This window comes from Microbacterium sp. USHLN186 (genome assembly GCF_037145155.1).
In the GTDB taxonomy this organism is placed as follows: domain Bacteria; phylum Actinomycetota; class Actinomycetes; order Actinomycetales; family Microbacteriaceae; genus Microbacterium.
Genome location: NZ_JBBCYA010000001.1, coordinates 284,539 through 341,658 on the forward strand (window position 1 = coordinate 284,539; position 57,120 = coordinate 341,658).

General features: G+C 69.7%; 51 protein-coding genes (2 of these 51 cut by a window edge). 32 read left to right on the top strand and 19 right to left on the bottom strand.

All coding sequences use genetic code 11. The features are described 5' to 3' along the window. From WFG93_RS01290 to WFG93_RS01325, 8 genes are all read left to right on the top strand, one after another. Positions 1–86 carry the final stretch of a TspO/MBR family protein gene (locus WFG93_RS01290; RefSeq protein ID WP_336644507.1) on the top strand. Its footprint begins 715 nt before the window's first position, so the window shows 86 of its 801 coding nt (coding positions 716–801); the start codon falls outside the window, past its left edge; it ends in the stop codon at positions 84–86. Beyond that, positions 83–1,552, top strand: coding sequence for a peptide MFS transporter (locus WFG93_RS01295; protein ID WP_336644508.1), 1,470 nt, complete (start codon positions 83–85; stop codon positions 1,550–1,552). The genes WFG93_RS01290 and WFG93_RS01295 overlap by 4 nt, the downstream gene beginning before the upstream one ends. Before the next feature lie 28 nt (positions 1,553–1,580). After that, positions 1,581–1,973, top strand: a complete 393-nt coding sequence (locus WFG93_RS01300; protein ID WP_336644509.1) for a hypothetical protein — start codon at positions 1,581–1,583, stop codon at positions 1,971–1,973. Then, entirely contained in the window at positions 1,970–3,292 is a 1,323-nt protein-coding gene (locus WFG93_RS01305; RefSeq protein ID WP_336644510.1) for a hypothetical protein, read from the top strand. Before WFG93_RS01300 ends, WFG93_RS01305 begins: the two co-directional genes overlap by 4 nt. Beyond that, the gene (locus WFG93_RS01310) at positions 3,289–3,909 is read left to right on the top strand and encodes a hypothetical protein (RefSeq protein WP_336644511.1); all 621 of its coding nucleotides are present in this window, start codon (positions 3,289–3,291) and stop codon (positions 3,907–3,909) included. The genes WFG93_RS01305 and WFG93_RS01310 overlap by 4 nt, the downstream gene beginning before the upstream one ends. A 4-nt stretch (positions 3,910–3,913) precedes the next feature. Further along, the gene (locus tag WFG93_RS01315) at positions 3,914–4,957 is read left to right on the top strand and encodes a hypothetical protein (protein WP_336644512.1); all 1,044 of its coding nucleotides are present in this window, start codon (positions 3,914–3,916) and stop codon (positions 4,955–4,957) included. Further along, positions 4,954–5,397: a hypothetical protein gene (locus WFG93_RS01320; RefSeq protein ID WP_336644513.1), complete on the top strand. Its 444-nt coding sequence runs from the start codon at positions 4,954–4,956 to the stop codon at positions 5,395–5,397. The genes WFG93_RS01315 and WFG93_RS01320 overlap by 4 nt, the downstream gene beginning before the upstream one ends. 78 nt (positions 5,398–5,475) lie before the next feature. Beyond that, the gene (locus WFG93_RS01325; protein ID WP_336644514.1) at positions 5,476–6,918 is read left to right on the top strand and encodes an MFS transporter; all 1,443 of its coding nucleotides are present in this window, start codon (positions 5,476–5,478) and stop codon (positions 6,916–6,918) included. Positions 6,919–6,939: 21 nt separating this feature from the next. Here WFG93_RS01325 and WFG93_RS01330 read toward each other — a convergent pair whose 3' ends face one another. The 3 genes from WFG93_RS01330 to WFG93_RS01340 all read right to left on the bottom strand — a co-directional run bounded on the left by WFG93_RS01330 (position 6,940) and on the right by WFG93_RS01340 (position 10,701). Next, positions 6,940–7,893 (bottom strand): serine hydrolase, encoded by a 954-nt coding sequence (locus WFG93_RS01330; RefSeq protein WP_336644515.1) that lies wholly within the window; start codon positions 7,891–7,893, stop codon positions 6,940–6,942. 126 nt (positions 7,894–8,019) lie between these two features. After that, entirely contained in the window at positions 8,020–10,038 is a 2,019-nt protein-coding gene (locus WFG93_RS01335; RefSeq protein ID WP_336644516.1) for a M13 family metallopeptidase, read from the bottom strand. A gap of 27 nt (positions 10,039–10,065) precedes the next feature. Continuing rightward, entirely contained in the window at positions 10,066–10,701 is a 636-nt protein-coding gene (locus tag WFG93_RS01340) for a TetR/AcrR family transcriptional regulator (protein WP_336644517.1), read from the bottom strand. Between the two features lie 79 nt (positions 10,702–10,780). Here WFG93_RS01340 and WFG93_RS01345 point away from each other — a divergent pair, with 79 nt between their 5' ends. Genes WFG93_RS01345 through WFG93_RS01355 form a run of 3 tightly spaced genes read left to right on the top strand, consistent with a single transcriptional unit; the run spans position 10,781 to position 14,968 of the window. Beyond that, complete coding sequence (locus tag WFG93_RS01345) at positions 10,781–11,821, top strand: agmatine deiminase family protein (RefSeq protein ID WP_336644518.1); 1,041 nt, start codon at positions 10,781–10,783, stop codon at positions 11,819–11,821. Further along, positions 11,821–13,524: an amidase gene (locus tag WFG93_RS01350; RefSeq protein ID WP_336644519.1), complete on the top strand. Its 1,704-nt coding sequence runs from the start codon at positions 11,821–11,823 to the stop codon at positions 13,522–13,524. Before WFG93_RS01345 ends, WFG93_RS01350 begins: the two co-directional genes overlap by 1 nt. A gap of 49 nt (positions 13,525–13,573) precedes the next feature. Continuing rightward, positions 13,574–14,968, top strand: coding sequence for an APC family permease (locus WFG93_RS01355; RefSeq protein ID WP_336644520.1), 1,395 nt, complete (start codon positions 13,574–13,576; stop codon positions 14,966–14,968). Between the two features lie 54 nt (positions 14,969–15,022). On the opposite strand, the gene WFG93_RS01360 is transcribed toward WFG93_RS01355, so the two are convergent. Beyond that, positions 15,023–15,583, bottom strand: a complete 561-nt coding sequence (locus WFG93_RS01360; protein WP_336644521.1) for a J-domain-containing protein — start codon at positions 15,581–15,583, stop codon at positions 15,023–15,025. Positions 15,584–15,758: 175 nt separating this feature from the next. On the opposite strand from WFG93_RS01360, the gene WFG93_RS01365 reads away from it, so the two are divergent. Next, the gene (locus tag WFG93_RS01365; RefSeq protein WP_336644522.1) at positions 15,759–17,132 is read left to right on the top strand and encodes an HNH endonuclease signature motif containing protein; all 1,374 of its coding nucleotides are present in this window, start codon (positions 15,759–15,761) and stop codon (positions 17,130–17,132) included. A gap of 36 nt (positions 17,133–17,168) precedes the next feature. Next, a complete protein-coding gene (locus WFG93_RS01370) occupies positions 17,169–18,497 on the top strand; it encodes an MATE family efflux transporter (protein ID WP_336644523.1) in 1,329 nt (442 codons plus the stop codon). Between the two features lie 46 nt (positions 18,498–18,543). On the opposite strand, the gene WFG93_RS01375 is transcribed toward WFG93_RS01370, so the two are convergent. Both WFG93_RS01375 and WFG93_RS01380 read right to left on the bottom strand, forming a co-directional pair. Then, a complete protein-coding gene (locus WFG93_RS01375; RefSeq protein ID WP_336644524.1) occupies positions 18,544–20,259 on the bottom strand; it encodes an acyl-CoA dehydrogenase in 1,716 nt (571 codons plus the stop codon). A 51-nt stretch (positions 20,260–20,310) separates the two neighbouring features. Further along, complete coding sequence (locus tag WFG93_RS01380; protein ID WP_336644525.1) at positions 20,311–20,940, bottom strand: TrmH family RNA methyltransferase; 630 nt, start codon at positions 20,938–20,940, stop codon at positions 20,311–20,313. A gap of 43 nt (positions 20,941–20,983) precedes the next feature. Between WFG93_RS01380 and WFG93_RS01385 the strand changes: the two genes are divergently transcribed. Then, on the top strand, positions 20,984–22,228 hold the full coding sequence (locus tag WFG93_RS01385; protein WP_336644526.1) for an Nramp family divalent metal transporter: 1,245 nt from the start codon (positions 20,984–20,986) through the stop codon (positions 22,226–22,228). Between the two features lie 156 nt (positions 22,229–22,384). On the opposite strand, the gene WFG93_RS01390 is transcribed toward WFG93_RS01385, so the two are convergent. Further along, a complete protein-coding gene (locus tag WFG93_RS01390; protein WP_336644527.1) occupies positions 22,385–24,922 on the bottom strand; it encodes a rhamnogalacturonan lyase in 2,538 nt (845 codons plus the stop codon). Positions 24,923–25,073: 151 nt separating this feature from the next. On the opposite strand from WFG93_RS01390, the gene WFG93_RS01395 reads away from it, so the two are divergent. After that, positions 25,074–25,400 carry a hypothetical protein gene (locus tag WFG93_RS01395; RefSeq protein WP_336644528.1) on the top strand — a complete coding sequence of 109 codons (327 nt, stop codon included), beginning with the start codon at positions 25,074–25,076 and terminating at the stop codon, positions 25,398–25,400. 2 nt (positions 25,401–25,402) lie between these two features. Then, the gene (locus tag WFG93_RS01400; RefSeq protein ID WP_336644529.1) at positions 25,403–26,005 is read left to right on the top strand and encodes a metal-dependent transcriptional regulator; all 603 of its coding nucleotides are present in this window, start codon (positions 25,403–25,405) and stop codon (positions 26,003–26,005) included. Between the two features lie 4 nt (positions 26,006–26,009). Here the strand turns inward: WFG93_RS01400 and WFG93_RS01405 are convergent, their stop codons facing one another. From WFG93_RS01405 to WFG93_RS01420, 4 genes are all read right to left on the bottom strand, one after another. Then, complete coding sequence (locus WFG93_RS01405) at positions 26,010–26,930, bottom strand: carbohydrate ABC transporter permease (protein WP_442928219.1); 921 nt, start codon at positions 26,928–26,930, stop codon at positions 26,010–26,012. Further along, positions 26,927–27,817 carry a carbohydrate ABC transporter permease gene (locus WFG93_RS01410; RefSeq protein ID WP_336644530.1) on the bottom strand — a complete coding sequence of 297 codons (891 nt, stop codon included), beginning with the start codon at positions 27,815–27,817 and terminating at the stop codon, positions 26,927–26,929. Before WFG93_RS01410 ends, WFG93_RS01405 begins: the two co-directional genes overlap by 4 nt. A 94-nt stretch (positions 27,818–27,911) precedes the next feature. Then, entirely contained in the window at positions 27,912–29,198 is a 1,287-nt protein-coding gene (locus tag WFG93_RS01415; protein ID WP_336644531.1) for an ABC transporter substrate-binding protein, read from the bottom strand. Between the two features lie 88 nt (positions 29,199–29,286). Next, positions 29,287–30,336 (bottom strand): LacI family DNA-binding transcriptional regulator, encoded by a 1,050-nt coding sequence (locus tag WFG93_RS01420; protein WP_336644532.1) that lies wholly within the window; start codon positions 30,334–30,336, stop codon positions 29,287–29,289. Between the two features lie 136 nt (positions 30,337–30,472). Between WFG93_RS01420 and WFG93_RS01425 the strand changes: the two genes are divergently transcribed. Beyond that, entirely contained in the window at positions 30,473–30,637 is a 165-nt protein-coding gene (locus WFG93_RS01425) for a hypothetical protein (protein WP_336644533.1), read from the top strand. Continuing rightward, positions 30,598–31,206 (top strand): YdeI/OmpD-associated family protein, encoded by a 609-nt coding sequence (locus WFG93_RS01430; protein WP_336644534.1) that lies wholly within the window; start codon positions 30,598–30,600, stop codon positions 31,204–31,206. Before WFG93_RS01425 ends, WFG93_RS01430 begins: the two co-directional genes overlap by 40 nt. 7 nt (positions 31,207–31,213) lie before the next feature. Here WFG93_RS01430 and pyrE read toward each other — a convergent pair whose 3' ends face one another. Further along, positions 31,214–31,774, bottom strand: coding sequence for an orotate phosphoribosyltransferase (pyrE, locus tag WFG93_RS01435; protein WP_336644535.1), 561 nt, complete (start codon positions 31,772–31,774; stop codon positions 31,214–31,216). A 100-nt stretch (positions 31,775–31,874) separates the two neighbouring features. Here pyrE and WFG93_RS01440 point away from each other — a divergent pair, with 100 nt between their 5' ends. From WFG93_RS01440 to WFG93_RS01450, 3 genes are read left to right on the top strand one after another with little or no spacing between them, the layout of a single operon-like run. After that, a complete protein-coding gene (locus tag WFG93_RS01440; RefSeq protein ID WP_336644536.1) occupies positions 31,875–32,411 on the top strand; it encodes a YbhB/YbcL family Raf kinase inhibitor-like protein in 537 nt (178 codons plus the stop codon). 33 nt (positions 32,412–32,444) lie between these two features. Beyond that, a complete protein-coding gene (locus WFG93_RS01445) occupies positions 32,445–33,293 on the top strand; it encodes an exodeoxyribonuclease III (protein ID WP_336644537.1) in 849 nt (282 codons plus the stop codon). Next, positions 33,290–34,132, top strand: coding sequence for a Cof-type HAD-IIB family hydrolase (locus WFG93_RS01450; RefSeq protein ID WP_336644538.1), 843 nt, complete (start codon positions 33,290–33,292; stop codon positions 34,130–34,132). Before WFG93_RS01445 ends, WFG93_RS01450 begins: the two co-directional genes overlap by 4 nt. Positions 34,133–34,147: 15 nt before the next feature. Here WFG93_RS01450 and WFG93_RS01455 read toward each other — a convergent pair whose 3' ends face one another. Beyond that, positions 34,148–34,771, bottom strand: coding sequence for a dihydrofolate reductase family protein (locus WFG93_RS01455; protein ID WP_336644539.1), 624 nt, complete (start codon positions 34,769–34,771; stop codon positions 34,148–34,150). Between the two features lie 126 nt (positions 34,772–34,897). On the opposite strand from WFG93_RS01455, the gene WFG93_RS01460 reads away from it, so the two are divergent. Together WFG93_RS01460 and WFG93_RS01465 are read left to right on the top strand one after the other, a co-directional pair. Next, entirely contained in the window at positions 34,898–36,205 is a 1,308-nt protein-coding gene (locus WFG93_RS01460) for a sensor histidine kinase (protein WP_336644540.1), read from the top strand. Further along, entirely contained in the window at positions 36,202–36,912 is a 711-nt protein-coding gene (locus WFG93_RS01465; RefSeq protein WP_336644541.1) for a response regulator transcription factor, read from the top strand. The genes WFG93_RS01460 and WFG93_RS01465 overlap by 4 nt, the downstream gene beginning before the upstream one ends. 49 nt (positions 36,913–36,961) lie before the next feature. Here the strand turns inward: WFG93_RS01465 and WFG93_RS01470 are convergent, their stop codons facing one another. Then, positions 36,962–37,528 (bottom strand): NADPH-dependent FMN reductase, encoded by a 567-nt coding sequence (locus WFG93_RS01470; RefSeq protein ID WP_336644542.1) that lies wholly within the window; start codon positions 37,526–37,528, stop codon positions 36,962–36,964. 129 nt (positions 37,529–37,657) lie between these two features. Between WFG93_RS01470 and WFG93_RS01475 the strand changes: the two genes are divergently transcribed. The 4 genes from WFG93_RS01475 (at position 37,658) to WFG93_RS01490 (ending at position 41,602) form a co-directional block, all read left to right on the top strand. After that, complete coding sequence (locus WFG93_RS01475) at positions 37,658–38,833, top strand: benzoate/H(+) symporter BenE family transporter (RefSeq protein ID WP_336644543.1); 1,176 nt, start codon at positions 37,658–37,660, stop codon at positions 38,831–38,833. A gap of 90 nt (positions 38,834–38,923) precedes the next feature. Then, positions 38,924–39,808, top strand: coding sequence for an ABC transporter ATP-binding protein (locus tag WFG93_RS01480; protein ID WP_336645043.1), 885 nt, complete (start codon positions 38,924–38,926; stop codon positions 39,806–39,808). Continuing rightward, entirely contained in the window at positions 39,805–40,911 is a 1,107-nt protein-coding gene (locus tag WFG93_RS01485; protein ID WP_336644544.1) for an ABC transporter permease, read from the top strand. Before WFG93_RS01480 ends, WFG93_RS01485 begins: the two co-directional genes overlap by 4 nt. Before the next feature lie 103 nt (positions 40,912–41,014). After that, positions 41,015–41,602, top strand: a complete 588-nt coding sequence (locus WFG93_RS01490) for a nitroreductase family protein (protein ID WP_336644545.1) — start codon at positions 41,015–41,017, stop codon at positions 41,600–41,602. Between the two features lie 76 nt (positions 41,603–41,678). On the opposite strand, the gene WFG93_RS01495 is transcribed toward WFG93_RS01490, so the two are convergent. Then, complete coding sequence (locus tag WFG93_RS01495; RefSeq protein ID WP_336644546.1) at positions 41,679–43,475, bottom strand: glycoside hydrolase family 15 protein; 1,797 nt, start codon at positions 43,473–43,475, stop codon at positions 41,679–41,681. 77 nt (positions 43,476–43,552) lie between these two features. Between WFG93_RS01495 and WFG93_RS01500 the strand changes: the two genes are divergently transcribed. Further along, positions 43,553–44,938: a glucose-6-phosphate dehydrogenase gene (locus tag WFG93_RS01500; protein WP_336644547.1), complete on the top strand. Its 1,386-nt coding sequence runs from the start codon at positions 43,553–43,555 to the stop codon at positions 44,936–44,938. 89 nt (positions 44,939–45,027) lie between these two features. Here WFG93_RS01500 and WFG93_RS01505 read toward each other — a convergent pair whose 3' ends face one another. Next, positions 45,028–46,491, bottom strand: coding sequence for a nucleobase:cation symporter-2 family protein (locus WFG93_RS01505; RefSeq protein ID WP_336644548.1), 1,464 nt, complete (start codon positions 46,489–46,491; stop codon positions 45,028–45,030). Positions 46,492–46,752: 261 nt separating this feature from the next. Continuing rightward, positions 46,753–48,900 carry an ATP-dependent Clp protease ATP-binding subunit gene (locus WFG93_RS01510; protein ID WP_336644549.1) on the bottom strand — a complete coding sequence of 716 codons (2,148 nt, stop codon included), beginning with the start codon at positions 48,898–48,900 and terminating at the stop codon, positions 46,753–46,755. Positions 48,901–49,321: 421 nt separating this feature from the next. Here WFG93_RS01510 and WFG93_RS01515 point away from each other — a divergent pair, with 421 nt between their 5' ends. The 3 genes from WFG93_RS01515 to xdhC are packed head-to-tail and all read left to right on the top strand — an operon-like array spanning position 49,322 to position 54,053. Continuing rightward, a complete protein-coding gene (locus WFG93_RS01515) occupies positions 49,322–50,848 on the top strand; it encodes a xanthine dehydrogenase small subunit (protein ID WP_336644550.1) in 1,527 nt (508 codons plus the stop codon). After that, positions 50,845–53,229 carry a xanthine dehydrogenase molybdopterin binding subunit gene (gene xdhB, locus WFG93_RS01520; protein ID WP_336644551.1) on the top strand — a complete coding sequence of 795 codons (2,385 nt, stop codon included), beginning with the start codon at positions 50,845–50,847 and terminating at the stop codon, positions 53,227–53,229. Before WFG93_RS01515 ends, xdhB begins: the two co-directional genes overlap by 4 nt. A gap of 5 nt (positions 53,230–53,234) precedes the next feature. Beyond that, positions 53,235–54,053 (top strand): xanthine dehydrogenase accessory protein XdhC, encoded by an 819-nt coding sequence (gene xdhC / locus WFG93_RS01525; RefSeq protein WP_336644552.1) that lies wholly within the window; start codon positions 53,235–53,237, stop codon positions 54,051–54,053. A 145-nt stretch (positions 54,054–54,198) separates the two neighbouring features. On the opposite strand, the gene WFG93_RS01530 is transcribed toward xdhC, so the two are convergent. Continuing rightward, positions 54,199–55,764: an NCS2 family permease gene (locus WFG93_RS01530; protein WP_336644553.1), complete on the bottom strand. Its 1,566-nt coding sequence runs from the start codon at positions 55,762–55,764 to the stop codon at positions 54,199–54,201. 22 nt (positions 55,765–55,786) lie between these two features. Further along, positions 55,787–56,296: a nucleoside deaminase gene (locus tag WFG93_RS01535; RefSeq protein ID WP_336645044.1), complete on the bottom strand. Its 510-nt coding sequence runs from the start codon at positions 56,294–56,296 to the stop codon at positions 55,787–55,789. 313 nt (positions 56,297–56,609) lie between these two features. On the opposite strand from WFG93_RS01535, the gene moaA reads away from it, so the two are divergent. Further along, positions 56,610–57,120 carry the start of a GTP 3',8-cyclase MoaA gene (moaA, locus tag WFG93_RS01540; RefSeq protein ID WP_336644554.1) on the top strand. 575 nt of this gene lie beyond the right edge of the window, so only the first 511 of its 1,086 coding nucleotides appear in the window; it begins with the start codon at positions 56,610–56,612; its stop codon lies beyond the right edge, outside the window.

Below are 57,120 nucleotides of genomic sequence, written 5' to 3' on the forward strand. Positions count from 1 at the left end.
TCGCGGCCGCCGTGGTCATCGTGCTGGCCGGGATCGCCGGCCGCGCCCGCGTCCGCGAGCCCGTGGCGCGTACCCTGGAGGGATGACGACCGAGTCCGCCGCCGACCAGTCGGCGCACAACGACACCCGCTTCTTCGGACAGCCGCGCGCCCTCGCTCATCTGTTCGGCGTGGAGATGTGGGAGCGGTTCAGCTTCTACGGCATGCAGGGCATCCTGCTCATCTACCTGTACTTCAGCGTGACGCGCGGCGGTCTGGGCATCCCCGAGGCGGTCGCGGGCGGCATCGTCGGCGCGTACGGCGGATCGGTCTACCTCTCCACCATCCTCGGCGCGTGGCTCGCCGACCGGCTCTTCGGCTCCGAGCGGGTGCTGTTCGGCAGCGCCGTCGTCATCGTCGCCGGTCACCTCTCTCTCGCACTGCTCCCGGGGCTGCTCGGGGTGGGGGTGGGCCTGGTGCTCATCGCCCTCGGCTCCGGAGGGCTGAAGGCGAACGCGACCTCGGTGGTCGGCACGCTGTACTCCGCTGAGGATCCGCGCCGTGACGCGGGCTTCTCGCTGTTCTACCTGGGCATCAACCTCGGCGCCTTCTTCGGACCGATCCTCACCGGCCTGCTGCAGTCCACCGCCGGCTTCCACTGGGGCTTCGGACTCGCGGCCGTGGGCATGACCGCGGGACTCATCCAGTACTCCTTCGGCCGACGCGGTCTGCCCGACTCCGCCCGAGAGGTGCCCAACCCGCTGCCGCGTGGTCGCTACCCTCTCGTCGCCGTGCTCGCTGTGGCCGCGCTGGCACTGATCGCCGTGCTCGTGCTGACCGGCGTCGTGCGCGCCGACAACCTCGCCACGATCGTGATCATCGCCGCACTGGCGGCCAGCGTGGCGTACTTCGCCGTCATCCTCTCCAGCAGCCGCATCACGCCCGTGGAGCGCTCGCGGGTGTGGGCGTTCCTGCCGCTTTTCGTGACGAGCGTCGCGTTCTGGTCGCTGTACCAGCAGCAGTTCACGGTGCTGACCGTGTACTCCGACAAGCGGTTGGATCGCACCCTGTTCGGCTGGGAGATGCCGGTGTCGTGGGTGCAGTCCATCAACCCGGTCTTCATCATCGTGCTCTCCGGCGTGTTCGCGGCGCTGTGGACGCGGATGGGTAAGCGCCAGCCGGCGACCCCGCTGAAGTTCGCGCTCAGTGCGATCGTCATGGGCGGTGCGTTCCTGCTGTTCCTGCCCTTCGCTGGCGGCGGCCCGAACTCCACTCCGCTGCTGGCGATCGTCGGCATCCTGTTCGTGTTCACGGTCGCCGAGCTGCTGCTGTCGCCGATCGGTCTGTCCGCCGCCACCAAGCTCGCTCCGGCCCGCTTCCAGACCCAGATGGTCGCGCTGTTCTTCCTGTCGGTCTCGCTGGGCACGGCGATCTCGGGATGGCTGGTGAGGTTCTACGATCCGACGAATGAAGTGCCCTACTTCACCATCCTCGGCCTCATCGCCGTCGCCGTCGGCGTGGGTCTGGGGATCTCGGCGAAGCCGGTGCTGAAGCTCATGAAGGGCGTACGCTGACGCGCACGATGACCACGCGAGGCCGTGCATGGGCAGTTCTCCCCATACGTCGCGCCGGGAGGTTCGCCATAGGATCGGACGCGGAGGAGCGATGCAGCGCATACAACTCGATCTGGAAAGACTTCGCCGCTCGGGGCAGATGCTCGATGCCGTACGCGTGGAGTTCGAGGAAGCCACTGCGAACGCCCATGGCGTCGCGGAAGCCGTAGGCCACCGCGGCTTGTCAGCCGCGATCACCCGCTTCGCCGAATCGTGGGACGACCGACGAGCCGACATGACCGAGAACATCGCTGCTCTCGGGCAGGCCGCTTCCGGCATCGCCGAAGCGTTCGGCGATCTCGATGTCGCTTACGCCGCCTCGTTGGAGGGAACGTCGCCGCCGCCCGCTTCGGCGACTCCCCGTCGAGCGGATGCGCGATGACGCGTTCCTTCGACTGGTCACCGCTCGGAAGGGCTGATGATCCCATTCCCGGAGATCCGGATGCCGTCGACGCAGGCGGCCGCTCGTACATCACCGTGGCCGACGCGATCGCATCCGCAGCGCGTGCGCTGCGCAGTATGGAGACGGACGGCGATGAATCGCAGGCCACGGACGAGCTGATCCGGAACGCGAGCGAGGTGGCCGACGACATCTCCCGCGCCGAGGAGCGCTACCGGGAGACGGGCCTCGCTCTGATCGGGTACGCGCCTCATCTGCACCAGGCCCAGCACGACTCGCTCATCGCGTTGGAGCGCGCACGGGAGGCGCGGGCCGACGCCGAAGCGGCGAACGCCGATCGCCTCCGCTTCCTGCGGCTGGCCGACGGTGCGGAGGATGCGGAGGCGGATGACCATCGTCGCGACGCCGGCCGGGCTGCCGCGGCCGCCGATGACGCCGACGCGTCACTCGCCGCGGCGTACCGCCTGCTGGAAGACGCGGTCGCGCACCGAGATGCGGCAGGCGATGCCGCAGCCGAACGCATCGAGGACATCGTCGGCGGGGACGATCTGAACGACTCCTGGTGGGACGACTGGGGCAAGGACCTCCTCACCGCGATCACCGATATCGCCGGATGGGTCTCGACCATCGCCGGCGTCCTCGCTCTGTGCGTGTCGTGGATCCCGGTCGTCGGACAGCTCCTCGGTGGGGCGCTGCTGATCGTGGCCGGCGTCGCGGGAGTGATCAACGCGCTCGGCAACATCGTGCTCGCGAGCACCGGCGATCGCAGCTGGGGCGAGGCGATCATCAGCATCGCCGGTGCTGCACTCTCTGTGATCGGGCTCGGAGCAGTCGCCCGCTCCCTGGGCAAGGTCGCCGCTGTCGCGCGTATCAATCGAGCAGCTCGCCTGCAGCCGCTCGGGCCCGGTGAGAACATCACACTGATCCCGCTGCGCAACGCGAACCGGTACTCCGTGGCGCAGCTGCGCGAATCTGAAGGGCTGTGGCGGGGTACGGTGAAGGACCTCGCACCCGATACGCCGCTGTACCGACTGTACGGCGGCGCGGACTCCCGCCAGGTCGGCGGCTCGTTCGGTTCGGTTCCGCCGGCGGACCTGCGGTTCCCGCACAACTCCCTCGGGCTGCCGGCGAGCAACTCGATGGAGCGGATGGCCACCTTCCAGATAGACGACATGTCGAAGATGGTCAATCAGCGACATGCCCTGCCCTACGAAGGCACCCTCGGCGGCGCCCCCGAATACGTCTTCCCCAGGGGTGCGGGCGTCTCCGTCGTCGATGACGTGCCGTTCACCGTGCCATGACCCGCATCGACCAGCTCGCCTTCAGCCGCCCGCTCGCGCTCTACCGCGGAACGGGTGATGGCGTCGCTGTGGTGTCGCTCAGCGGCGATCTGCCCGCCTGGGCGCGGGTGGACCGATCCGGTGCCGGCATCGCATCCGGATACGTCTATCTCATCGCCCACGCGGGCGAGATCCAGGTCTACGGAGTGAGCGGATCAGCGCACAGCGGTCCTCCCGAGCGGACCGATGAGGACCCGAGACTCACGCCCCTCGGCGCCTGCTTCAGCGCATCCGACGCGGCATCCGCCATGGCCGAGGACACCGCCCTCGCCGCGCGCACCCGCGCGAGCATGGAGCTCATCCGCGAGCGGTCCTTCATGGCGCACGCCGAGACGCCGTGGGGACCGGCGACCGTGCGCGTCGGCCCGACGCACGCCGGGGAGACGATCCTGGAGTGTCATCTCGCGCACGGGGATCTCAAGCTGCTCAGCACCATCGTTCCCCGCCATACTCTCGAGGGCGCCCTCGTGGCGCCGGTGACGATCACAGTCGGATACCGCACGCCGCACCGGCTCTGGGGCGGGATGGCTGCCCGTACGGCGAAGGTCACACTGTCCGCGCCGCGATCGGGAGGTTGAGGTCATGACGACTGGTTCGCGACTGGTGGCGCCGTCCGAGGACGTCGGTTCTCCCGAGCTGACCGCAGCGCTGCGGATCGCGGATCCTGCGAGCATCTCGAGCGCGTTGGCGCAGGGGTGGGTCGTGGTGCCGCTGCTGCGGACCTCGCAGGGCTCCCGGATCCGTTTGATAGAGGGACTGCAGGGTCGGACCGGATGGGAGCTGCCCGTGTTCAGCTCGGTCGCCGCACTGCACTCGTTCCTCGCGGGTGACGAGCAGCGCGATTTCGACTTCATCCCGGGGACTGCGTTGGCCGGCTTGCTGGCGGGCGCCGAGGATCGCGTGGCACGCGTCGTGTTCGATGTCTCCGAGCCGCACGCGATGGCGGCCTCGGTCCGCGACATTCAACGCCTGCTGAGCGACACGCCGCCCCCACCGGAGGTGCCGCGGGGGCTGCGCCCCTCCGACCGGGCCGTCGACCTCGACCTGCCGCTGGGCGATGACTGGTTCCGCCTGTCGCTCACCGAACCCGCCGAGCTCGAACAGCGCATCCGCGCGCTGGTCGATCGGCAGCTGGCCGGATCCGACGCCGGGATCACGTTGCGCGTCCAGCTGCAGCAGTGGCTGCGGCGCATGGCACGCACCGCTGCCGGCGGAGGCGGAAGGGAGACCGCTTTCCTCGTGCGGCGTACCGGGCAGGCCGCCCTGGCGCTGTCGGTGACCCGGTACTGGCACCGCCTCAGCTCGACGGCGACGCCGCACCTGGATGCGATCGCACATCGGCTCTCGTCGCATCCCGCTGACGCGGATGTCGTCCAAGCGCGGCTCGAGACCGGCAGGCTCATCCGTCACGTCCGCGTGACGCGGGACCGGACCGTCAGCGAAGGGTCGGGCACGCCGGTGCTCGCAGCGGACTACTGGCTGGAGTTCCCCGATCAGCGTGGACTCTGCCTCGTCGCGTTCTCCACCCCGCACGTCGACCAGCAGGCGGCGATCCTCGCACTTACCGACGAGATCCTCCTCGCCAGCACATGGGTGATCGCCGCCTCGCAGGAGGCGTCCGCATGACACAGGACGACGACGCCATCCACGTGCCCGACGATGCGGACCTCGGGTCCCCCGCACTGGCAGCGGCATTGGCCAGCGGAGACGCGGAGGCCATCGGCCGGGCGCTCAGACACGATGTGGTGGTGATCCCCCTCCTTCGCACTCCCGATGGCGAGCTGCAGATCCGCGTGTTCGAGTTCGCGGATGAACCTCCGGCGCTGATGCTCTTCTCGTCGGTGCACGCGCTTCGCGCGTTCCTCGCCGACGAGCCGCAGGGAAGGTTCGATGTGCAGCGGGGAACGGTGCTGCGCGACTTCCTGCGGGAGCACCGCGCGACGATCGCGCACGTGATGTTCGATCGAGCCGGCCCCCACCCGGTGGGCGCGCCCACGGATGCGGTGCTCGCGGCCCTCGAGCCCCGCCCGGACGACGATCTCGTCCGCTGGATCGCGTCCTCGTGAGATCGGTGCCCCCACATCCGGCGTCCCCACAGCCGACGTCGGCTCAGCCGGCGGCCGGACTGCCGATAGCCTTCTGAAGTGGATGATGCGCAGGACCGGGCAAGACGAAGGCTCTCGCGCACCCCGAGTCGCGCGGCGATCATCGCCGTGCTCGCGTTCGTGGGACTGTGCTCGGCGTTCATGTTCACGCTCGTCGTGCCCCTGCAGGCCGAGCTGCCGAAGCTGCTGAACGCCTCGCGTGAGGACACCAGCTGGGTTGTCACCATCACCCTGCTCGTCGCCGCCGTCGCGACGCCCATCTCGGGCCGCCTGGGCGACATGTACGGCAAGCGCCGCGTCGTGATGGTGCTGCTCGCCCTGTTGGCGATCGGCTCGATCGTGGCAGCCCTGTCGCCGTCGATCGTCGGCGTGATCATCGGGCGCGCGCTGCAGGGTGCGACGACCGGAGTCGTGCCCCTGGGCATCGCGATCATGCGCGATGTGCTGCCACCGGAACGGCTCGGCACTGCGGTCGCGCTGATGAGCGCGACCATGGGCGTGGGCGGGGCGGTCGGGATGCCGGTGGCTGCGTTCGTGGCGGAGAACGCGGACTGGCATGGCCTCTTCTGGCTCGCCGCGGGACTGGGAGTGATCGGCCTCGTGCTGGTGCTGCTGGTCGTGCCGGATGACGTGCTGCTCTCACCCGGGCGGCTCGACATCATCGGCGCGATCGGGCTGGCCGCCGGTCTCACGGGGCTGCTGCTGTTCGTCTCGCGCGGGGCGGAGTGGGGCTGGACTTCGCCGTTCGCCCTGGCCTGCCTGATCGGCGGCCTGGTCGTGCTCGCCGTCTGGGGGGCGTATCAGCTCAAGGCCCGCGACCCGCTGCTGGATCTGCGCGTCGCGGCGCGACCGGCGGTGCTGTTCACCAACATCGCCGCGATCGGCATGGGCTTCGCGCTCTTCGCGTCGAACGTGACCTTCCCGCAGATGCTGGAGCTGCCGGCCGAGACCGGATCAGGACTCGGCCTGGACATGTTCACCGCGGCCATCATCGTCGCCGTCTCGGGCGTGATGATGATGATCATCTCCCCGCTGTCCGGCTGGCTGGAGCGCACAGTGGGGCCGCGGCCGCTGTTCACCGTGGGCACGGCGGCGATCGTGCTCGCGTACGCCTTCGTGCTCGTCTGGTCGACCGAGATGTGGCACTTCCTCGTCGCGAACGTGCTGATCGGAGTCGGCATCGGGTTCACCTTCGCCGCCATGCCGATGATCATCATGCGCGCGGTGCCCGCACATGAGACCGGAGCGTCGAACGGTCTGAACGCACTGTTCCGCTCGGTGGGCACCTCGACGGCGTCCGCGGTGATGGGCGGTGTGCTGGCGGCCATGAGCATCGAGGTCGGTGGCCGTGCCATCCCGACCCGGGAGGCCTTCGAGGTCTGCTTCTGGCTCTCGATCGTCGCCGGAGCCATCGCGTTCGCGCTGACCTTCCTCATCCCGAAGCACCCCACCGCGGAGGCGCACCCGGCCCTGCCCGGCTGACCGGCGCAGATCTAAGCAGCCTCAGTGGGTGAACTCCATGAGGTCGGTGCCGAGCACCCGGAAGACATCGTGCGCACGCAGGCGATGGCTGATCGACAGATCGTCGAAGCAGACGGTGAGCGCATAGGCGACACCCGCGCGCGGGCCGCCCAGGACTCCCGCTTCGGCGCGCACGCCGCGATCACGCCCGGTCTTGTTGATGAACAGCAGCCCGTGCGCATCGTGGTCGTGGGCGAACGGATCGAGACCGGTCGCGGATGCCACCAGGCTGAGGTCCTGGTTCAGGCTGAGCCATTCCGCGACCTGAGCGCTGACTGCGGCATCCACTGCCCGCGAGTCGACCAGTGCGGCGAACAGCTGCGCGAACTCGCGCGTCGTGCCGACCGCGACGTGCGGCGCGTCATCGGGTCCACGGCGGTCGCGGAAGCGATCGAGGACGGCGCTGCGCGGCATCCCGAGCTCCACCATCCGCGCCCGCACCCGGTCGTGTCCCACGGCCTCGAGCAGCGCGTTCGCGGCGTTCGGGTCACCGGCGCCGGCGGCGAGCACGGCGAGATCGACGATCGGCAGGGCGGGCGCGCGCAGGTGCCGCCACAGACCGGACCCCGCGACGAGTCCGGCGTCGGGCCGGTCGACGATGCGCAGCGGGTCGAGCACGCCCGCCTCGATGCGCGCCGCGGTCTCGACCAGCACCGGCACCACCCCGAGACCGGCGATGGGCAGCGGCACGTGGTCGTCACCGGCGAGCACGGCTCGTCCCGTATCGAGCTCGGCCACGTGCACCGACACCAGCGCTCCGGCCTGTGCGAGCTCGTCGAGAGCGCGCAGCGACGAGGTGAACGAGCGCCGTCCCGCTGCCGCGCGGCGCAGGGGGCGGCGACCACCGCGATGCGCCCGACGAGCCTCAGCGCGCGCAGCGGATGCCGGATCGGGCGCGGATGCCGGATCGGGGGCGGATGCAGGCGACGAGACCACGCGCGATCTCCTCTCGAGGAGCGGGGGAAGCGGCAGGTCGAGGACCCGCTGCTCTGAACAGGCTCCTCATTCCTGGTCGTCATCGTAGCCCCGCCGCCTGACCTCCGGCTCCGTCGCCGCTCGCGCTCACCAGATGGTGACGCGCTGCTCCTCCGACAGGTGCAGGGCGTCGCCCTCGGTGACGTCGAACGCGTCGTAGAAGGCGTCGATGTTGCTGAGGATCTGGTTGCAGCGGAACTCGTTGGGCGAGTGCGGATCGATCGTCAGCAGGCGGATCGTCTCGGCCTCGCGGCTCTTCTGCTGCCACACCTGCGCCCACGACAGCAGCAGGCGCTGGACGCCGGTGTAGCCGTCGATCACGGGACCTTCGACGGGCTCAGGGGCCGAAGGGGCCTCAGGGGCCGACTCCTTGCCGAGCGAGAGCTCGTACGCCTTCAGCGCGATGCCGAGACCGCCCAGGTCGCCGATGTTCTCGCCGATGGTCAACGCTCCGTTGACGTGGTTCTCGTCGCTGAGCCCGAGCGGCACGAGGGCGTCGTACTGTGCGATGAGGGCCTTCGTGCGCTCTTCGAACGCCGCCCGGTCGGCGTCCGTCCACCAGTCCTGCAGGCGACCGTCTCCGTCGTAGCGGCTGCCCTGGTCATCGAAGCCGTGACCGATCTCGTGGCCGATCACCGCGCCGATTCCGCCGTAGTTCGCGGCCGCGTCGCGCTTCGGGTCGAAGAACGGGTACTGCAGGATCGCGGCGGGGAAGACGATCTCGTTCATCAGCGGGTTGTAGTACGCGTTGACCATCTGCGGCGGCATGAACCACTCGTCACGGTCGATGGGCTTGCCGACCTTCGAGACCTGACGGTCGTGCTCGAAGACCGTCGCCCGGCGGGCGTTGCCGACGAGGTCGGCGGGGTCGATCTCCACGCCGTCGTAGTCGCGCCAGACGTCAGGGTGGCCGATCTTGGGGCGGAAGGTGTCGAGCTTGGCGAGCGCCTTCTGGCGGGTCTCGGGGCTCATCCACTCCAGCTTCTGGATGCTCTGGCGGTAGGCCTCGATGAGGTTCGCGACCAGTTCATCCATGGCGGCCTTGGACTCGGCCGGGAAGTGCCGCTCGACGTAGATGCGGCCGACCGCGTCGCCCAGCGAGCCCTCGACGAGCGAGACGCCGCGCTTCCAGCGCTCGCGGATCGACGGGGTGCCGGTCAGCTCGGTGCCGTAGAACGAGAAGTTCTCGTCGATGAAGTCGTCGGTGAGGTAGGCGGCGAGACCGTGCACCACCTTGGCGCGCAGCCACGCCTTCCAGTCGTCGAGGCGCTCCTCGACGAGCAGCGCGCCGAGGCCCTCGAAGAAGCTCGGCTGGTAGACGACGAGCTCGTCGAACGGATTGGGGCCATGAGCCTGTCGAAGGGCCGAGGCGGCCACGGCGTCGCGCCACGGGGTGAGGTCCACGCCGACGAGCTGCTGGAACTCGGCCCAGGTCTTCAGGTTGTACGTCTTCACGGCGTCGCGGGAGGCGACGTTGTCCCAGTGATGAGCGGCGATCTCCTTCCCGAGGCCGAACGCGCGCTCGGCCTGGCCGGCGGGGTCGTCGATCTCAGCGAGGGCGAGGATGCGCTCGAGGTGCGCCCGGTACGCGGCGCGGGTCGCTTCGAAGCTGTCGAGGCGGTAGTAGCTCTCATCCGGCAGCGACAGGCCGGCCTGCACGGCGAACGGCACGTATCGCTCGGGGTTGCCCGGGTCGGGCTCGATGAACACGCCGATCAGCGCGGCGATGCCGTCACGATCGAAGGCGCCGACGGTGCGCAGGAACGACGGGATGCCGTCGATCGCGTCGACCTTCGCGAGCTCAGCCTGCAGCGGAGCGAGGCCGATCTCGGCGATGCGGTCGGTGTCCATGAAGCTGCGGAACAGGTCGCCGACCTTGCGCTCGAGGGTGCCCTCGGCGGCATCCTGCGACTCGACGATGATCTCGCGGACGTCCTTCTCGGCCTGCTCGGCGAGCATGTGGAACGATCCCCAGCGCGCCTTGTCGGCGGGGATCTCGGCGGCCTCCAGCCACGCACCGTTGACGTGGCGGTAGAGGTCGTCCTGAGGACGGATGTCGGAGCTGAACTCGCTGATGGCAAGGCCGGAGGGCAGAACGTCAGTCATGCGCTCCAGCCTATGCGGCGCGTTCGGTCAGGCGTCCAACTGCTCGACGATCGCACCGGGCGCGGCGCCGACGAGCGTCTCGCAGGCCGCGGCCAGACGCGCCGCGAAGGGAGCGGCATCGGTGGCACGGGTGAGCGCGTGCGCGGCGATGCCGTCGATCATGGCGAGGATCTGCCAGCCGACCGCCTGCGCGTCGTCGGTGGTGAACACACCGGCGTCCCGTCCGTCGCGGATGATCGCGGCGATGAAGCTCTGCCAGGCCGCCATCTGCTCTTCGATCGCATCGGCGAGCGCGGCACTGCCCCGCCCGAGCGACCACGCGTCGACCCAGACGAGGGTGATGTCGTTGTGCTCGCTGTCGAGCACGGTGGTGATCATCTGCGCGAGTCGCGCGGCAGGAGTGGCGCGGGTCGTGACCTCGGTCTTGACCTCGTCGAGCTCGGATGCCACGAGCTCGCGGAAAGTGCGCACGACCAGGTCGTCCATGCTTTCGGCATAGTGCGCGACGAGCCCAGAGGCCACACCAGCGCGTGCGGCGACCGCACGCAGCGTGAGCGCCGAGAGTCCCTGCTCGCGTCCGATCGCGAGCGCGGCATCGTGGATCTCGGCGGAGCGCTGCTGCGGACTCTTCCGCGTACGAGGCCGGGAGACGGATGTTGACATGGTGCCTCCAGTGTAGGAACATCATCTATTGATCGCGCGATCAATAGAGCGATCGGGCAGTTTCGACGAAGGAGACGACATGGCCTGGCGGATGCCGCACGAGGGTGCGACCCACGAGCGCACCTGGATGGCGTTCCCTCGCGCCGGAGTCACCCTCGGCGACGGCGCCGAGTGGCAGGAGAGCGCCTATCGGGCCTGGGCCGACACCGCCCTCGCCATCGCGGGGTTCGAGCCCGTCAGCATGATCGTCGACCCGAGCGAGGTCGACCGCGCCACGCACATGCTCGGGTCGGACATCGAGATCGTCGAGTCGCCGCTCGATGAGTTCTGGATGCGCGACTTCGGCCCCACGTTCGTCGTCGATGACGATCGCCCCGGCGCCCTCGGCGCCGTCGACTGGGTCTTCAACGGCTGGGGCGCCCCGGCCTGGGCGCAATGGCAGGTATCAGCCGGCATCGCCCGCATCATCGCCACACGCACCGGTGCAGAGCTGGTCAGCTCTGTGCTGGTGAACGAGGGCGGCGGGATCCACGTCGACGGCGAGGGCACAGTGCTGCTCACCGAGACCGTGCAGCTCGATCCGAACCGCAACCCGTACGCCGACAAGGCACGGGTCGAGGCGGAGATGGCTCGCACCCTCGGCACGGAGAAGGCCATCTGGCTCCCCCGCGGCCTCACGCGCGACTACGACGAGTTCGGCACCCAGGGGCACGTCGACATCGTCGCCGCGTTCGCTGCGCCTGGTCGCGTGCTGCTGCACCGCCAGGACGACGCCGGGCACCCCGACCACGAGGTCACCCGCGATCTCAAGTCGCTGCTGCAGCAGCAGACGGATGCCGCAGGGCGACCGCTCGAGATCATCGATGTCCCGGCCCCGGCGACGCTGCGCGACGACGAGGGCTTCGTCGACTGGAGCTACATCAACCACCTCGTCGTCAACGACGGGATCGTCGTGTGCGGCTTCGGCGAGGACGCCGCAGACGCCCGAGCCAGGCAGATCCTCGAGGATGCCTACCCCGGCCGCCGCGCGGTGACCGTGGACGCCCGACCGATCTTCGCGCGCGGTGGCGGCATCCACTGCATCACCCAGCAGCAGCCCCGCGTCGGAACCGGGCACTGATGTTCGAGGTCTACGAGAAGCCCATCGCTGAGCTGCGCGCCGCCCTCGAGTCGGGCGAGACCACGAGCGTCGAGCTCGTGCAGGCGTACCTCGCCCGCATCGATGCCTACGACGGCACGGACACCGAGACCGCGCTGAACGCCGTCGTGGTGCGCAATCCGGACGCCTTGGCCGAGGCCGAAGCCTCCGATGCCCGCCGCGCGTCCGGTCAGACGCGCGGACCGCTCGACGGCATCCCGTACACGGCCAAGGACAGCTATCTGGTCACCGGGCTGACCGCCGCGGCCGGCTCTCCTGCGTTCGCCGATCTCATCGCGCAGCGCGACGCGTTCACGATCGAGCGGCTGCGCGCCGGCGGCGCGATCTGCCTCGGCCTGACCAACATGCCCCCGATGGCGAACGGTGGCATGCAGCGCGGCGTCTACGGACGCGCCGAGAGTCCCTACAACGCGGAGTGGCTGACCAGCGCGTTCGGCTCCGGCTCGTCGAACGGCTCGGGCACCGCGACAGCGGCGAGCTTCGCCGCCTTCGGTCTGGGCGAGGAGACCTGGTCGAGCGGTCGCGCACCGGCATCCTGCAACGCGCTCGTCGCCTACACGCCCAGCCGCGGCGTCATCTCGGTGCGCGGCAACTGGCCGCTCGTGCCCACGATGGACGTCGTCGTGCCGCACACCCGCACCATGGCCGATCTTCTCGAGGTGCTCGACGTGATCGTCGCCGATGATGCCGAGGTACGCGGCGACTTCTGGCGCGCGCAGCCGTGGGTGCGCATCCCGGCGGCATCCGAGGTGCGGCCGAGGTCGTACGTCGCGGTCGCGCCGGCGACGCTGCGCGGGATGCGCATCGGCGTCCCTGCCATGTACATCAACGCAGATCCCGACGCCGGCACCGGCACCACCATCGGCGGCGCCACCGGGCAGCGGGTTCGGACCCGCGACTCGGTGATCGCCCTGTGGCGGCAGGCGCGCCGCGACCTCGAGGCGGCAGGGGCCGAGGTCGTCGAGGTCGACTTCCCCGCGGTCACCAACTACGAGGGCGATCGCGCCGGAGCGCCCACGATCGCGACCCGTGGGCTGGTGAGCCCCGAGTTCCTGCACAGCGAGATCGTCGACCTCTCCGCCTGGGCGTGGGAGGACTTCCTCCGCGCCAACGGCGACCCGGCGCTGCCCACACTGATCGGCGTCGATGGGGCGACCATCTTCCCGCATCCGAAGGGCGCCCTGCCCGACCGCTATGACGGGTTCGACGATGACATCGCCACCTACCCGCAGCAGGTCGCCTCGCGTGGGTATGAGGGCTTCACCGACATCCCGCACCTCGAGGACGGCGTGCGCGGGCTCGAGGAGACCCGCCGGATCGACCTCGAGCAGTGGATGGACGAGCGCGGCCTCGACGCCGTCGCCTTCCCCGCCATGGCCGACATCGGCCGCGCCGACATGGATGTGAATGCGGATTCTGCGGATGCCGGCTGGCGCAACGGCGTGTGGGTGGCCAACGGCAATCTCGTGCCGCGGCACCTCGGCATCCCGACCGTCACGGTGCCGATGGGCACGATGGCAGACATCGGGATGCCGGTCGGCCTCACCTTCGCCGGCCGCGCCTACGACGACACTGCACTGCTCGCCCTCGGACTCGCCTTCGAGGCGACCGGGCAGCGCCGCACCGCTCCCCCACGAACGCCCCGGCTCCGCGACAGCCCCTGACGCTCCGCAGCCGACATCCCCGATACCCAGGTTTACAAGGAGGTAACCCATGACCACCACCGCCCCAGCGACCCTTCATCGCAGCCTCAAGCAGCGACACGTCGTCTTCATCGGCCTGGCGTACATGTCACCGTTCGCCGTGTTCGACACCTTCGGCATCGTGTCCGAGGCGACCAAGGGCCACGTGCCCATGTCGTACATCATCATCACGATCGCCGTGCTGTTCACCGCGTTCAGCTACGCCAAGATGGTGCGCGTCTACCCCTCGGCAGGCTCCGCGTACACCTACACGCGGCGCACCATCGGCGCACCGGCCGGATTCCTCGTCGGATGGGTCGCGCTGCTCGACTACCTGTTCCTGCCGATGATCAACGCCCTGCTGGCGGGCATCTACCTCTCGGCGTCGTTCCCCGACGTGCCGGACTGGGTGTGGGTCGTCGGTCTGATCGTCATCATCACGGCGCTGAACATCATCGGCGTGCGGGTGAGCGCGGTGGCCAACATGGTCATGGTGGTGTTCCAGGCCCTGCTCGCGATCGTGTTCGTCGTGCTGACGGTCGGAGCGATCGCCTCGGACAACGCGCTCGCGTTCAGCCTGGCGCCGTTCTACTCGATGAGCGCCGACATGGCGAGCCTCGTCGGTGGCGCCTCGGTGCTCGCCCTGGCCTTCCTCGGCTTCGACGCCGTCACCACGCTGTCGGAGGAGACCGTCGACCCGCGCCGCACGGTGCCGCGCGCGATCATGTGGATCGCCGCCCTCGGTGCCGCCTTCTTCATCACGGTCACCTACGTGATGCAGACGCTCGTGCCCGACCTCGACGCGCTCAACGCCATCACCCCCGACATCGAGGGCGCCTCGCCGTACATCGCTCTGGCGATCGGCGGCATCCTGTTCCAGACCTTCTTCCTCGCCGGCGCGACCGTCTCGGTGCTCTCGTCGGGTCTCGCCTCGCAACTGAGCGCCTCGCGCCTGCTGTTCGCGATGGGCCGCGACGGCATCATCGCGCGGAAGCTGTTCGGCTACGTGCACCCGCGCCTGGGCACGCCGGTGATCAACATCCTCGTCGTCGGAGCGATCGCGCTGACCGCGCTGACGCTGGATCTCAACGCAGCCACCTCGCTGATCAACTTCGGCGCGTTCACCGCCTTCGCCTTCGTGAACCTGTCGGTGATCGCATTCTGGATGCGTCACCGTAACGCGGAGACCACGCGGGGCTCGGTGCTCGCGTGGACCGTCGTGCCGGGCATCGGCTTCCTGATCAACGTCGGGCTCTGGCTGAGCCTGGACCAGCTCGCGATGACCGTGGGTCTGATCTGGGCGGGTGTCGGCGCCGTGTACCTGCTGTGGCTGACCCGCGGATTCCGCCGGCCGACACCCGAGGTCGCGTTCGACGAGGCCGAGGACCTGCCGACCGGAGTGGTGCGAACGCCCGTCACCAGGTGAGGAAGGCCCTACGGGAGTGGCGACGGACAGGTTTCGCGGCCGGGCGGTGTTCGATCAGCCCCGACGCCACCAGCGCCGGCGCGGGCGCTGTGTGGCATCCGATGCCGGCGATGCCGCGCCATCCGCCTTGCGCGCGTTTCGGCGCTCCCGCCACGCGACGACTTCCCGCTCGACATCGCGGGTACGCGTCACCACGGGCGGTCCGCCGAGCAGCTGCCGTCGCGCCTCGATCACCCGCCGATTGAAGTCCTCGATGACGTCGCGCACGTCTTCCTCCCGCGCGAGTTGATCGAGCTGGTCGTCGAGCCCCCGATCCTCCACACGAAGCAAAAGCGCGGGAGGGCCGAGCCCGGAGAGGTTCTCGGTCTCGATCTTGCGACGGATCCACCAGTCGGGATCGTGCTGCCCACCGAGTCCCTCGAGCGGCTTGCCGGCGCCGGGCAGGTTGTCGAACTCTCCGCGTCGGATCGCGAGCTGGATGGCGGTTTCGACGAACTCCGCCTTGTTCTGCACGTTCAGCGCCGAGGCCGGAGCGTCTTCGGGCTGGTCGCGGGCATCCTCGCCGGCATCGCGGCGCGCGCGGTACCGCGCGGCGTCGTTCATAGCATCGGACATGGGAGGCACCTCCGGTGGTTCCAGCGTACGCGCCGAGCGGTGTCGGAGGCCGGCTCTAGACTCCTATTGCCAGCTCGATGCGAGCGCATATAGTTTCGGATGTTGTGGATAACCTATTCGATTTTTCTCGAATAAATGCTTGACAGAGTGTTCATGGCCGTCTTACGCTGGAGGCATGTCAGCAGCGGCGTTGACCCCCTTGCGAGAGGCCTGCACGGCCCTCGGTGAGGTGTGGGCGGATGCCGATACCGCCGCGGATCTGAACCGGCCCGACCTGGTCTCGATCACCCGCCTGATCGGCTCGGCGCGACGGGCCCTTGATGCTCTGCAGGCGGATGTCGCGGCGGTGATCGCGCATGAGTCACGCCCTGAGCTCGGTCCGGATTCGCTGGCGAAGCAGCAGGGCTTCCGCACCCCGGCGCAGCTGATCGCGACGACGACGGGCACGAGTGCGGGCGACGCGGCACGGCTGGTGAAGGTCGGAGAGGCGATCGCCCCGCGGCAGAACCTTCTCGGCGAGCCGGCACCGGCGAAGTACCCGGCCGTGCAGGGCGCCGTCACCGCGGGCCGGCTGGGAGCCGCCGGAGCGGCGGTGATCGTGGAGTTCCTCGACCGGGCGAGGATCGGCAACGACAAGACCCTCGTCGCGGACGTGGAGCGGCAGCTGGTCGAGCGTGCCGTCGGACTGTCGCTGGACGACGCGCGCCGGCTGGTGAAGCGCGCCGAAGCCGTCCTCGAAGCCGATCGCTTGGAGACCAGGGAAGAGGAACGGCGCGCAGCGCGGTCGCTGAGCATGTTCGAACGCGACGGGATGCTGCACCTGAACCTCGTCACCCCCATCGAGGCCGGCGCGGCGATCAAGACCGCGATCGACGGGTACGTCTCTGCACAGTTCCAGGCCCGGAAAGACACCGTCGACGCGGGAGTCGTCGACGGCGACGAGGTGGATGCCGATCAGCGCACCGTCACCATGATGCGCGCCGACGCCCTCGCCCTCTTCTGCACGCACGTTCTCGACTGCGACACCCGGATGCCCGTCGGCGGCGCGACCGTCATCGTCCGCATCAACCTCCATGACCTCCAAGCAGGCACCGGATCGGGCACGATCGACGGAATCGACCAGCCCGTCTCGATCACCGCGATCCGCCGCATGGCCGCCGCAGGAAGCGTGATCCCGTGCGTCCTCGACTCCGCCGGCGACATCCTGGACTGGGGACGCGAGAGACGCCTCTTCACCAGAGCGCAGAAACTCGCCCTCGTCGACCGCGACGGCGGATGCGCGATGTGCGCACTGCCACCGGACATGACCGAGGGCCACCACATCAACTGGTGGACCCGAGACACCGGACCCACCGACCTGACCAACGGCATCCTGCTCTGCTCCACCTGCCACCACCGCATCCACGACAACGCCTGGGACATCCGCATCGAGAACTCCGACGCGCGCTCCGGCACCAGGGGACGAGTGTGGTTCATCCCACCACCCCACATCGACCCGGAACGCCGGCCCCGCCTCGGCGGCAGGGCCCGCTACGACATCGCCGCCTGACAGGCAGCCGCGCGATCCACCGCATAGGCTCGTGGGGTGGCATCCACCGCATCACCGTCGCTGAATCGCGAGATCCTGCGGCTTGCCGTACCCGCGCTCGGCGCGCTGATCGCGGAACCGGCCTTCCTCATCCTCGACTCGGTCATGGTCGGACACCTCGGCACGTCACCCCTCGCCGGCCTCGGCATCGCCGGTGCCGTGCTGCAGACGATCGTCGGGTTGATGATCTTCCTCGCCTACTCCACCACGCCGGCCGTCGCGCGCCGGTTCGGCGCCGGCAAGCCGGGCGACGCGGTGTCGGTGGGCATCGACGGCATGTGGCTCGCCCTCGGACTCGGAGCCGTGCTCGCGGTCGCCGGCGCGCTCGCGACGCCCGCGCTGGTCGCGGCGTTCGGAGCATCCGAGGCGGTCGCGACCGAAGCGCACACCTACCTCACCATCTCGATGTGGGGACTGCCGGCCATGCTCGTCGTCTTCGCGGCCACCGGCCTGCTGCGTGGCATGCAGGACACGGTGACCCCGCTGTGGATCGCCGGACTCGGCTTCGGCGCCAACGCCCTGCTCAACTGGATCTTCATCTACGGCCTGAGCTGGGGCATCGCCGGCTCGGCGTTCGGCACCGTCGCCGCCCAGTGGGGCATGGTCGCCGCCTACGTCGTCGTGATCCGCCGTCTCGCCCGCCGCCACGGCGCGTCGATGAAGGCGCAGCGCTCCGGCCTTCGGGGCACTGCACGCTCCGGCGGCTGGCTGTTCCTGCGCACGGTGAGCCTGCGCGTCGCGCTGCTCACCACGGTCGCCGTCGCGACCGGCCTCGGCGCGCGGGAACTCGCCGGATGGCAGATCGTGTTCACGATCTTCTCGACCGCGGCCTTCGCGCTGGACGCGCTCGCGATCGCCGCGCAGGCGATGATCGGCAAGAGCCTCGGCTCGGACCATCTCAGTCACGTGCACCGCGTCCTGCGCCGCACCCTGGCGTGGGGACTGTGGTTCGGCGTCGTGGTCGGTGTGCTCATCGCCGCCCTGTCGGGCGTGATCGGCGTCGCGTTCACCGGGGATGCCGGAATCGGCGCGCTCGTGCAGCCGGCCTTCCTCGTGCTCGCCGCCGCCCAGCCCATCGCGGGAATGGTGTTCGTGCTCGACGGCGTGCTGATGGGCGCCAACGACGCCCGCTACCTCGCGATCGCCGGCCTGCTGAATCTGGTGCCGTTCCTGCCCACGCTCTGGATCATCGCCACCGCCGGCGTCGACGGGCAGGCTGGGCTCGTGTGGCTCGCCGTTGCATTCTTCGGCGTCTACCTGCTGGCGCGCTTCGGCACGCTCGGCTGGCGGGTGCGCACCGATGCGTGGACCCGCATCGCCGCCTGACCGCTACCCGCTGTCGCCGAGCGTCTAGGCGCAGGAGCGTACGGGGTCAGCCCACTTCGCCGGCGGCGACCGTCTCGGCCAGCATGTGCACCCGCGGCAGATGGTGCGCGCCGTAGAAGTCGGCCGACACCAGACGCGCAGCGTCCGCGGCATCCGGCGACGAATGCGCGAGCACAGCGCTCACCGCGAGACCGTGCATCCATCCGCCGGCGACGGTCCCGAGCAGCATGAGGTACGGCACGCTGACGCCGTAGGCGTCGCGGGTCGCGCCGAAGTCGATCACGGATGCCGTGGCGCGCCGCGCCGCCTCCACTGCACGCTCCAAGCGGTCCGCGGTACGCGCCGCGACCTCGTGATCGAACGCGCGCAGCGCCTCGGCCGTCGACAGGATCGCAGCGAACAGGCTCTCGGCCGTCGCTCCGCCGTCGCGGATCACCTTGCGGCCGATCAGGTCGTTCGACTGGATTGCCGTGGTGCCCTCGTAGATCGGCATGATCCTGGCATCCCGGTAGTGCTGCGCGACGCCGGTCTCCTCGATGAAGCCCATGCCGCCATGCACCTGGATCGCGTCGCTGGTCAGCGCGACGGCATCCTCGGTCGCCCAGCCCTTGAGGATCGGCACGAAGAACTCGGCGAGCGCACCCGTGTCATCGGTCGACGCCCGGTCGAACAGGTCGCCCACGTACACGCCCAGCGCGCGCATCGCGAACAGCCGGCTCTGCATCGACAGCAGCAGCCGGCGCACGTCGGGATGCTCGGCGATCGGAGCGCCGGCAGCGCGGTCGAGCACCGCACCCTGGCGACGGTCGTTCGCATACGCGAGGGCCTGCTGATACGCGCGGTGCGCGATGCCGGTCGCCTGGAAGCCCATGCCGGCGCGCGCGGAGTTCATCATCACGAACATGCCCGCCAGACCGCCGCCGACTTCGCCGACGAGGTAGCCGGTCGCGTCCTCGTAGGAAAGCACGCAGGTCGGGCTGCCGTGGATGCCGAGCTTGTGCTCGAGCGCGACCGTGGTGACGGCGTTGCGCTCTCCCGGGGCGCCGGACGCGTCGGGCAGGAACTTCGGCACGACGAACAGCGACAGCCCCTTCGCACCGGCCGGCGCGTCGGGGGTCCGGGCGAGCACGAGGTGCACGATGTTCTCGGCGACGTCGTGATCGCCCCAGGTGATGAAGATCTTCTGTCCGGTGACCCCCCACGACCCGTCCGCGCGCGGCGTCGCGATCGTGCGGATCGCGCCGAGGTCGGTGCCGGCGTCGGGCTCGGTGAGGTTCATCGTGCCGGTCCACTCGCCCGAGACGAGCTTGGTGAGATACGTCTCGCGCAGCTCTTCGGATGCCGCCGCGTCGAGCGCGTGGATCTGCCCAGCCGTCAGCAGCCAGCACAGCGCGAAGGCGGCGTTGGACGCGTTCCAGATCTCACCGAGGCCGGCGCGGATCGATCCGGGCAGACCGTCGCCGCCCGCGGTCTCCGGCGCCTCGGCGGAGACCCACCCGGCCTCGACGAACGCCTGATACGCCTCGGCGAACCCCGCCGGAAGGCGCACCTGGCCGTCTTCCAGCCGCGCACCCTCGCGATCACCGCTGGTCTGCAGCGGCGCCAGGACGGAAGTCGCGAACTCGCCGGCTCCGGCGATGATCTCCTTCGCGTCCTCGGCGGTGAAGGCGCCACCGGTCGCGCGCGCGGGGAGGTCGACGCCGAACGCCTCGCCGAACAGGAAGCGGTAGTCTTCGACCGGGGGGACGTAGTCGGATGCCATGGCACACTCCATTCGCGTGAGACTGAGACCCAGTTTACGCGACACTGCGTGTCAGGCGTAGCGGCGGCACCATTCGTACATGACGACCGCGGCCGCTGCACTCGCATTGATCGACCGCGTGGAGCCGTACTGCGTGATCTCCACATGGCCGGATGCCGCGGCGAGCGCCTCCTCCGAGAGCCCGGGCCCCTCCTGCCCGAACAGCAGCACGCAGCGCTCCGGCAGATCGGCGCGATCGACCGGCACCGCCTCGCCGACGTTGTCCACGGCGATGATCGGGATGCCCTCCCCCGATGCCCACGCCGTGAAAGCCGCGACGTCGGGGTGGTGGACGACGTGCTGGTAGCGATCGGTCACCATCGCACCGCGCTTGTTCCACCGGCGCCGACCGATGATGTGCACGGTGTCGGCGAGGAACGCGTTGGCGCTGCGCACGATCGAGCCGATGTTCATGTCGTGTTGCCAGTTCTCGATCGCCACGTGGAACGCGTGCCGTTGCGTGTCGAGGTCGGCGACGATGGCATCCATCCGCCAGTACCGGTAGCGGTCGATGACGTTGCGGGTGTCGCCGTGCGCGAGCAGCTCCGGATCGTAGTGGTCGTCAGTGGGCAGATCCCCCCGCCAGGGGCCGACGCCGCGCGTCGTGCGCTCGGGAACGTCGTCTGCGGTCGAGTCCTCCATTCGGCTCAGCGTATCCGCCGCCGGGGAAGTGCTACTTTTAGGCATGCCTAAAAGTCCGATGCGCTCCGCGGCGCTGCTCGGTCCGGCATTGGTGGCCGGAGTCGCCTATCTGGACCCCGGCAACGTCGCCAGCAACATGACCGCCGGCGCCAGGTACGGCTATCTGCTGGTGTGGGTGGTCGTCGCGGGCAACGTGATGGCGTGGCTGGTGCAGTACCTGTCTGCGAAGCTCGGCGTCGTCACCGGCCGGAGCCTTCCCGAAATCCTCGGCGCCCGCATCCGCAGCCGCTGGGCACGGCGGGCGTACTGGTTGCAGGCGGAACTGGTGGCCATGGCGACCGACATCGCGGAGGTGCTCGGCGGCGCCGTCGCCCTGAACCTGCTCTTCGGCACCCCGCTGCTCCTCGGCGGGGCGATCACCGGCGGCGTGTCGATCGCGCTGCTCGCGGTGCAGACGCGCCGCGGGCCGCGCCACTTCGAGTTCGTCATCATCGGGCTGATGGCGATCATCGTGGTCGGGTTCGTCGCCGGACTCTTCGTGGCGCCGCCCGACGCGGGTGGCGTGCTCGGCGGGATGCTGCCGCGGTTCACCGACAGCGGATCGGTGCTGCTGGCGGCATCCATCCTCGGCGCCACCGTGATGCCGCACGCGATCTACGCGCACAGTGCACTGACCCGCGACCGCTTCGGCGCTCCGACGGACTCAGCGACCCAGAGAGAGCGGGTGCCGTCGATCCGGACCCTGCTCACCGTCACCCGCTGGGACGTCTCGATCGCGATGGTCATCGCCGGATCGGTGAACCTGGCCATCCTGCTGCTGGCCGCCGCGAACCTCGCCGGCGTCGAGGGCACGGATTCGCTCGAGGGCGCTCACGCGGCGATCACGGCGAGCCTCGGCCCGTTCATCGGCACCCTGTTCGCTGTGGGCCTGCTCGCCTCTGGCCTGGCCTCGACGTCGGTCGGCGCCTACGCCGGAGCCGAGATCATGCACGGACTGCTCACCATCCGCATCCCGCTCCTCGCGCGGCGACTCTTCACCCTCATCCCCGCGCTGCTGATCCTCGGGGTCGGGTTCGACCCGACGGCGGCGCTGGTGCTCAGCCAGGTCGTGCTGTCGTTCGGCATCCCGTTCGCGCTGATCCCGCTCGTCGCGCTCACCGCGCAACGCCGCACGCTCGGCGAGCACGCCAATCGAACGGTGACGACGCTGCTCGGCGTCCTGTTCGCCGCCCTGCTCATCGCCCTCAACGTCGCGCTGCTGTGGCTGGTGCTCACGAATGCCGGATGACCCCCTACCCCGCCCCCGCACCCCCGGCCCCATCGAGAGCACCCCGTCTCGCCGAGTGCACCACTTATCGGCGGCGATAGGCCGTGCACTCGGCGAGGTCCCGTGCTCTCGACGAGGGGTGAGAGGGGTGAGAGGCGAAGGGGGCTGGCTGGCAGGTCAGCGGGCGAACTCCTCCGTCCACTGCGCCGTCGCGCCGTCGGCGAGGCGGTACCAGGCATCGGCGACCGCGGTCACCGTGACCTCACCCGTGACGCGCACCTTGCCGTTGGCCGAGGTGACCGGCTCCCCGTCGACGTAGTACGTGACGCCCTTGACGTTCTTGGGCACCTGCACCTCGTCATGGGCGGTGCCAGGACGGTCCTTGAACTTCGGCGCGGCCGGCGTCACCGGCGCCGTCAGCACCGGCACCTTCGCCCAGTCGATGTCGCTCGCCAGGTAGAACGACGTGTACGCGGGCTGGTTGTACGTCGTCTGCTGACGTGCCGTCTCGGCACGGTACTGCACGTCGTGCATGAGCGTCGTCAGCTTGTGCTCGGTCAGCTCGGTGGAGGTGTAGAAGCGCAGCGCGCTGGAGTCGACGGTGCGCACCAGCAGCTCCTCGCGCCAGTCGCCCAGCACGTCGGCGACCAGCGACGGGTTCCCCTTGGTGCCGTTGCTCGTGCGCGTGCCCTCAGCCGTCAGCAGCGTGCCCCGGGTCCAGTCGTCGATCGCGGGGGTCGCGTCGCCGCTGCCGTTGACGATCTGCGTGGTGAGATCGCCCGCCCAGCGGATCGACATGTTCGTGCCCGGAGTCTTCGCCGAGAGCACCTCGCCCTTCGCGCTGAGCAGGCCACTGGCATCCGTCCCACCTGGCATCGACGACCACACCTCGATGCCGGGTACGTCCGCGCGCACGTCGCCGATCATGGCGCGACCCGTGTCGCGCCCGGAGTACGCGCCGAACAGCGCCTCGCCGGTGGCGGCGTCGCGCAGCACCGACCCGTACGGCGCGGACGTGCCGCCCTCGTGAGCGGTCCAGATCTCCAGGCCCTCGCGGTCGGGGTCGATGTCGGTCACGTGCATCGCATCGCCGTGGCCGAGACGCACATCGGCACCCGGGTCTGCGCTGCCCTCGGGGAGCACGTCGTGCGAGCTGTACAGCAGTCCGCCGTCGTCGTCGATGGTGGCCGAGCCGTAGACGAGCTCCTGCCGTCCGTCGCCGTCGACATCCGCGAAGCTCAGCGAGTGATCGCCCTGCGTCGTGATCCCGCCGTAGACGGGATCGGTGCCGTCACACCCGTGCGGGGAGTCGTTGAACGGGTTGGTCATCGGCGCGTGCCCGCTGTCGACCTGCCAGCGCTGGGTCAGCCGCTTGCCGTCCCAGTCCAGCGTCGTGATCGTGGTGCGGGTGTAGTAGCCGCGCGCGAAGACGGCGGAGGGATGCCGCCCGTCGAGGTACCCGACGCCGGAGAGGAACCGGTCGACGCGGTTGCCCGGCTCGATGCGCGACATCGCGTAGTCGCCCCAGAGCAGGCCGTCGTCGCCGCGCTCGGTCGGGTACGCGATGGTCTGCAGCTCTTCGCCCGTTGCGCTGTCGAACACCGTCAGGTACTCGGATCCGTCGATGATGAAGCCCTCGAACTCGCGCAGCACGTTGCGGCTGCTGCGACTGGGCGCGTACACGTCGAGGAACGTGTCGGCCAGCTCTTCGGCATCCGCGCGGCTGAGCGGGTACTCGTGCGTGACCGGCATGCCCCACGCCTCTTCGAGGGTCGCGGGCCACTGACCCGACACGACCTCGGGGCGCTCGCTCCAGCCGAGGAACATCTCGACCAGGTGCTCCTCGTAGTCGGCGGCGCTGAGGCGGTAGTCGTCGTCGTTCGAGTAGCCCGCCTTGAGATCGGTCTTCGGCATGGTGATGTGCTTCTCGCTGCGCACCGAGCCATCCGACGCATAACGGATCGACTTGGTGCCGGGCGCGGTCTTGAGGATGGTCTCCGAGCGGCCGTCACCGTCGAAGTCGTAGACGAGGAACTGCGTGTAGTGCGCGCCGGCGCGGATGTTCACCCCGAGGTCGAGCCGGTTCAGCAGCGTGCCGTCGAGCTCGTAGGTGTCGATGTAGACGTTGCCCGTGTAGCCGCGCTGCGAGACGTCCTTCGAGTTCGACGGATCCCACTTGACGACGTACTCGTACTGCCCGTCTCCGTCGACATCGCCCACCGAGACGTCGTTGGCGGAGTAGGTGTAGGCCTCGCCGGCCGGCGTCACGCCGTCGGCCGGCTTCTGCAGCGGCAGGTCGTAGTGCCCCTGAGCCCACGGCGAGACGGCAGCCGATTCCGTCAGCTCCACACCGTTCACGACGGGCGCGACGGTGTACTCCGTGTCGGCGGTTCCCTGGTCGTCGGCGTAGTTGGTGCTGTCGGTGATGAGCGCGATGCGTTCGCCGTCGCGGTAGATGGCGAAGTCGGGGCCGGCGAGGCTGGTGTCGGTCGCGCCGGTGGCCTCGGATGCCAGCAGTCGCCAGCTGAGGAACACGCCGTCATCGGTGGAGACCGCGACGAGGCCGCGGTCGAGGTTCTCGAGTTGGGGGACGCTCGATGGGGCGCGGTCGCCGGCCGGGGAGGCTACGGCTGCGGTCTGGGCTCCGGTGACGAGCATGCAGGCTGCGGTCGCCATCACCAGAGCGGTGCGGGATGTTCGAGATCTGGGATTCATCGTTGAAACTCCTCTGGGCTGGGGCCCGGCTGGATAGCGCTTTCCACGCTCGGACGAAGCTACCGGTCCGACTCTCGGGGGTCAAGTGTTTTGAGACGATTCACCTCGCTGCGAGACCGGCCGGCCGACGCCCCCGGGTAGGCTCGAACCCATGCCCTCCTCCCCCGCTCGGAAGCACCGCGACGACTCCGAGGCGCGCCGTGCGATGCGGTTGAGCACCTGGTTCGCGCTCGGCGCTGGAGCACTGGGAGTCCTGCTGATCGCCCTGCCCGACCTGCTGCCGGCCGGCGGACCGTGGGTGCAGCTCGCGCTCGGCGCGCTGACGCTCTTCCTCGCCTTCCGCGCCCGTGCGATCGGCACGCGCGGGGTGAACGACTACGACGGACGCCTGTCGCTTCTCGCCGCGATCGCGGGCTTCGCGGTGATGTTCTTCGCCGGCAACGCGGCCTTCAACGTGCTCGCCTCGATGGGCGGCTGAGCGTGGCATCCCCCGCCTTCGACGACTATCTGAAGACCGTCTACGCGCACACCGAGTGGCAGGACGCGCCGATCACCCCCTCGCAGCTCGCCGCCGCTCTGGGCGTCGCCCCGTCGAGCGTCACCGAGATGGTCAAGAAGCTCGCCGCGGCCGGTCTCGTCTCGCACGTGCCGTACGGTGCGGTGCGGCTGACGGATGCCGGTCGCGCGCGCGCCCTGCAGATGCTGCGCCGCCATCGCCTGATCGAGACGTGGCTGGTGCGCGAGTTCGGCTACGCATGGCACGAGGTGCACGACGAGGCGGAGGTGCTCGAGCACACCATTAGCGACCGCCTGCTGGAGGGCATCGACGAGCGCCTGGGCCGGCCGCGATTCGACCCGCACGGCGACGCCATCCCCGACGCGCAGGGCGAGGTCGACCGCGAGCCGTTCGTGCTGCTCGCCGACGCTCCCGCCGGTCACATCGGCCGGGTGCTGCGCGTCAGCGATCGCGACCCCGAGCTGCTGCAGCAGCTGGAGGATGCGGGGGTGACGGTCGGCGCGCAGATCACCGCGCCGGGTGAGCTGCCCGACGGAGCAGCCCAGGCGATCTGGCTCAGCGCCTGACCGGTCAGGACTTGACCGAGCCGCTCATCAGCCCGCCGATGAAGTACTTGCCCAGCAGGATGTAGACCGCCAGCGTGGGCAGCGAGGCTATCAGGGCGCCGGCCATCGAGGCGCCGTAGTTCGACAGCTGCGCACCCTGCGACAGGTTCACCAGCGACAGCGACACCGGGCCCTGGTTGGCGTCGGAGAGGAACAGCGCGAACAGGAAGTCGTTCCACGCCGAGGTGAACTGCCAGATGATCGTCACGACGAACCCGGGCAGCGACAGCGGCAGGATGATCCGCCAGTACGAGGCGAGCATGCCTGCGCCGTCCACGCGCGATGCCTCCATCAGCTCCTCGGGCACGCCCTCGTAGTAGTTGCGGAAGATCAGGGTGCAGATCGGCAGACCGTAGATAATGTGCACGATCAGCAGCGTGAGGATGTTGCTGGGCATGCCCAGCGATGTCTTCATCTGCACCAGCGGCACCATGATCGCCTGGTAGGGGATGAACATGCCGAACAGGATCAGCGTGAAGACGATGTTCGCGTAGGGGAAGCGCCAGCGCGAGAGCACGAAGCCGTTCATCGAGCCGAGCAGTGCCGAGATCAGCGCCGCGGGGATGGCCAGCAGGAAAGTGCGTCCGATCGAGGGGGCGAGCGCATCCCAGGCGTTGATCCAGTTGTCGAACCCGGTGACGCCGCTCTCGTCGGCCTGCCACGGCCACAGCGACGGCAGCGCCCACGATGTGGCGGCGCTGACGTCGGAGGGGGATTTGAGACTGGTGACGAACAGCACGTAGACCGGCATGAGCACGATCACGACGAACAGCAGCAGCAGCGCGTACTTCGCGGTGCGGCCGGTGCGCGCACGGCGAGGGTGCCCGGTGGTGATGTTCGAGGGCGCGGCGGTCCTGCGGGTCTCGAGTCCGGTTGCGACGCTCACTTGCGGGCCTTCCTCTCGGCGCGGGCCGTGAAGATCAGGTACGGCACGATGAAGATGCACACCAGCAGCAGCAGCACGGTGGCGATGGCGGATGCCTTGCCGTATTCGCCGCCGGTCAGGGCCACCCACATGTAGGTCGCGGGCACCTCGGTGACGTACACCGGTCCGGTGATCGCCATGATCAGGTCGAACACCTTCAGCGACATGTGCGCGACGATCACAAGAGCCGACAGCGCGACGGGGCTCAGCTGCGGGAAGACGACGTGGCGGTACAGCTTCCACTCGCTGGCGCCGTCCATGCGGGCCGCCTCACGCAGTTCGTCGGGGATGCCGCGGAAGCCGGCGAGGAACAGCGCCATCACGTACCCGGCGAGCTGCCAGATCGCCGGCATCGCCATCGCCGCCATCCCCCACCCGGGAGCGTTGTACCAGTCGTTCTGCAGCGCGCCGAGGCCGATCGAATCGAGCAGCCGGTTCAGCCCCGAGGCGCGGTCGCCGGTCGCCGAGCTCAGCAGCCATCGCCACACCACACCGGATGCCACGAACGACACCGCCATCGGGAAGAGGTAGATGGAACGGAACGTGCCCTCCGCGGTGACGCCCTTGTCGAGCATCCACGCCCAGAGGAAGCCGAAGAGCATCGTGCCGACCATGAAGAAGACGGTGAAGACGCCGAGGTTCGCCAGCGAGTGCAGGAACCGCGGCTCGGTGAGCAGGTCGGTGAAGTTCTGCAGCCCGACGAACTCCGACGCGGTCAGCGCCGAGTCGCGCGTCATGGCGGTCGAGAAGTTCACGCCGATGAGCACGTAGACGAAGATGCCCAGCAGCACGATCGTCGGCGAGATCAGCAGCAGTGGCGGGCCCCAGTTGCGGATGCCTTTGCGCATCGGTCCTCCTTGATGGCGAGCACTTGATGGCGAGCACTTGATGGCGAGCGCGATGCGGGGCGGCGCCGGCACGCCGCCCCGCATCACGCGGATGTCACTTGCCGAGCGCCTTGCTCTGCGCCTGGGCCAGCGCGTCCTGCAGCGTGTCGCCGTCCTGGGTGGAGACGAACTGCCCGATCGCCGAGGTGATGTCGTTGAGCCACGACACCTTGACGGCGGCGCCGTGTGCGAGCGAGCTGACGACGGTGTCCTCGGAGAACGACTTGATCGCGCCCTGCTGGTACTCGGGGTAGTCGGCCGGGTCGGCGTCGGTGCGCGCGGGTATCGAGCCCTTCGCGAGGTTGAACGCCTTCTGGCCCTCTGCCGAGCTGATCGTCTTCAGCCAGTTCTTCGCGCCACCTGCGTGCGGGGCGCCGACGGTCAGCGTGAACGAGTCGGCGAGGAAGTCGAACATGCCCTCGGTGCCGGGGGTCGGCCACGTGGTGTAGTCGGTGCCGTAGGTCTTGCCCTTGGCGTCGAACTCGGCCAGCGCCCAGTCGCCCATCACGTTGTACGCGGCGGTGCCGTCGATGACCATGTCGGTCGCGACCGGCCAGTCCTGACCGGTGCCGTCGGTGTTCGCGTAGGAGAGCAGCTTGGTGTAGGCGTCGATCGCCTTGGTCACCTCATCGGAGTCGAACTTCGTCGAGCCGTCCCACAGCCCCTGGTAGTCCTCGGCGCCGAGCACCGACAGCAGCACGTTCTCGAACAGCTGCACCTGAGTCCAGTCGGTGGCCACCGAGAGCGGCGTCTGCACGCCGGCCGCCTTGAGCTTGTCCATGTCGGCCATCCAGGCGTCGAGGTCGGCGGGCGCCGACTTCGGGTCGATTCCGGCGTCGGACAGCAGGGATGTGTTCACCCACACGACGTTCGCGCGGTGGATGTTGCTGGGCACCGAGTAGATCTTGCCGTCGACCGTCAGGCGGTCGAGCAGGGTCTCCGGGAAGACGTCGTTGAGGCCGTTGTCCTCGTAGAACGACGACAGGTCCTCGAGCTTGTCCGCCTCGATGTAGTCGGTCAGCTCGGCACCCGCGTGCGCCTGGAACGAGTCCGGCGGGTTGTTGGCCTTCAGCCGTGAGGCGAGGGCGTTCTTGGCGTTCGAGCCCGCGCCGCCGGCGACGGCCGCGTTGATGAACTCGGTGTCGGGGTGCTGCTCGTTGAAGACCTTCACCAGGGCATCGAGACCGGCCTTCTCGGAACCGGCGGCCCACCACGTGAAGACCTCGACCTTGCTGTCGTCGTCCGATCCCTTCGCGCCGCCGTTGTCCCCGCTGCCGGAGCATCCGGCGAGCACGAGACCGGCGACCGCGAGACCCGCGACTGCTGCGAGCGCTTTGCGCATGTGATCCTCCATTGGAACTCTGCCCCGCGAGACCGCGGGTGTGCTGCCATGCAATCTGAAAACGTTGCCAAAATCAACCGAACGGCGATCACAACCCCGTAACGTCGTGCGGCGCGCGCTCTCCCGATCCCCGCGCGATCAGCCGGGTGCCGAGCACGATGTGCCGCTCCGGTCCGGCGAGGCCCGCCACCCGCTCGAAGAGCAGGTTGGCGGCGGCCTCGCCCAGCGTGCGCGGGTCCTGCGCGATCGTGGTGACGGGCGGCGAGAGCAGCCCCGCCAGCTCGAAGTCGTCGAAGCCGACCAGCGCGCGCTCGACGCCCATCAGTCGCAGGGCGGCGATCACCGCCTTGGTGGTGCGGCTGTTGGTGGTGAACAGCGCGGTCGGCGGATCGGGCAGCGCGAACAGCTCACGCAGCGCCTCGACACAGGTCTGCACCTCGTCCTCGACGGCGACGATCAGCTCGGGGCGATCGGCGAGTCCGGCCTCGCGGGCACCGCGGCGGAAGCCCACCTGCCGGCGCTCGGACGTGTAGCGCCCGGAGATGTGCGCGACGCAGGCGATGCTGCGGTGCCCGGCTCGCGCCAGGTGCGCGACGGCGTCGGCCGCGCCGCGCTCGTTGTCGACGAGCACGAGGTCGGCGCGCAGCCCTCTCGGCGGCCGGTCGACGAACACGATGGGCGTCCCGGCCGCCCGCTCAGCGTCCAGGAACGCCAGGTCCACCTCCTCGTGCGCGACGACGATGTAGCCGTCGAGGCGGCGGCTGAGCATGCGACGCAGCATCCGCTCGCTCTCCACCGCGTCGTCGCCGGCCGAGGAGACGAGCACCAGCATGTCCCGCTCCTGCGCGCGCGATTCGACGGCCTCGATGAGCTGGGCGTAGAACGGATCGGAGATCTTCGTCACCGCCAGCCCGATGGTGCGCGCTGATCCGGTGCGCAGGGTGTGCGCGAAGTCGTTGCGGCTGTATCCCAGAGCGTCGATGGCCCCCTGCACCGCCGCGTGCTTGGCGGCGCTCACCCCCGCCTTTCCCGACACCACGCGCGAGACCGTGGAGAGCCCGACGCCCGCGCGCCGGGCGACGTCCTTCATCGTCGGGCGGCCTGCAGCATCACCGCCGTCCGCGCTCTTCTTGCTCACAAGGGGAGGGTGACATGAAAACGTTGCCGAGTCCAGCCGCGCGAGTCGGCCGGATGCGCGGCCGCGCGAGTGGGCCGGATCCGCAGCCGCGCGAGTCGGCGCAGCACGTAGGCTGAGCCTGCAGAAAGGATCGACCGTGTCTCAGAACGATCTGCTGTTCCTGGTGCTGATCGCCATCGGCCTCGCGTCGCTGACCATCGTCGCGATCCGCCTGATCAAGCCGCACCGCAAAGACAACGCCGGCGAGTGGTACGAGGGCCCGTGGGAGGACGACGACCGGCCCCGCAGGCCGCGCCGCTGATGGGCACGCTCGACGACGGCGAGCGCCTCGCGGTCCCGGACTCGGCGACGTGGCGCCGCTGGCTCGAGCAGAATCACGCACGCACCAGCGGCGTCTGGCTGCTGCACGTGCGCCGCGCCGCACGGGGCGGCGTCTCGTACGAGGATGCCGTGCGCCAGGCGCTCTGCTTCGGCTGGATCGACGGACCGGTGCGCACCTTCGACGACGGCACGGTCGGACAGTGGTTCTCTCCGCGCCGTCGCGGCAGCGGATGGGCGGCGACCAACAAGGCCCGCCTCACCGAACTGGAGGCGGCGGGGCTGCTGGCTCCGGCCGGCGTCCGGGTGATCGAGGCGGCCAAGGCCGACGGTTCGTGGACGCTGCTCGACGGCCCGGAAGCGGGCATCGAGCCGGAGGACCTCACCACGGCGATGGATGCTGTGCCCGCTGCGCGCAGGAACTGGGACGCCTTCCCGCAGTCGGCGAAGAAGCTCGGGCTCACCAGCATCGCGACCGCGAGGCGGCCGGCGACGCGGGCGTCTCGCATCGCGAAGATCGTCGCCGACGCGGCGGCGGGCAAGCGGCCCTGAGCCGCTGCTACTGCGGGTCGAGGCCGAGATCGTCGAGGTCGAAGGCCGCCAGCCACTCGAGACCCTCGGCCTCGATCGCCGCCTGGGCGCCGGTCTTGCGGTCGACGATCACCGCGACCGCGACGACCTCCGCGCCCTCCCAGCGCAGCGCCTCGACGGCCTTGAGCGCCGACTGCCCGGTGGTCGAGGTGTCCTCGAGAACGACTACGCGCCTGCCCGCGACATCGGCGCCCTCGATCTGGCGTCCGCGGCCGTGGTCCTTGGGCTCCTTTCGCACGACGAAGGCGTCGAGGGGGCGATCGGATGCCACCGAGGCGTGCATCACCGAGTTGGCGATCGGGTCCGCACCGAGCGTGAGGCCGCCGACGGCCGCGACATCGTGGCCATTGATGAGATCGAGCATGATGCGCCCGATCGCGGGGGCAGCACGGTGGTCGAGCGTGAGCTTGCGCATGTCGACGTAGTACGTCGCCTTCTTGCCGCTCGAGAGCGTGAAGTCGCCGTGGAACACGGCCTCGTCCTTGATGAGGGCGAGCAGGGCCTGGCGGTCTTCGGCGAGAGTCGTCACGGCATCCAGTGTATTCGCGGTGCTCGCCGGGAGCGGATGCCGGGCGCGCCCCTACCCGGATGCCGATGACTGGCCTAGCGTGGGGGCCAGGAGGTCAGCCATGTTCTCGTACGATCCCTACGCCGAGCTCGCCGCGTTGCGCCCGGTGGCGCCGCTCGAGCTCACCAGTCCCGACTTCACCGCCGGCGGCCCGCTGCCCGGCTTCACGTGGTCGTCCGACCGTGCCGGTGAGGACCGGCATCCCACGCTCGAGTGGAGCGATCCGCCGGCCGGCACCCTCAGCTTCGCCGTCTCGTGCTTCGACCCCGACGCCCCGACCGGCTCCGGCTTCTGGCACTGGGCCGCGTACAACCTCCCGCCCGACGTGCGCCGGCTCGACAGCGGCGACGGCAGCGCCCGTAACCTGCCGGGAGAGGCGATCGTGCTGCCGAACGAGGCCCGCAAGGAGCGCTTCATCGGCGCCGCTCCCCCGGCCGGCACCGGCGTCCACCGCTACTTCTTCGTCGTCGACGCGCTCGACGTCGACCACCTCGATCTCGAGGCGGGCGCCACGCCGGGCGTGCTGGGCTTCAACCGGCACTTCCATACCCTCGCCCGCGGGGTGCTGATCGGCACCGGCGACCCCTCCGAGCGGTGAGTGCCGTCCGCTGCCGCGAATAGGCTGAGACCTATGCGTCTGGCCACCTGGAACATCAACTCGATCCGCACGCGCGTCGACCGCGCCGTCGACTTCGCCGTCCGCGAGGACGTCGACGTGCTCGCCTTCCAGGAGACTAAGTGCAAGCCCGAGCAGTTCCCCTACGCGCCGTTCGAAGAGGCGGGGTACCACGTCGAGGTGCACGGTTTCAACCAGTGGAACGGCGTCGCCATCGCCAGCCGGCTGCCGATGAGCGACGTGCGCACCTCGTTCGACGGCCAGCCGGGGTTCGCGAAGGGCCACGAAGGCCCGGACGCGCCGCTCGAGGCGCGGGCTCTGGGGGCGATGATCGACGGTGTGCGGGTGTGGAGCCTGTACGTGCCCAACGGCCGTTCGCTCGGCGACGCGCACTACCACTACAAGCTGCACTGGCTCGAGGCGCTGCGCACCGCCACCGCTGCCGAGCTCGCGGCGAACCCGAACCTGCCCCTGGCACTGGTCGGCGACTTCAACATCATCCCCTTCGATCACGACAACGGCGACCCCGCCATCGTGCAGGGCTTCTCGACCCACGTGTCCGCGCCCGAGCGCGAGGCCTTCTTCGCGCTCGAGACGGCCGGCGTCACGGATGTCGTGCGTCCACTGATCCCGGAGGGCTTCACCTACTGGGACTACCAGCGGCTGAAGTTCCCCCGCAACGAGGGCATCCGCATCGACTTCGTGCTCGGCTCGCAGGCCTTCGCCGACGCGGTCACCGCCGCGGCGATCCACCGCAACGAGCGCAAGGGCGCGCAGCCCAGCGATCACGTCCCCGTGGTGGTCGACCTCGACCTCGGCGGCTCGGTGGAGGATGACGACGACCTGCCGATGATCTTCGCGTGAGCCTGCCATCGGATCAGCACTCGGCGGCGCCCGTCCGGCTGATCGCGACCGACCTCGACGGCACCCTGCTCGATGCCTCCGGCCGGGTGTCGGCGCGTACGCGCGCGGCGCTGGACGCGGCACGCGATGCCGGGATCGCGACGATCCCGGTCACCGCTCGCCAGCCCATCGGGTTGCGGCCGATCGCCGCCGAAGCGGGTTTCGACGACTGGGCGCTGTGCGGCAACGGCGCCTACGGTGTGCACCTCACCACGGGCGAGCACCTGTTCGCCGAGGAGATCCCCGCACGGGTGCAGCGCGAACTCGCCGAAGCGCTGCTCGCCAGCATCCCGGATCTGGTTTTCGCCAGCGTGCGCGACGCGGGCGAGGGCTTCGTGGCGCAGCACGGCTACGCGAGCCTCGCGCAGCTCAGCGATCACAAACGTCACCCGGAGTCGATGGGCGGCGTGCCGCTGGCCGACGTGCTCGGCGCTCCCAGCCTGAAGCTGGTGATCCGGCACGCCTCGGTGCCGATCGAGGAGATCTTCGCCGCGCTGCAGCGGCTCGGTCTCACCGGATTCGAGGCCACGCTGTCGGGGGCGCCGTTCGTCGAGGTGATGGCGCAGGGCGTGACGAAGGCGACCGGTCTCGCCCAGGTGTGCACGCGGCTCGGCGTCGAGCGCAGCGAAGTGCTCGCCTTCGGCGACGCGCTGAACGACCTGGAGATGCTGCAGTGGGCCGGGCGGGGCGTGGCGATGGGGAACGCGATCGACGTGGTGCGCGCCACCGCCGACGAGGTCGCCGCATCGAACGCGGACGACGGGGTGGCGCAGGTCATCGAGCGGGTGCTGGCCGGCTGACCCTCGACACCGGAACTACGCCCCCACCCTGCCGGTGCGGACCTCGCCGGCCGCGGGCGCGTAGCGCAGCAGCAGCGTGCCGCCGTCGCCGGATTCGGCGCTGAGCAGACGCATGCTGTGCGCGGCGGCACCCTCAGGGAACACCCTCTTGCCCCGCCCCAGCACCACCGGATACACCCACAGCTGCAGCTCGTCGTACAGCTGCTCGGCGAGCAGCGTCTGTGCCAGGTCGATGCTGCCGATCACGTGCACGTCGCGGTGCCGCTCGCGCAGCGCGGCGATCTCGGCGGGCAGGTCGTCGCCGACCCGGCGCGATCCCTGCCAGGCCAGATCGATAGCGGCATCGCGTGACGCCACGTACTTCGGCACGCGGTCGAACAGGCGGCCGATGCTCCCCTCCGGGCCGTCGAGGTGATGCGGCCAGTAGGCGGCGAAGATGTCGTACGTGCGCCGACCCAGCAGCAGGGCGTCCAGGGTCTGCATGCCCGCCATCACGCTCTCCCCCACCGCCCGGCTCGGGTAGCCCGCCTGCCATCCCCCGTAGGGGAACTCCCCGCTGACGTCCTCCTCGGGCCCGCCGGGTGCCTGTGCGACGCCGTCGAGGGTGGTGAAGAGGTCGATGATGATGCGTCCGGTCATGTCGCCCATCATCCGCCGGCGCCGCTGACACCGAAACCCCGGGGAAGGACGGGTGCCGGCGCACACCACGCGGCTCTCCCCCTCGCGGCGGATGTGGCCGCCGGGCATGCGCTCTACGGTGGAGGGATGTCCGAGCCCACGCCCTTCACGCGCACGCCCACCGCTCGCGATCGGCGCCAGGACCTGCTGCTGGCCGCCGTCATGCTCGTCGGCGGAGTGATCAGCGCGGGCCTGTCGACGGTCTCCGGGCTGTACGGCGACGAGCAGGCGCCGATGTGGTGGGCGCTGCTGGTGGTGGTCGGCGTGTCGGCGCCGCTGACCGTGCGTCGCCGGTATCCGGCATCCGTCGCGGTCGTCATCGCCGTGGTGATGTTCACCGGCGTGACCCTGCGGGTTCCCGAGCTGTACGCGACCAACATCGCGATGTTCATCGGCCTGTACACGGTGGGCGCCTGGATGAACGACCGGCGGGCGGCTCTGCTGGTGCGCGTGGGAATCATCCTGGCCATGTTCGTGTGGCTCATCGTGGTGATGTACCGCGATGCGATCGCCGAAGCCGACAAGGCGGATGTGGCAGCGGGGCTGTTCTCGCCCTTCGTGGCGTTCATGATGATCCAGCTGCTGATCAATGTGCTCTACTTCGGCGGCGCCTACTACTTCGGCGAGCGCTCCTGGCACGCCGCCGCCGAGCGCCATGCGCTCGAGCAGCGCACGGACGAGTTGGAGGCCGAGCGCGCCCGCACCGCCGCGCAAGCCGTCGCGCTCGACAGGGTGCGCATCGCCCGCGAGCTGCACGACGTCGTCGCCCACCACGTCTCTGTGATGGGGGTGCAGGCGGGCGCGGCACGGTTGATGGTCGACCGCGATCCCGCCGCGGCGAAGCGGATGCTGGCGGCCGTCGAAGACGCGTCGCGCGACGCGATCTCCGACTTCCGACAGCTGCTCGAGACGCTGCGCGACCCCGGCGATCGCGCGGCGGAGGAGCCGGCCTCGTCGGTCGGACTCGGTGACATCGCGCGGCTCGCCCAGGCGTCTCGGGATGCCGGCCTGCCGACGGACTTCACGGTGATCGGCGATCCGGTGCCCGTGCCGTCGACGGTCGGCGTAAATCTGTACCGCATCGCGCAGGAGGCGCTGACCAACGCCCGCCGGCACGCGGGGCCCGGCGCGACTGCAGACGTGCGGGTGCGCCACTCCGCGGATGCCGTCGAGCTGGAGGTCGTCAACACGGGGCGGACGGTCGGTGCGCTGCGCCCGGGTCTCGGCCAGCTCGGCATGCGCGAGCGCGCGCTGGCCTCGGGCGGCGACATCGAGCTGCAGCCGCGCGCGCAGGGCGGCTTCCGGGTGCGGGTGCGCGTGCCGCTGACTCGCGCAGGGCACCCGATCGCTGCAGACATCGAAGCCGGGCGGATGCCGGCGGGGAGCGTCCGATGATCCGGGTGCTGCTCGTGGACGACCACGTGATGCTGCGTGCCGGCTTCCGGGCAATTCTCGGCACGCAGCCCGACATCGACGTCGTCGGCGAGGCCGGCACCGGTGCCCAGGCCGTGCGGCTGGCCGCGCAGCTGCATCCGGATGTCATCACGATGGACGTGCAGATGCCCGACATGGACGGCATCGAGGCGACGCGGCGCATCGTGGCCGACCCGGACATCACCGCCCCGATCGCCATCGTCACCACCTTCGATCGCGACGAGTACCTCTTCGAGGCACTCGACGCCGGCGCGGGCGGGTTCCTGCTGAAGAACGCCGGCCCCGAGCAGCTGATCGGCGCGGTGCGCGCGCTCGCCGCCGGGGACGCCGTGCTGGCCCCCGAGGTGACCAGGCGGGTGCTCACGCGCTTCGCGCCATCCGCACCGCCCACCGCTCCGGTATCAGTTTCTGTCGCCGAGCCCCCGTCGCAGGCGACAAGAACTCATACCGGAGCGAGGGGCGGGGGCCTGCTCACCGAGGCGCTCACCGATCGTGAGGGCGAGGTGCTCGCGCTGATGGCGGATGCGCGCAGCAACGCAGAGATCGCGCGCGCCCTGTTCATCGGCGAGGCGACGGTGAAGACGCACGTCTCGCGGGTGCTGCAGAAGCTGGGCGCGCGCGATCGGGTGCAGGCGATCGTGCTGGCGCACCGCCATGGGCTGACCTGACCCTTCGACAGGCTCAGGGGCCTTCGACAGGGTCAGAGAGCCAGCAGGGTCAGGCGGCCTGACGGGCAGCTTCCGCGCGGTCGATCAGGCCGAGGAACGACTGAAGGTAGAAGCCGAGGAACTCCCGGGTGCTCTCGACCGTGATGTCGTGGTTCTCGTCGATGAGGCCGGGGGTGAGCTGGATGAAGCCCTCGGGCTGACCCATGGTCGTCGCGTTGAAGTGGCCGAGGATGGCGCGCAGGTGCTGCTGCGCGGCCGCGGTCGCCACACCGCCGGCGGAAGCGCCGATCACCGCGGTCGGCTTGTGGTCGAAGGAGTTGCGCCCGTAGGGCCGCGATGCCCAGTCCAGCGCGTTCTTCAGTACGCCGGGGATCGAGCGGCTGTACTCGGGAGTGACGATGAGCACGCCGTCGACGTCAGCGATGGCCTGCTTGAACTCCCGCGCCGCAGCGGGGTAGTCCGCGTCGTGGTCGGGTGAGTAGAACGGCAGGTCCTTGATGGCGATCTCGCGCATCTCCACGCCCTCGGGCGCGAGCTTGACCAGCGCTTCGGCGAGGGTGCGGTTGATGGAGGTGCTCGAGATGCTGCCGACGATGTAACCGATGGTGCGGGCCATGAGGAGATCCTTCTCTGGGGGAACAACTGACACCGAACGCAACCGAGCGACGCCGGAATATATTCCCGTGCATGTAAATTGCTCCGGCGTCGACAGATAGCCTCGAAGCATCCCGCCCGATGAGGACTCATGCCTTCCGCTTCACGCCCTACTGCGGCCCGCCCGATCACGGCGGGCGTCGTCACCGCACTGGTGGGCTTCACCAGCTCGTTCGCCGTCGTGCTCACCGGCCTCACCGCCGTCGGCGCGAGCCCCGCTGAGGCGGCGAGCGGCCTGCTGGCCCTGAGCCTGACCATGGGCGCAGCGTGCATCATCCTCGCCCGCCGCTACCGCATGCCGATCACGTCGGCCTGGTCGACGCCGGGCGCCGCGCTGCTCGCCGCGGTCAGCGGCGTCGAAGGCGGCTGGCCGGCGGCGGTCGGCGCCTTCCTCGTGGTCGCCGCGCTGATCCTGCTCACCGCGCTCGTGCCGCGGCTGGGCGCGCTCATCGCCGCCATCCCGCCGTCGATCGCGCAGGCCATGCTCGCCGGCGTGCTGCTGCCGCTGTGCCTGGCCCCGGTCGCGGGCATCGTCGCCGACCCGTGGAGCGTGCTGCCGGTCGTGCTCACCTGGCTGGTGTGCACGCGCCTCGCGCCGCGCTGGGCGGTGCCGGCGGCCTTCCTCGCCGCGACCGTCGTCGTGGCGGTGAGCATCTCGACATCCGGAACCGAGGCGGAGCCGATCGCGCTGCTGCCGGCGTTCACCTTCACCGCACCGACGTTCACCGTCGGCTCGATCGTCGGCATCGCCCTGCCGCTGTTCATCGTCACCATGGCGTCGCAGAACGTGCCCGGCATCGCCGTGATGCGCAGCTTCGGCTACGAGGTGCCGTGGCGCCCGGCGATGCTCGTCACCGGTCTGGGCACCGCGCTGTGCGCACCGGCAGGCGGGCACGCCATCAACCTCGCCGCGATCAGCGCGGCCCTCGCCGCGTCGCCCGACGCGGAACCGGATCCGGCGCGGCGCTGGATCGCCGGTGTCTCGACGGGCGTCTCCTACCTCGCGCTGGGCGGGCTGTCGGCCGTCTTCGTCGCCCTTGTGCTGCTCGCCCCGGCCGCGGTCATCCCCGCGGTCGCAGGGCTCGCGCTGTTCGGCGCCTTCGGCGCCGCCGTGCAGCAGGCCATCGACGATCCGGGCGAGCGGATGCCGGCGGTCGTGACCTTCCTCGTCGCGGCGTCCGGCATCGCGGTGCTCGGCATCAGCGCGGCGTTCTGGGCACTCGTCGCGGGACTGGTCGTGCGCACGGTGCTGCATCTCCGCCGCTAGGGGGAGCGCGTGCGCCGACCGCCGCCGCACGATCAACCGCGCGGGGGATGCCGGCGCCGGCGCGCCATCCCTACCGTGGAGGTCATGAGCATCCTCAGCCTCGACGGCATCACCAAGAGCTACGGCGCGCGCACCGTGCTCGACGGCATCCGCTTCGATGTCGTCCCCGGCCGCCTGACCGGCTTCGTCGGCGGCAACGGCGCCGGCAAGACCACGACCATGCGCATCATCCTCGGCGTGCTCTCAGCCGACGCCGGCACCGTCACGCTGGGCGGCGCACCGGCCGGCGCCGACGACCGGCAGCGCTTCGGCTACATGCCCGAGGAGCGCGGGCTGTACCCGAAGATGAAGGTGCTCGAGCAGGTGGTGTATCTCGCGCGCCTGCACGGCTTCAGCAGAGCGGATGCCACCACGCGCGCCACCGCCCTGCTCGAGGAGCTGGGTCTGGGCGAGCGCCTCGACGACAAGATCGAGGCGCTGTCGCTGGGCAACCAGCAGCGCGCGCAGATCGCCGTCGCGCTCGTGCACGACCCGCAGGTGCTCATCCTCGACGAGCCGTTCTCCGGACTCGACCCGCTGGCCGTGGACGTGGTGGCCGAGGTGCTGCAGCGCCGGGCGGCCGCGGGCGCTGCCATCCTGTTCTCCTCGCACCAGCTCGACGTCGTCGAGCGGCTCTGCGACGATCTCATCATCATCGCCGGCGGCACCATCCGCGCCGCGGGCTCGCGCGACGAGCTGCGCGCGCTGCACTCGACCCTGCGCTACCGGCTCGATTCCGCCGCGGACGCCGGGTGGCTGCGCGCCGAACCGGGAGTCAGCGTCGTGGACTTCGAGGGCGGCACGGCGCTGTTCGACGTCGACACCGCCGACACCGCGCAGCGCGTGCTGCACGAGGCCGTCGCGCGCGGCGCCGTCTCGCGCTTCGCGCCGCAGCACCCTTCTCTCGCCCAGATCTTCAAGGAGGTCATCGCATGATCACCGACCGACCCGCCCCCTCCCCTGCGCCGCTGCCCGCCTCGGCGGTGTGGCTGGTCGCCGAGCGCGAGATCACCGCGAAGCTGCGCAGCCGCGCGTTCGTGATCGCCACCGGCATCCTGCTGCTGATCGCGCTCGCAGCAGTGCTGATCGGCGGCTTGGCCAGCCGGAGCGCGAGCCCGGATGCCATCGCCGTGACCTCCGAGACCGCGGCGGTCGCCGAGGCGCTTCCCGACGTGGAGCCGACACTCGTCGCCGACCGGTCGGCTGCGGAGACGCTGGTGAAGGACGACGAGGTGTCGGCGGCGATCGTGCCGGGCGACGAGAGCGGCTTCGGATTCGTGGTGCTGACCAAAGAGGACGCCCCGACGTCGCTGATGATGCAGCTGTCGCAGGTGCCGAAGGTGGAGGTGCTGGAGCCGGCCGACACGGATCCGCTTCTGCGCTATCTCGTCGCGATCGGGTTCGGCGTGGTGTTCCTGATGGCCGCGTCGACCTTCGGCGGCACGATCGCGCAGAGCGTGGTGGAGGAGAAGCAGACCCGAGTGGTCGAGCTGCTCATCTCGGCCATCCCGACGCGGGAGCTGCTGGCAGGCAAGGTGCTCGGCAACACCGTGCTGGCGATGGGGCAGATCGTCGCGCTGGCCGCGATCGCCATCGTGGGGCTCATCGTGACCGGTCAGAACGAACTGCTCGCGGGGATCGGCGCACCGGTGCTGTGGTTCGCGGTGTTCTTCCTGTTCGGGTTCGTGCTGCTGGCCTCGCTGTACGCCGCGGCAGCGGCGATGGTGTCTCGGCAGGAGGACATCGGCTCCACGACGATGCCGCTGATGATGCTGGTGATGGCGCCGTACTTCCTGGTCATCTTCTTCAACGACAACCCGCTGGTGCTGACGATCATGTCGTATGTGCCGTTCTCGGCGCCCGTCGCGATGCCGGTGCGGATGTTCGTCGGCGAGGCGCAGTGGTGGGAGGGCGCCCTGTCGCTGGCGATCCTGCTCGCGACGTGTGCGGGAGCCATCGTCGTCGCGGCGAAGATCTACGAGAACTCGCTGCTGCGGATGGGCGCCAGGGTGAAGCTAGGCGAGGCGCTGCGCGGTTGAGCGGGTGACGAGCGGCGGGGGAATATGCGCTCGCATAGACTTGTTGTGCTGTCCGGACGATGAGGTCCGCCTGAACGATCCGCACAACGAAAGGCCTCATCTGATGAGCACGCCCGTCCTCGACCGCACCGCCCAGACCGAGCATCCCGTGCTCGACATCCTCGCCGACCGCTGGAGCCCCCGCGCCTACGACGCCGAGACCGCCATCGACGAGGCGAAGCTCGCCTCCGCGCTCGAGGCCGCCCGGTGGACGCCGTCGGCCTACAACTCCCAGCCCTGGCGTTTCATCGTCGCGCGCCGCGGCACCGAGCTGCACCGCGGGGTCGTCTCGGCGCTCGTCGAGTTCAACCAGGCCTGGGCCGCGCGCGCCGCGGTGCTCGTGGTCGCGATCGCCGAGACCGCGGACGCCGAGGGCGCCGCGATCACCCACGCCGTCTACGACCTCGGCCAGGCCGTGGCGCACCTGTCGATCCAGGCGCACTCCAACGGACTGCACGTGCACCAGATGAGCGGCTTCGACCCCGAGAAGGTGCGCGAACTGGTCGGCCTCGAGCAGCGCTTCCTGCCCACCACCGTGATCGCCGTGGGCGACCTCGGCAGCGCGGACGCGCTCCCCGAGGGCATCCAGCGCGGCGAGACCGCTCCGCGCATGCGCCGGCCCATCGGAGAGACGATCATCGCCAACGCCTGACCTCCGCCGCACCCGACCGCGACCGCGCCCCGCCCCGACAAGGGCGGCGCGCAGTCGCGTCCAGGCGGTCCGTCCGTCAGCGGGGTCGCATCTCGCTGCGCGCGAGGGAGTCCGCCGCGCGCACCAGCGCCAGGTGCGAGAACGCCTGCGGCGTGTTGCCCACCTGGCGTCCGGCTCGCGGGTCGTACTCCTCCGACAGCATCCCGACGTCGTTCGTGAGACCGCACAGACGCGCCATCAGCGCATCGGCCTCGTCACGTCGTCCGGTCGCGGCGTACTGCTCCACCAGCCAGAACGAGCAGGCCAGGAACGGGCTCTCACCGCCGGGCAGACCGTCCACACCGGTGTCGGTGCGGTAGCGGTACACCAGCCCGTCGTACATCAATGTCTGCTCGATGCGCTCGACCGTCTTCAGCATCCGCGGGTCGTCGGCGTCGCAGAAGCCGACCTCAGCGAGCAGCAGCAGCGAGGCGTCCACCTCGGTGCTGCCGTAGTACTGCACGAAGTGGCCGTCGGCGACGCCGTGCTCGTCGATCTCCTTCTTGAGGCGATCACGCAGGCCGCGCCACCGCTCGACCGGACCATCGAGCCCGTGCTCCTCGACCGCGCGCACGCCGCGGTCGAACGCCGCCCAGATCATGGCGCGCGAGTGCGTGAACATGTGCGGGTCGCCGCGGATCTCCCACAGCCCGTGATCGGGGCGCTCGATCTGCTCCGAGGCGAAGCGCAGCAGCTGACGCTCCAGTGGCCATGAGAACTCCGACTCCTTCAGCCCCGCCGAACGCGCGGCTGAAAGCGTCACCAGCACCTCGCCGACGACGTCGGCCTGGTACTGCGAGGCGGCATCGTTGCCCACCCGCACCGGCGCGGAGTTCTCGTAGCCCGGCAGGGAGTCCAGCTCCCACTCGCTGAGGTCCCGCTCGCCGGCCAGCCCGTACATGATCTGCAGATCAGCCGGGTCCCCAGCCACCGCTCGCAGCAGCCACTCGCGCCACCGCTCGGCGAGTTTGAGGAAGCCGTGGTCGAGCAGAGCCTCGAGCGTGAGTGCGGCGTCGCGCAGCCACACGTACCGGTAGTCCCAGTTGCGCGACCCGCCGATGTCCTCGGGCAGCGCCATCGTCGCGGCCGCGGCGATGCCACCGGTCTCGTGGTTGGTCAGCGCGCGCAGGATCAGCAGCGAGCGCACGACATGGTCGCGATGCGGCCCGGACTGCTCGATGCGATCGGCCCACTTCTGCCACCAGTGGCGAGTCACCGCGAGGGCATGATCGACGTCGAGCCGATCCGGCACGGGACGGTAGGAGGGGAACCAGGTCAGCGACACGTCCTGCGTCTGACCCGCGCTCACCGTCAGCTCACCGGTGTGCTCGTGATTCGTGGCGTGCAGGCGCGGTCCGCGCACGATCACCGCGTTCGGGCCGGCCATCGCCACCAGCTGCGGGTGCTCGTCCGTCCCAGTCTGTCGCACCCACGGCATGGCCCGGGCGTAGTCGAAGCGCAGGCTGAGCCGCTGCCGCAGCGTCACGGTGCCCTCGACACCCACCACGCGGCGCACCACGTCGGTGCGTTGGATGGCCACCGCCGGGTGCGGGTCGATCGGCATGAAGTCGTGCACCTCCGCCACGCCGTCCGCGCTCTCCCACCGCGTGACGAGCACGAAGGTGTCATCGTCGTATCGGCGCGTGCACGTGGCGTCCTCGTCGGTCGGCCGCAGCTCCCAGCGACCGTGGCTCTCATCCCCGAGCAGCGCACCGAACGTGCTGCCGGAGTCGAGGCGGGGCAGGCACAGCCAGTCGATGCTGCCCTCTCGCGACACCAGTGCCGCGGTGCGGCAGTTGCTGAGCAGGGCGTAGTCCTCGATCCGTGTCACCATTTTCCGGAGTCTCCCATCGTCATCGCCAGGATTCCACCCCCCTTGCGCTCGACGCGTCGACGACTACCGTCAAACGCATGTCCACCACCACTACGCTCTTCATCCTCGGCGCCTCGGGCGATCTCACGTCCCGGCTGCTGCTGCCCTCGCTCGCCTCGCTGCTCGCGAAGGAGCACAAGCATCGGGTGATCCTGCGCGGATCGGGCACGGAGAAGTGGGATGCCGACACATGGCGCTCGCAGGTGAAGAAGGCCTTCTCCGACAATCCCGACGCGCTGTCGCGCATCGAGATCGCGGATTACATGACCGCCGATGTCACGAACGCGGATGCCGTGGCATCCCTCGTCGACACTGTAGAGCCGAACACGGTGCTGTACTTCGCGCTGCCGCCCGCGGTCACCGCGGCCGCCATCGACGCGATGGCCGGACTCACCCTGCCCGAGCACACGGTGCTGGCGATGGAGAAGCCCTTCGGGGAGGACGAGGCGAGCGCGCGTGAGCTCAACGAGAAGCTGCTGGCGCTCGTACCCGAGCAGCAGATCTTCCGCGTCGACCACTTCCTCGGCCGTTCGACGCTGCTGAATCTGCTCGGCGTGCGGCTGGCCAACCGCATCTGGGAACCGGTGTGGTCGGCCGAGCACATCGAGCAGGTCCTGATCCGCTTCGACGAGTCGGTCGCCCTCGAGGGGCGAGCCCGTTACTACGACAAGGCGGGCGCCCTGATCGACATGATCCAGAGCCATCTGCTGCAGGTGCTCGCGCTGCTGGCGATGGATCCGCCGGCGACCCTGCACGAGCGCGATCTGCGCGACGCGAAGGCCGCGGTGCTGCGCGCCACGCACGTGATGGACGACGACCCGAAGACCCAGTCGCGACGCGCGCAGTACACCGCCGGCACCCAGCACATCCCCGGGCAGGGCGATCGCAAGCTGCCGTCGTACCGCGACGAGGAGGGCGTGGACGACTCCCGCAAGACCGAGACCCTCGCAGAGGTGGTGTTCGAGGTCGCGAGCGATCGCTGGACCGGCGTGCCGTTCGTGCTGCGCTCGGGTAAGGCGCTCGCGCGCAAGTGGTCCGAGATCGTGGTGACGTTCAAGCCGGTGCGGCACGTGCCGCCGGGGCTGGCCGGCACCCCCGTCGACGGGGGGCGGTTGACGTTCTCGCTGGGCCCCGACGAGATGCACCTGCGCCTGCACGTCACCGGTGGCGACGACCCCTTCGCGCTGCGGGACGAGGATCTGGTCGCCGATCTCGGCGCGGGTCAGCAGCGCTCCTACGAGGAGGTGCTCGACGAACTGCTCAGCGGCGACGTGGCCCTCTCGGTGCGTGCCGACGAGGCCGAGCAGTGCTGGCGGATCATCCAGCCCGTGCGCGACGCGTGGGCGCGCGACGAGGTGCCCCTCGAGATCTACCCGGCGGGCTCCACGGGGCCCGACGACTGGAAGACCTCGCACTCGGACTGACCGCGGCGTCCCGGTCTGCCCGGCATGCAGACGCCTCCGGCGGGTCCGGCACGAGCCGAACCCGCCAGAGGCGTTTAGCAGTGCGTCTGCTAGTGCTCGAGCGCCTTCACCGGCACGTCGTTGCCGTCACGGTCGACGATCCTGCCGTCGATGATCGAGTCACCGTCCTCGAACGCGTCGAGGTAGGCCACGGGGATGCTGCGCGTGGGCGCTGCCACGAAGCTGTTCGCGCCCTTCGCCCGGCGTGCGCCGACGTGGTTGAACAGCAGGTTGAGGAAGATCGCGGCGACCGCGGCGGAGCTGATGCCCGAGTGGAAGATCGTGTTGAACCAGGCGGGCATCTGGTCGTAGATCGTCGGCGCAGCGATCGGCAGCATGCCGATGCCCACCGAGGCCGCAACGATGACCAGGTTCATGTTTCCGCGGTAGTCGACCTTGGCGAGGGTGCGGACGCCGGATGCCGCGACCGAGCCGAACAGTACGATGCCCGCGCCGCCGAGCACCGGCGAGGGGATCTCGCCGACGACGCGGCCGAGAACCGGCAGCAGGCCGAGGACCACGAGCACGACACCGCCGGCGGTGACCACGAAGCGGCTCTTCACTCCGGTGATGGCGACCAGGCCGACGTTCTGCGCGAACGCGGACTGGGTGAAGGTGCCGAACACGGGGGATACGGCGCTGGAGAGCATGTCAGCGCGCAGACCGTCGGCGATGCGCTTCTTGTCGACCTTGGTGCCCACGATCTCGCCCACGGCGAGGATGTCGGCGGTGGTCTCGGTGAGGGTGACCAGGATGACGATGAACATCGAGATGATGGCGGCGATCTCGAAGGTGGGCCAGCCGAACGCGAACGGCGTCGGGAACGCGAAGATCGCACCCTCGCCGACCTGAGTGAAGTCGACGCGGCCGAGGAACGCGGCGAAGACCGTGCCGGCGACGATCGCGAGCAGGATCGACAGGCGCGAGACGGCGCCGATCGGCACCTTGCTGAGGATCAGCACGAACAGCAGCGTGACGAAGGCGAGCAGCAGGTTCTGCGGCGAGCCGTAGTCGTCAGCGGTGGCGTTGCCGCCCATCGCCCAGCGCGCAGCGACGGGCAGCAGGGTGAGGCCGATGGTGGTGATGACGACGCCGGTGACGACCGGCGGGAAGAAGCGGATGACCATCGCGAAGATGGGTGCGATCAGCAGGCCGAGGACGGAGGCGGCGATCACCGATCCGAACACGGCCGGCAGACCGCCGCCGTTGGTGACGATCGCGCCCATGGTCGCGACGCCGGCGAACGAGACGCCCTGCACGAGCGGCAGCTGCGAGCCGAAGAACGGCACGCCGACCGTCTGCAGGATGGTGGCCAGACCGCCCATGAAGAGGCACGACGCGATGAGCACGCCGATCTCTGCGGGGCTGAGTCCGGCGAGCTGACCGATGATCAGGGGCGGGGCGATGATGCCGCCGTACATCGTCAGCACGTGCTGGAGCCCGTATCCGAAGGTGGCGCCGAGGGACAGGCGCTCGTCTTCAGGGCGAAGGGCTTCCTTCTTCTGCTTGCTCATTCTTGTGGACCTCTTCATTGAGTGTTGCGGGGGGATGAGTACTGCGTGGCACTGCGCGGAGCCGCCGCCGCACCCGGTGCGGCGACGGCGCGAGGGGGCACGACTGCGTGAGTCGGCTCGGGTCCCCAGCTGCTGATCCTGTGCCTTCAGCGGTGAAGGCACATCTGATGATGACCGATCCCTTCCACCGAGTCAAGGATTTTTTCCGAATCTCGAATGAGCGCTACCACGATGCGGAAATCACGCGCACTCGTCCCTCTCTCAGCTCTGGCTGGTGAGCACCAGCCCCGAGCCGTCCGCGGCGACGTCGACGCGCACCGTTTCGCCGTCGCGCACGCCGCCCGACAGCAGCGCCGTGGCCAGGCGGTTCTGCACCTCGGTCTGGATCAGCCGGCGCAGCGGCCGGGCGCCGAACACCGGGTCGTAGCCGCGCTCGGCCAGCCACGCCCTGGCATCCGGCGTCACCGCGAGCGTGAGCCGGCGGTCGCCGAGGCGCCGCTGCAGCGAGTCGACGGAGAGCTCGACGATCTGCGCGAGGTCGTCCTGCGTGAGCGACGAGAACATCACGATGTCGTCGAGCCGGTTGAGGAATTCAGGCCGGAATGACTGACGCACCAGCGCCATCACCGCTTCGCGCTTCTCGTCGGCCGACATGACCGGATCTATGAGGATCGGCGAGCCGATGTTGGACGTGAGGATGAGGATGACGTTCGAGAAGTCGACCGTGCGGCCCTGTCCGTCGGTGAGACGACCATCGTCGAGCACCTGCAGCAGCACGTCGAACACCTCGGGGTGCGCCTTCTCGACCTCGTCGAGCAGCACCACGCTGTACGGACGTCGGCGCACCGCCTCGGTCAGCTGGCCGCCCTGCTCGTAGCCGACGTACCCCGGAGGGGCGCCGACCAGTCGCGAGACGGAGTGCTTCTCGCCGTACTCGCTCATGTCGATGCGCACCATGGCGTGCTCGTCGTCGAAGAGGAACGCGGCGAGCGCTTTGGCGAGCTCGGTCTTGCCGACGCCGGTCGGGCCGAGGAACAGGAAGGAGCCGGTGGGGCGGCCCGGGTCGCTGATCCCGGCGCGCGAGCGGCGGACGGCATCCGACACCGCCTTCACGGCGTCCTTCTGACCGATCAGGCGCCGGCCCAGCTCGCTCTCCAGGTGCAGCAGCTTCTCGCTCTCGCCCTGCAGCAGGCGACCCACGGGGATGCCGGTCCACGCGGCGATCACCGCCGCGATGTCCTCGTCGGTGACCTGCTCGTTGACCATCCGGCCCTCATCGGAGAGCGATGCCTCGGCCTGCTCGGCCTCGGCGATCTCCGCCTGCAGGCGCTTGATGGTCTCGTACTCGAGCTTGGACGCCTTGGTGTAGTCGGCTTCTCGCATCGCCAGATCGCGCTGGGTGACAGCGTCGTCGAGCTTCTTCTTCAGCTCGCCCACGCGGTTGAGGCCCTGACGCTCGCGCGCCCAACGCTCCTCCAGCCCGGTCAGCTCGCGCTCGAGCTCGGCGAGCTGCTCGCGCAGCGCGGCGAGGCGCTCCTTCGAGGCGGCGTCCTTCTCCTTCTTCAGTGCGAGCTCCTCGAGTCGCATCCGGTCGACCTGCCGCTTGAGCTCGTCGATCTCGACCGGCGAGGAGTCGATCTCCATCTTCAGCCGAGACATGGACTCGTCGATCAGGTCGATCGCCTTGTCGGGCAGCTGCCGGCTGGGCAGGTAGCGGTTGGACAGGGCGGCGGCCGCCACCAGCGCGCTGTCGGAGATCGTCACCCCGTGGTGCGCCTCATAGCGTCCCTTGAGGCCGCGCAGGATGGCGACGGTGTCCTCCACGGTCGGCTCCCCGACGTACACCTGCTGGAAACGGCGCTCGAGGGCCGCGTCCTTCTCGATGAACTCCCGGTACTCGTTGAGCGTGGTGGCGCCGATCATGCGCAGCTCACCGCGCGCGAGCATGGGCTTGAGCATGTTGGATGCCGCGACCGAGCCCTCGCCCCCACCGGCGCCCATCAGCACGTGCAGCTCGTCGATGAAGGTGATCACCTTGCCGTCGGACTCGGTGATCTCCTTGAGCACGCTCTTCAGTCGCTCCTCGAACTGGCCGCGGTACATCGCGCCGGCGACGAGCGCCGAGATGTCCAGCGCGACGAGCTCCTTGTCCTTCAAGGACTCGGCGACGTCTCCCGCGACGATGCGCTGCGCGAGCCCTTCTACGACGGCGGTCTTGCCGACGCCGGGCTCGCCGATGAGCACCGGGTTGTTCTTCGTGCGACGGGTGAGCACCTGGCTCACCCGTCGGATCTCGCTGTCGCGGCCGATCACCGGGTCGAGCTTGCCCTGGCGGGCGCGGTCGGTGAGGTTGATGCCGAACTGCTCGAGGGCGCTCTGCTGCTCTTCGGTCTGGGCGGGGTTGGCCATTCGCTCCTCCTGGAGGGACTCCTTCAAACTTGAGTGGTGTTGACTCAAGTTTACTGCCGTCTGCGCCGTCTGGCAAGCGCATGCGGTTGACCGTCGGCGGGGCGTGGCGTAGTGTGTGCGTCAGTCACTCAGACCACCTGTGAACTCGACGATGAGGGGGCCGCTCATGGCGCGACGGATCTTCCGCGACACCGCCCCCTTCGCCCGTTCCCTCGTCTGGGGCAACTGGTACGCCCACGGCGCCTGAGCCGCGCCGGACGGATCCCGACCCGGATCCCGTCCCCCGGCGCGAACAGCTCGCGGGCGCTGCCGCCATCGTCGGCGCACACCGGTCGAGCATCCGTCTGAGGGTTCGGGGTCACCCCATGGCACGCGAAGGTGCTGCGATGGCGCCGCGGCGCCCCATCCGAGGAGACACGAGATGACCGATACCACCGTCACCGTCAACGGGCGCGGCCGCCCGCTCGACGGCGCACCCGCCCACACCACCGCCCTGGACTGGCTGCGCGAGAAGGGCCTGACCGGAAGCAAGGAGGGCTGCGCGGAGGGCGAGTGCGGTGCGTGCGCGATGCTCGTCGCCACCCCGGATGCCACCGGCGGCACGGCGTGGACCGCCGTCAACGCCTGCCTGGTGCCGGTCTACGCGCTCGACGGCCAGGAGGTCGTCACCGCCGAGGGACTCGGCGACGTGGATGACCTGCACCCGGTGCAGCAGAAGCTCGCCGAGGCGGGCGGCTCGCAATGCGGCTACTGCACGCCCGGCTTCGCGTGCAGCATGGCCGGCGAGTACTACCGCGCCGATCGCGCTGCGGCATCCGCCGAGGCTGTGGCTTCCGCCCCGGCTGTGGCTTCCGCCCCGGCTGCGGCATCCGCCGAGCCGGCCTCGGAGCTCGACGACGACGCGCACGACTGCGAGCACGGTCCGAACGGCTTCGACCTGCACGCACTCAGCGGCAACCTCTGCCGCTGCACGGGGTACCGCCCGATCCGCGACGCCGCGTACGCGCTGGGCTCGCCGGAAGCCGACGACCCGCTGCAGCAGCGTCTGTCACAGCCCGCTCCCGCGCCGGCATCCACCGATGTCACGGTCGGCGACGCCCGATTCGTGCGCCCCGCCGACCTGCCCAGCGCCCTGCGCCTGCTGCGCGACGAGCCCGACGCGCTCGTCGTCGCCGGCTCCACCGACTGGGGGGTGGAGGTGAACCTGCGCGGCAGCCGCGCCCCGCTCACCGTCGCGGTCGATCAGCTGCCCGAGCTGCGCGAGCTGCACATCGGCGAGGACCAGATCGAGATCGGCGCCGCGCTGACGCTCTCCGAGATCGAGCGCCGACTCGACGGCCGCGTGCCGCTGCTCGCGCAGCTGCTGCCGCAGTTCGCCTCCCGGCTCATCCGCAACCGCGCGACCCTGGGCGGCAACCTCGGCACCGGTTCGCCGATCGGCGACACCCCGCCCGCTCTGCTCGCACTCGACGCCCGGCTCGTGCTCGCGTCCGTGGACGGCGAGCGCGAGGTCGACCTCGCCGAGTACTTCATCGGCTACCGGCAATCGGTGCGAGCGAAGGACGAGCTGATCACCGCGGTGCGCATCCCGCTGCCCCTGGCCGCGACCACGGCGTTCCACAAGATCGCCAAGCGGCGCTTCGACGACATCTCCTCGGTCGCCGTCGCGTTCGCCCTGAACATCGACGGCGGGGTCGTCGCCTCGGCGCGCATCGGACTCGGCGGGGTGGCCGCCACGCCGCTGCGGGCTCGTGCCACCGAGGAGGCCCTCGTCGGCCAGCCCTGGACCATCGCCACCGTGCGCAGCGCCTCGGCGGTGCTGCAGGCCGAGGGCACTCCGATGAGCGACCACCGCGCCAGCGCCGATTACCGCGCGCACATGCTGGGCACCGCCCTGCTCAAGCTATACAGCCAGACCGTGATCCAGTCCAAGGAGGCCCTCGCATGAGCGCGCTCGCCGATCGCCCCGCACACCCCGTCGTCGGCACCTCCGCCGTGCACGAGAGCGCCGCCCTGCACGTGACGGGCGCCGCCATGTACACCGACGACGTCGCGGCCCACGCGCACGGCGTGCTGACCGCCTGGCCGGTGCAGTCCACCAACGCGCACGCGCGTGTCACCGTCGACGTCGCTCCGGCCTACGAGGTGCCCGGCGTGGTGCGGGTGCTCACCGCCGACGACGTGCCGGGCGTCAACGACGCCGGCATCAAGAACGACGAGCCGCTGTTCCCGACCGAGGCGATGTTCTACGGCCACGCCCTGGTGTGGGTGCTCGGCGAGACCCCCGAGGCGGCGCGGCGGGGAGCCGCGGCGGTGCAGGTGCAGTACGAGCCGCTGCCGTCGTTGATCACCGTGCAGGATGCCATCGACGCGGGGTCATATCAGGGCATCGCCCGCACCGTCGAGCGCGGCGACGCGGCATCCGCGCTCGCCTCCGCCCCCCGCGTGTTCGAAGGCGTCACCGAGTTCGGCGGGCAGGAGCACTTCTACCTCGAGACGCACGCGTCCTTCGCGATGCTGGACACCGAGGGGCAGTACTTCGTGCAGTGCTCCACGCAGCACCCCACCGAGACGCAGGAGATCGTCGCGCACGTGCTGGGCGTCTCGTCGAACCAGGTCACCGTGCAGCAGCTGCGCATGGGCGGCGGCTTCGGCGGCAAGGAGATGCAGCCGCACGGCTTCGCGGCGATCGCCGCACTCGGCGCCAAGCTCACCGGCCGCCCGGTGCGGCTGCGCCTGAACCGGACGCAGGACATCACGATGACCGGCAAGCGGCATCCGTTCCACATCGCCTGGAAGGTGGGCGTCGACGACGACGGGATGCTGCAGTCGCTGGATGCCGTGCTGACCGCCGACGGGGGATGGAGCCTCGACCTGTCGGAGCCGGTGCTGGGCCGCGCGCTCTGCCATCTCGACAACGCCTACTGGATCCCGAACGTGCACGCGCACGGGCGGATCGCGAAGACGAACAAGACCTCCAACACCGCCTTCCGCGGCTTCGGCGGACCGCAGGGCGTGTTCCTCATCGAGGACATCCTCGGCCGGATCGCCCCCGCGCTGGGGATCGATCCCCTCGACCTGCGCGAGCGCAACTTCTACCGGCCCGGTCAGGCGACTCCCTACGGACAGCCGGTGAAGGACGCCGAGCGCCTGCCGGCGATCTGGAACCAGCTGCGCGACGAGAGCTCCCTCGACGCGCGGCGTGCGCAGATCGCGCGGTTCAACGCCGGAAGCGAGCACGTCAAGCGGGCCATCGCGATGACGCCGGTGAAGTTCGGCATCTCGTTCAACTTCGCCGCGTTCAACCAGGCGGGCGCGCTCGTGCACGTGTACAAGGACGGCTCGGTGCTCGTGAATCACGGCGGCACCGAGATGGGACAGGGACTGCACACCAAGATGCTGCAGGTCGCCGCGACGGCGCTCGGTCTTCAGCTGCATCAGGTGCGCCTCGCACCGACGCGCACCGACAAGGTGCCCAACACCTCGGCGACCGCCGCGTCGTCTGGCGCTGACCTCAACGGCGGTGCGGTGCGCAACGCATGCGAGCAGATCCGCGAGCGGATGGCCGACGTCGCCGGACGGATGCTGAACGTCGACGCGCGCGATGTGCGCTTCGCGGGCGGATACGTCACCGGACTCGGCAACACCACGCAGCGGCTCACGTTCGCGGAGGTCGCGGGGGCGGCCTACCTGCAGCGCGTGCAGCTGTTCGCGGCGGGCTACTACCGCACCGAGGGGCTGCACTGGAACCCCGACATCATGCAGGGCTCCCCGTTCAAGTACTTCGCCTACGGCTGCGCGGCCACCGAGGTCGAGGTCGACGGCTTCACCGGCGCGTACCGCATGCGCCGCGTCGACATCATCCACGACGTGGGCGACTCGCTCTCGCCGATGATCGACATCGGCCAGGTCGAGGGCGCCTTCGTGCAGGGCATGGGGTGGCTCACCCTCGAGGAGCTGCGGTGGGACAGCAGTGACGGCCCGCACCGCGGGCGTCTGCAGACGCAGTCGGCATCGACCTACAAGCTGCCGAGCTTCTCGGAGATGCCGCCGGAGCTGAACGTGCGACTGTTCCAGAACGCCCGCGAGGACGGCGCGATCTACGGCTCCAAGGCCGTCGGCGAACCGCCGTTCATGCTCGCCTTCAGCGCCCGCGAGGCGCTGCGGCAGGCGGTGGGCGCGTTCGGTCCAGCGGGGCACTCGGTGCAGCTGGCCTCGCCGGCCACGCCCGAGGCGGTCTTCTGGGCCGTCGAGGCCGCGCGCGCAGCCGGCGAGCGCGACGCCCCGGAGCCGGAGGCGGAGACCGAGCTCGCGCCCGTCCCGGCCTGATCGCCGTGGACTGGCTGGACGCGCTGCGCGAGCTGCGCGAGACGCGCACGCCCGCGGTCATCGTCACCCTGGCGATGGTCCGCGGGCACGCGCCGCGCAACGGCGGCGCGAAGATGGTCGTCGCTCCGGATCGGATCGTCGGCACGGTCGGCGGCGGCAACCTCGAGGCGACCGCGATCGACCGCGCCCGATCGATGCTCGCCACCGGCAGCGCCGAGGTCGAGCTGCTCACGCTCACCCTCAGCGACAAGGCGACCACGGAGTACGGCGTGCAGTGCTGCGGAGGAGAGGTCACGATCATGCTGGAACCGGTGCGGGTGGTGCCCTCGGTCGCCGTCTTCGGCATGGGCCATGTCGGGCTCGAGCTCGCGCGCATCCTCGCCCGGCACGAACTCGAGCTGCACCTCGTCGACTCCCGTGCCGAAATGCTGCAGCCGAAACGACTGGCACCCGCCACCGACGACGCCGTCGCGCGGGTCGGCGTGCACCACTCCCCCGCGCCGGAATCCGTGCTGCGGATGCTGCCGGCCGGCGCGCACGTGCTGGTGATGACCCACGATCACCTCGAGGACCTCGCGATCGTCGATCAGGCGCTGCGCACCGCCGGGCTGGGTTCGATCGGCCTGATCGGCTCAGCGTCGAAGTGGGCGCGGTTCCGCCGGAAGCTGACGGAGGCCGGGCACAGCGCCCAGGCGCTCGAACGCGTGACCACCCCGATCGGCATTGCGGAGGTCGCGGGCAAGCAGCCGGCAGTGATCGCGGTCAGCGTCGCCGCGCGTATTCTGCAGCTCATCGAAGAGGCCGCGCCGCTGGCATCCGAATAGCGACATCGAGGATTCCCGGAATGCACGATGCGCATTACCGGGATCTTTCTGCGCGCATTCATTCGGCATTCCTCGTGACTATTCCAGAGAAGCAGGAAAGAGCCCGACCCGGAAAAATCCGGGCCGGGCTCTTCTGCGCTCGGCGTCAGCCCGCGAGCATCGCCTCGATCGGCCCGCGCACGAAGTACAGCGCGAATCCCGCGGCGACGATCCACATCAGCCAGTGCACCTTGCGAGCCCGACCCGCGAACGCGTTCACGAGCGCCCAGGAGATGAAGCCGACCCCGATCCCGTTCGCGATCGAGTACGTCAGCGGCATCGTCACGATGGTGAGGAACGCGGGCAGGGCGACGGCGAACTTCGTGAACTTGATCTCGCGGATCTGCGACATCATCATCGCGCCGACGACCACCAGGGCTGCCGAGCCGACCTCGATCGGCACGACGAGCGTGAGAGGGGTGAGGAACATCGACAGCAGGAACAGCACGCCGACCACGAGCGAGGCCACGCCCGTGCGGGCGCCTTCGCCGATGCCGGAGGCACTGTCGACGTAGACGGTGTTCGAGGAGGTGGACGTCACGCCACCCGCCACGGCGCCGAAGCCCTCGACGACGAACGCGGCGCGCAGGCGCGGGAAGGTGCCGTCCTTGTAGGCGAGGCCGGCGTTCTTCGCGAGACCGGTCATCGTGCCCATCGCGTCGAAGAAGTTCGAGAAGACCAGCGTGAACACCAGCATGGTCGCCGACAGTGCGCCGACGCGGCCGAACGCCCCGAACAGGTCGAACTGCCCGATCAGGCCGAAGTCGGGGATGGTGATCCACGCGGCGGGGAGTTCGGGGATGGTCATGTGCCAGCCGTTGGGGTCTTCGAACGAGGGCCCGAGCTTGAGCACCGACTGCGCGATGAGCGCGACGACCGTGCTGACGACGATGCCGATGAGAATGCCGCCGGGCACCTTGCGTGCGACGAGGATGCCGATGAGCACCAGGCCGAACACGAAGATCAGTGTCGGCACGGAGGTGATCGAGCCGTTGTCGCCGAGCTGCACGGGCGGGCCGCCCGGAGTGCGGTTGACGAAGCCGGAGTCGACGAAGCCGATGAAGGCGATGAACAGGCCGATGCCGACCGTGATCGCCGCCTTCAGCGCCTGCGGCACCGCGCGGAAGATGGCGGTGCGGATGCCGGTGGCTCCGAACAGCACGATCAGCAGGCCGTTGATCACGACGAGTCCCATGGCTTCGGGCCAGGTGACCTGGCCGACGACCGAGACTGCGAGGAAGGAGTTGATGCCGAGGCCCGCCGCGAGCGCGAAGGGCAGGCGTGCGACCACGCCGAAGAGGATGGTCATGACGCCGGCGGTCAGACCGGTGGCAGCCCCGATCTGCGCGGCGTCCAGCGCTCCGTCGGCGACGTCGGTGACACCGCCGAGGATGAGCGGATTGAGGATGACGATGTACGCCATCGTCACGAACGTGACCACGCCGCCGCGGATCTCACGCCCGAGCGTGGAGCCGCGGCGGGTGATCTCGAAGAATCGGTCGAATGCGCCCTTCGGTTCGGCCTGGACGGTCGTCGTCGCGCCCGTGGACAGCGGCGGAAGCTCCTCGTCGTGCCGGGCGAACAGTCCGGCGGCGTCATTGCCGACGACCTCCGTCGGGGACGTGTCGTCGGCGGATGGGCGTGCGGAAGGAGGGAAAGGTGAAGACATCATCGGCTCCGGAGTGTTCGGCGGGTCAGTACTCGATGCGAGTGGCGGTGCTGTTCCACTCGTGGAAGGGCGCGACGCGCTGGTCGGGCGGCAGGGCGATGTCCGAGACCGGCATGATCCCGCGGTCGGCGTCGGTGCCTTCGAAGTAGCGGTAGAACACGGCATCGTCGAAGCCGGCATTCGCGGCGTCGTGACGGTCCGCGGCGAAGTACACCCGGTCGATGCGTGCCCACAGCGAGGTGGCCAGGCACATCGGGCACGGCTCGCAGCTCGTGTAGAGCGTCGCGCCGGTGAGGTCGAAGGTGCCCAGCCCCTGGCAGGCGTTGCGGATGGCGGTGACCTCGGCGTGCGCGGACGGATCGAGGTTCGCGGTCACACGGTTCACGCCCTCGAAGACGCGGCCGTCGGCTGCGACGACGATGGCTCCGAAGGGTCCGCCCTGGTTCTGCACGTTCTCGACGGCGATGCGCACGGCATCGGCGAGGTAGTCAGCGGGGTCGCGCTGCGGCGCTGACCCGGAATGCTGATCGGACATAGCGGTGCTGTTCATACGAGAGCTTCCTTGCTGTCGTAGCAGTGATACGGCTTATCGGGTCGGACCCCCGGTCGGGTCGTCACGCGAGATATACGTCGAACCGCTGATTCTTGAATCGATGTCCGCCGACGGGGTCGGGCGCGACCTTTCGAGCATATCAATCACGCACCTTCGAGTCCATTGTTCTCGGAATTGCGCTCTCATATCGCGGTATTCTTAGAAGGCAAGGATTTCCGCGGTGAATTGCACGGCCATCGCGCGGCCGGCGGTCGGCCCCGGGTGATACCGTTGCCACGCGAGAGGGGAGACGTCGATGTCGGACACGCGCGCGGACGGTGCCAGGCGGCTGCCCGCCACGGGCACGCCGATAGCGCTCACCGATCGGCATCAGCGTCCGCTGCGTGATCTGCGCATCTCGGTCACCGATCGGTGCAACTTCCGCTGCGTGTACTGCATGCCCAAGGAGGTGTTCGGACGCGACTACGCCTTCCTCGACCGCGACGAGCTGCTCTCCTTCGAGGAGATCACCCGCATCGCCGCCGTGGCGGCGGCGCACGGCGTGCACAAGATCCGCCTCACCGGGGGTGAGCCGCTGCTGAGACGTGGCATCGAGCAGCTGATCGCGCAGCTGGCGGCGTTGCGCACCCCCGAGGGCGAGGCGCTCGACATCGCCCTGACCACGAACGGCTCGGCGCTGGCCGTGAAGGCCGCGGCGCTGAAGGCGGCCGGGCTGCGACGCGTGACGGTGTCGGTGGACTCGCTGGACGACGAGCTGTTCCAGCGCATGAACGACGTGCGCTTCCCGGTGAGCCGGGTGCTCGACG

Coding starts and splice junctions, on each gene's coding strand:
- WFG93_RS01465 (WP_336644541.1), top strand. CDS start 36,202: ATGATCCGGGTGCTGCTCGTGGACGACCACGTGATGCTGCGTGCCGGC.
- WFG93_RS01500 (WP_336644547.1), top strand. CDS start 43,553: ATGTCCACCACCACTACGCTCTTCATCCTCGGCGCCTCGGGCGATCTC.
- WFG93_RS01295 (WP_336644508.1), top strand. CDS start 83: ATGACGACCGAGTCCGCCGCCGACCAGTCGGCGCACAACGACACCCGC.
- WFG93_RS01375 (WP_336644524.1), bottom strand. CDS start 20,259: ATGGCATCCGACTACGTCCCCCCGGTCGAAGACTACCGCTTCCTGTTC.
- WFG93_RS01415 (WP_336644531.1), bottom strand. CDS start 29,198: ATGCGCAAAGCGCTCGCAGCAGTCGCGGGTCTCGCGGTCGCCGGTCTC.
- WFG93_RS01355 (WP_336644520.1), top strand. CDS start 13,574: ATGACCACCACCGCCCCAGCGACCCTTCATCGCAGCCTCAAGCAGCGA.
- WFG93_RS01390 (WP_336644527.1), bottom strand. CDS start 24,922: ATGAATCCCAGATCTCGAACATCCCGCACCGCTCTGGTGATGGCGACC.
- WFG93_RS01395 (WP_336644528.1), top strand. CDS start 25,074: ATGCCCTCCTCCCCCGCTCGGAAGCACCGCGACGACTCCGAGGCGCGC.
- WFG93_RS01360 (WP_336644521.1), bottom strand. CDS start 15,583: ATGTCCGATGCTATGAACGACGCCGCGCGGTACCGCGCGCGCCGCGAT.
- WFG93_RS01485 (WP_336644544.1), top strand. CDS start 39,805: ATGATCACCGACCGACCCGCCCCCTCCCCTGCGCCGCTGCCCGCCTCG.
- WFG93_RS01460 (WP_336644540.1), top strand. CDS start 34,898: ATGTCCGAGCCCACGCCCTTCACGCGCACGCCCACCGCTCGCGATCGG.
- WFG93_RS01440 (WP_336644536.1), top strand. CDS start 31,875: ATGTTCTCGTACGATCCCTACGCCGAGCTCGCCGCGTTGCGCCCGGTG.
- WFG93_RS01345 (WP_336644518.1), top strand. CDS start 10,781: ATGGCCTGGCGGATGCCGCACGAGGGTGCGACCCACGAGCGCACCTGG.
- WFG93_RS01385 (WP_336644526.1), top strand. CDS start 20,984: ATGCCTAAAAGTCCGATGCGCTCCGCGGCGCTGCTCGGTCCGGCATTG.
- WFG93_RS01505 (WP_336644548.1), bottom strand. CDS start 46,491: ATGAGCAAGCAGAAGAAGGAAGCCCTTCGCCCTGAAGACGAGCGCCTG.
- WFG93_RS01490 (WP_336644545.1), top strand. CDS start 41,015: ATGAGCACGCCCGTCCTCGACCGCACCGCCCAGACCGAGCATCCCGTG.
- WFG93_RS01470 (WP_336644542.1), bottom strand. CDS start 37,528: ATGGCCCGCACCATCGGTTACATCGTCGGCAGCATCTCGAGCACCTCC.
- WFG93_RS01320 (WP_336644513.1), top strand. CDS start 4,954: ATGACACAGGACGACGACGCCATCCACGTGCCCGACGATGCGGACCTC.
- WFG93_RS01515 (WP_336644550.1), top strand. CDS start 49,322: ATGACCGATACCACCGTCACCGTCAACGGGCGCGGCCGCCCGCTCGAC.
- WFG93_RS01380 (WP_336644525.1), bottom strand. CDS start 20,940: ATGGAGGACTCGACCGCAGACGACGTTCCCGAGCGCACGACGCGCGGC.
- WFG93_RS01315 (WP_336644512.1), top strand. CDS start 3,914: ATGACGACTGGTTCGCGACTGGTGGCGCCGTCCGAGGACGTCGGTTCT.
- WFG93_RS01510 (WP_336644549.1), bottom strand. CDS start 48,900: ATGGCCAACCCCGCCCAGACCGAAGAGCAGCAGAGCGCCCTCGAGCAG.
- WFG93_RS01300 (WP_336644509.1), top strand. CDS start 1,581: ATGGGCAGTTCTCCCCATACGTCGCGCCGGGAGGTTCGCCATAGGATC.
- WFG93_RS01305 (WP_336644510.1), top strand. CDS start 1,970: ATGACGCGTTCCTTCGACTGGTCACCGCTCGGAAGGGCTGATGATCCC.
- xdhB (WP_336644551.1), top strand. CDS start 50,845: ATGAGCGCGCTCGCCGATCGCCCCGCACACCCCGTCGTCGGCACCTCC.
- WFG93_RS01495 (WP_336644546.1), bottom strand. CDS start 43,475: ATGGTGACACGGATCGAGGACTACGCCCTGCTCAGCAACTGCCGCACC.
- WFG93_RS01475 (WP_336644543.1), top strand. CDS start 37,658: ATGCCTTCCGCTTCACGCCCTACTGCGGCCCGCCCGATCACGGCGGGC.
- WFG93_RS01535 (WP_336645044.1), bottom strand. CDS start 56,296: ATGTCCGATCAGCATTCCGGGTCAGCGCCGCAGCGCGACCCCGCTGAC.
- WFG93_RS01310 (WP_336644511.1), top strand. CDS start 3,289: ATGACCCGCATCGACCAGCTCGCCTTCAGCCGCCCGCTCGCGCTCTAC.
- WFG93_RS01445 (WP_336644537.1), top strand. CDS start 32,445: ATGCGTCTGGCCACCTGGAACATCAACTCGATCCGCACGCGCGTCGAC.
- WFG93_RS01410 (WP_336644530.1), bottom strand. CDS start 27,817: ATGCGCAAAGGCATCCGCAACTGGGGCCCGCCACTGCTGCTGATCTCG.
- WFG93_RS01350 (WP_336644519.1), top strand. CDS start 11,821: ATGTTCGAGGTCTACGAGAAGCCCATCGCTGAGCTGCGCGCCGCCCTC.
- WFG93_RS01530 (WP_336644553.1), bottom strand. CDS start 55,764: ATGATGTCTTCACCTTTCCCTCCTTCCGCACGCCCATCCGCCGACGAC.
- WFG93_RS01335 (WP_336644516.1), bottom strand. CDS start 10,038: ATGACTGACGTTCTGCCCTCCGGCCTTGCCATCAGCGAGTTCAGCTCC.
- WFG93_RS01365 (WP_336644522.1), top strand. CDS start 15,759: ATGTCAGCAGCGGCGTTGACCCCCTTGCGAGAGGCCTGCACGGCCCTC.
- WFG93_RS01455 (WP_336644539.1), bottom strand. CDS start 34,771: ATGACCGGACGCATCATCATCGACCTCTTCACCACCCTCGACGGCGTC.
- WFG93_RS01340 (WP_336644517.1), bottom strand. CDS start 10,701: ATGTCAACATCCGTCTCCCGGCCTCGTACGCGGAAGAGTCCGCAGCAG.